Origin of the sequence: Salipiger sp. D13 (assembly GCF_003703915.1) — a bacterium.
Lineage (GTDB): Bacteria > Pseudomonadota > Alphaproteobacteria > Rhodobacterales > Rhodobacteraceae > Salipiger > Salipiger profundus.
On the sequence record NZ_RAPJ01000046.1, the window covers coordinates 1 to 43,134 of the forward strand.

Here is a 43,134-nt window from a genome sequence, read left to right on the forward strand (position 1 = left end):
TGGCCGCAGGTGCGGCCGCGCTCGCCGTTGAGCCGCGCCTCGGGCAGGCCGCTTTCCTGGGTGCCGATCTCGGTGATCTGGGCGCCGCGCGCCTCGATCTCGTCGGCGATGGTGTCGAGGAAGCGCGCCCGCGCCTCGCGGCCCAGGTAGCCGTAGGTCTCGAAGGCCGCCTCGGCGGCTTCCACCGCGCGGTCGACCAGCGCCGGCGTGCCGACGGAATACTCATGCGCCGGCCCATGCGCGGGCTCCGAGGAAAAGGTCGCCTCGCCGGCGACCCAGTCGCCGGCAACCAGGTGCTTGCCGTGAGGGGTGAAGCTGGACTTGTCGAGCATTTCGGCTCTCCCGTGTCAGGATTCGTGGATGGGTTCGTCGGTGAAGACACCGCCCTGATATTTCGCAACCGGCTCGTCCGGGCCGGGACGCGGCACCGTGCGGGCAATCTCGGCCGCGAAGTCGGCGGCGTTGTCCTTCGGCTTCCAGCCGAGGAAGTCGGCGTGGGAATTGTCCCACCAGCCGTGGTCGTTGTTGGAGGCGCCCCAGAGCATCGTGCAGCCAAGCCGCGGGGCGCGGAACACCGTCTCGATCAGCGAGACGAAATCGTCGGGGCTGAACCAGGTGGCCAGCATCCGCCAGTTCTCGGGGCGCGCGGTGCAGGAGCCGATGCGCACCAGCGCGCTCTCCTGGCCGAACTTGTCGTAATAGAGCTGCGCCACCGCCTCGCCGAAGATCTTCGACACGCCGTAAAGGCTGTCGGGCCGGTAGGGAGCGGTGTGGTCGAGCCGCTCGGTCTGCTCGTGGTAGCCGATGGTGTGGTTCGACGAGGCGAAGACGATGCGCGGCATGCCATGCGCACGCGCCGCCTCGTAGAGGTTGTAGACGCCGCGCAGGTTCGCCGCCTCGATCAGGTCGAAGCTCTTCTCGACCGAGATGCCGCCGAGATGCACGATCCCGTCGCAGCCCTCGACCAGCCGCTTGACGGCGGCGCCGTCCGCGAGGTCGCAGGGCACGATCTCCTCGCCCTCGCCTGCGGGGCCGAGGTCGGCCACGTCCGACAGCCGCAAGACCCCTGCCCTGCCCTTCAGCTTCTCGCGCAGCATGCCCCCCAGCTGGCCTGCAGCGCCGGTGATCAGGATACGGTTCATCATGTCGCTCACTCCATCAGTCCGGGCAGCGTCATCGAGACCGCCGGCACGTAGGTGACCAGCATCAGCGCCCCGAAGATCGCGAGGTAGAAGGGCCAGATCGTCCGCACCGCCTGGTCGATGCGCACGCCGCCCACGACGCAGCCGACGAAGAGGCAGGCGCCCACCGGCGGGGTGCAAAGGCCGAGCCCGAGGTTCATCATCAGGATCACGCCGAACTGGATCGGGTCCATCCCGAGCCCAACGACCACCGGCAGGAAGATCGGCGTGGTGATCAGGATCAGCGCCGCCATGTCCATGATCATGCCGAGGCCCAGCAGCACGAGGTTCAGCAGCAACAGGATCACGATCGGGTTGTCCGAGATCCCGGTCACCGCCGTCGCCAGCAGGTCCGGCACCCGGTAGAGCGTCAGCAGGTAGGAAAAGGCCGAGGCCGTCGCCACCAGCAGCATCACCAGCGCCGTGGTCCGCACCGAGGTGACGACGGCGGCGCGGAACTTCGCCCAGGTGAGCTCGCGGTAGACGAGGATCGTGACCAGCACCGCCCAGATCGCGCCGAAGGCACCGCTTTCGGTGACGGTCATGACACCCGAGAGCACCCCGCCCACGATGATGACCGCCGTCATCAGGCCCGGCAGCGCGACGATGGTCGAGATCGCGAGCGACTTGAAGCCCGGGAAGGTCTCGGCCGGGTAGCCGCGTTTCACCGCGATGACATAGGCCACCACGCCGAGGCAGAGGCACATCAGCACGCCCGGCACGATGCCCGCGATGAAGAGCTTCGACACCGAGACGCCGCCCGCCGCCACCGCGAAGAGGATCATGTTGTGCGACGGCGGGATCACCACGCCGGCCACCGAGGAGGTCACGGTGACGTTCACGGCGTAATCGCCGTCATAGCCCTTTTCCTTCATCACCGGCATCAGGATCGAGCCGAGCGCCGAGGTGTCGGCCACCGCCGAGCCCGAGATGCCGCCGAAGAGCATCGAGGAGGCGACGTTCACGACGCCGAGCCCGCCGCGCATCCAGCCGACGGCGGAGCTTGCCAGCCGCACCAGCCGCGCGGCGATGCCGCCCTGCATCATCAGCTCGCCGGCGAAGATGAAGAACGGGATGGCGAGCAGCGAGAACACCGAGATGCCCGACAGCACCCGCTGGAAGCCGATGAAGAGCGGCAGGCCCTCGTAGAGGAAGCCGCCGACGGTGGCGAGGCCGAGCGCGAAGGCCACCGGCATCCCGGTCAGCAGGCCGACGAAGAAGAGCCCGAAAAGCAGTGCCAGACCCATGGTGTCAGTCCTTGCCCGTGGCGAGTTTCACGCCTTGATAGAGTGTGAAGACGGCGGTGAGCGCGCCGCAGATCGCCATCGGGACCGCGCGCAGGCCCTCAGATATCCCGAGCATCGGCACGCGCCGCGCCCAGGTGCTCTCGGCCAGGACCCAGCCCTGCCAGGCGAGCACGATGCCGAAGACCAGCATCCCGAGCAGCGCCAGCCAGTGCAGCGGCACCCGCAGCGGGCGCGGCATCATCTCGCGGACGAAGTCGATCGACAGGTGGCTCTGCGTCCAGACCCCGGCGGCTGCGCCGAGAAATGTGATCCAGACCACGAGCATGAGCGCCAGCTGCTCGACCCATGTGGGCGTGTCGTTCATCACGTAGCGGCCCCAGACCAGCCAGCCGAAGATTCCCACGAGCGTGACCAGCCCTGCGCCTGCAACCGCGACGCAAACCTTCGAGACCATGTCGAGCACCCGCTCGACCGGGTCCATCTCGGCCGTGGATTTGTCCTGTGGCAGCATACTGCCCTCCCCCGAAGCGACGTCCCGGCCGGATGGCCGGGGAACTGGCGGGCCGCCCGGGCCCGCCAGATCGGCTTACTTGACCGCCTGGATGTCGCGGATCAGCGACTCGAGGTCGGGGTTCTTCTCGATGAAGCGGGAGTAGACCGGCTCCATGGCGTCCTGGAACGCCGACGCGTCCTCGACCTCGTTGATCTCGACACCGGCGTCCATGACCTCCTGCTTGGAGGCGTCCGAGCGCTCGGCCCAGAGCTGGCGCTGCTCCTCGGCGGCGGCGATGGCCGCTTCGCGGACGATCTCCTGGTCCTCGGCCGGGGTCTCGTCCCAGACCGACTTCGCGACGCAGATGCACTCGGGGATGATCAGGTGGTTGGTGATCGAGTAGTACTTGGCCACCTCGAAGTGGTTCGAGGACTCGAAGCTCGGGTAGTTGTTCTCGGCACCGTCGATGACGCCGGTCTTGAGCGACTGGTAGACCTCGCCGTAGGCCATCGGGGTGGCGTTGCCGCCCAGCTCGTCGACCATCTGCACGTAGAGGTCGTTGCTCATCACCCGGAACTTGAGACCGTCCATGTCCGCGGGCGTCATGATCGGCTTCTTGGTGTTGTAGAAGCTCCGCGAGCCGCTATCCATCCAGCTCAGCGCGACGATGCCGGCCTCGGAAAGCGCGTCCGAGAAGCGCTGGCCGATCTCGCCGTCCATGGCTTTGTGCATGTGGTCGATGTCGCGGAAGATGAACGGCAGCGACAGCACGTTGGTCGCGGGCACGATCTCGCCCATCGGGCCCATGTTGAAGTTGCCGACCGCGATGGCACCGGCGCGCAGCTGCTCGATGGCATCGGGCTGGGCGCCCAGCACGCCGCCCGGATAGACCTGCGGTTCGATCCGGCCTTCGGTGGCCTCGGCCACGTCCTCGGCGAAGCTCTCGAGCGCGACCACGTTGGGGTAGCCCTCGGGGTGGATCGCCCAGGTGCGCCAGGTCTCGGCCATGGCGGGGGCGGCAACGGCGCTTGCCAGAAGCGCGGCGGTCATCGTGGCGGTGGTGAAACGAAACATGTCAATCTTCCTCCCTGACAGTCGGCAGTCATACGACCGCCGGAACAGTGTATGACAAACTTGTATGATAACTGTCAAGGGAAAGTCGCAGGGCGTCCCCCAGAGGGGGCTCTGCAGGTCCATGCCATTGTTTGCAGATGGTTATGCCGCGCTGAAGCCAAGGTTACGGCGCCTTGGTCCAATGCACTTATATGACCACTTCCCGCGCGGGCTCAGCTTTGAAGGTCGATCCGCCTCAGGCCCGGATACTCGAGCTGTGCCGCGCCCATGAGAAGGCGCATGTGATGGGTCTGGACATATTGCGCCACGAAGGCCGATGGCGCGGTGAGCGTCAGCACGCCGTTTTCCACCCCTTCGCACTGCAGCCCGGCGAACCAGTTGCGATGCAGGCTGGGCTCGAGCCGGGCGAGCCGCCCGAGGCAGCGCTCCCACGGCCCCCCCTGCCCTTCCGCCGGCCCGACTTCCGGCGTGGGCGGCGTCGCGACGGTGGGCCCGAAATTCACGTGCACGACCTTGTCGGGTTCGGGGGTCTGTTGCTGGGCTTCCATGCGTTCAGAGAAATCCGGACCGACGCGTTCCCAGACGGGCGCACTCAGCCGGTAGATTTCGGCGATGTTGAGCCGGTAGGCAGCCACCCTGCCCCGCACACCGGGCCGCAGTTGCAGCAAGATCTCGGCCGCGGTCAGCCGCTTGATCTCGCGCTTGACGGTCCGTTCGTCCACCGACCAGAGCCGCGCCATTTCGCGCTGCCCCACGGTCAGCTCGTTGCGGGCCCAGTTGTAGCGCGCCGTCACCAGAGCCACGAGCCGGAGCATCGAGGTCTGGAACCCCGGAGACCCGTTCAGCCCCGCCACCGACAGCGCGGTCAGCAGATCGTATTTCTGTGACCCGGCCTGTGGCCCGGTGAACCGTTTCGCATCCATCACTGCCGCTCTCTACCTCCGGGTCCGGCTCTGTCGGCCGATTCCCGTTCTGGCCCTGAGTGTCCAGTAATCCCGTAATTTGTCAACAGAATGCTAAGAACAGGAACGGCGTGCCCAAATCCGAAAATTAAAAAAGGAATAGGTATATTGGTATAGGGGGACACTCTGGCGTCACCCTATTTGACCTCCTCTGTCACCCTATATTCGGTATTTCCCGGTAGGCTGTCACCTAGATCGTTGCGGGGCCGCCACGAATTTCCCGTAAATTCTCGAATCGCTCCGAAAAAACGGGAAAATCAGGTTTCGATGTTTTGCGCTTTCCCGAATTCGCGTTATTGACGTGGTGATAGCAGAAAACGCGAGCAGGGTCATGCGCGATCATTCAGATCTACAGACAATGAACGAAAGAAGCCTCGCCCAGCAGGCAGCGGTGCGAAAGGCGACATTCTCTCCGGCCGAGGAAAAGACCCTCCGGCCATTCTCCATCTGGGAGATCAGCCAGTTCATGTTCGACGTGCCGGCAGACACGTTGCGCAAGAAGCTGGCCGACGATCCCTCGCTGCCGCAAGGCAGCACCGAGGAGGACGGACGGCAGCGCTGGTTCTCGCTGGGCGAGATCAACGAGCTGCGCCGGCGCGTGCGGTTCCGGGGCAAGACGCTTCTGCCCAAGCGTCCGGCGGGCCGCGCGATGCGGGTGGCGGTGTCCAACTTCAAGGGCGGCGTCGGCAAGACGGTCGTGGCGCAGCACCTGGCCAATGCCGCCGCGCTCGACGGCTACCGGGTGCTGGTGATCGACTTCGACCCGCAGGCGACGATGACCCACTCGATGGGGCTGGTCGAGGTCAAGGAATGGAACACGGTCTGGGGCATCATGTGCCGCGACCTCTGCCGCGAGGCGGACCGGATCGCGCAGGCCTACGACGATCCGGCCGACTGCCCCTACCCCACCGCCGACGAGCTGCCCGAGGACGTGCAGTCGATCGGCGCGCAACGGGTGCAGGACTTCATCCAGAAGACGGCCTGGCCGACCATCGACATCATCCCGTCGTGTGCCAACGCGGCCTTCGTCGAATTCGCCAGCGCGCAGTACCGCTCGATGCACAAGGCCTGGAGCTTCTTCGGCTGCGTCGCGCGCTACCTCGACGAGCTGCCCGACGACCAGTTCGACCTCATCATCTTCGACTGCCCGCCGGCCATCGGCTACCAATCGCTGAACGCGGCCTTCGCCGCCGACATCCTCTACATCCCCTCGGGCCCCGGCTACTGGGAGTACGACTCGACCACGAGCTTCCTCGGACAGCTCGGCGACGCGCTCGAGGACATCTCGGTCGGATACGAGAAGATCGCCGAGGATGCCGGCATCCAGCTGCCCAAGCGGTTCGACGACGTGCGTCTGCTGATGACGCGGTTCGAGACCTCGAACCCGCTGCACGCCGCGATGATGGAGGCGTTCCGGAATGTCTTCGGCGCCGACGTCTGTCAGAACGCGATCGAGATGACCCGGGCGGTCGAGCAGTCGGGCCGGTTCCAGATGTCGGTCTACGAACAGGACTACAGGCAGATGACCCGCGAGACGTGGAAGCGCGCGCGGCAGAGTTTCGATGCGGCCTACGACGAGTTCAAGGGGGTCGTGCTCGGCGCCTGGGAACGGCGGGGCCAGAAAGAGGAGGTTGAGGCATGAGCAAGAACAAGTTCGGTTTCGGTCCGCTCGAGGATCCCCCCGCCCCGGCGCGCCGTCGCCGTGACGTCGGCCCGATGGGGGCCGCGGTGCGCGAGGCGGCGAGCAGCCTCAGTGACAGCACCGAGAGCCTTGTCGAGCAGCGGCGCCAGAACGCGGCAGACGCCAAATCCTGGCGGCAGGCGCAGGACGAGGGCAGGGTGCTTGTCGAGATTCCGCTCGACGCGATCCGCACCGACGCGCTGCCACGGGATCGTCTCGATCTCGACGCGGTGGCGGGCTCGGACGAGATGGAGGAACTCAAGACCTCGATCCGCGAGCGCGGCCAGAAAGAGCCGATCGAGGTGTTCGAAGTCGGCGGCGGCTACCAGCTCAAGAAGGGCTGGCGCCGTCTGACCGCGCTGCGGCAGCTGCACCATGAAACCGCCGATCCGCGCTTTGCCCATGCGGTCGCGCGGGTGGCCGAGGGCGCCGGCAGCCGCATCGACCTCTACATCGACATGGTCGAAGAGAACGTGATCCGCGAGGATCTGTCCTTTGCCGAGATGGCGCAGGTCGCGATCACCGCTGCGCAGGAAGAGGACCAGAACGCCGGCGAGCTGGTGAACCGGATCTACGCCTCGCTGCACAAGATGAAACGGAGCTACATCCGCAGCTTCGTCTTCCTGCTGGAAGAGCTCGGCGAGGCGCTGGTGTTTCCCAAGGCGGTCTCGCGCAACCTCGGTGTCGATGTCGCGCGGCGTCTTCAGTCGGCGCCCGACGCGGGGCAGGGGCTTCGCGCCGATCTGGCTGCGGTAGCTTCGCCCGACGAACAGGCTGCGGTCCTGCGCAGGTTCCTTGACGGCTCCGAGCGCCCTGCTTCGCAGAAGCCGCGTCGTGAGAAGAGCGTGAAGTACGAATTCCACGTCGGCCGCTCCAAGGTCACCGCGCGCAAGGGCGAGTGCCGCATCCTGTCTGAGACCGATTTCTCCTCGGTTGACCGGGCGCGGATGCAGCGCGCCATCGAGGCCTTCGAAGCGGTCATCGACGAAGAGTAACCCGTGGGTTACCGGTCAGTTAACCCACCGTTCGATGCCGTAACCCATGGGTTACGGCATCGGACAAAAGAAAAGCCCCGCCGGAAAACGGCGGGGCTTCTTGCTTTCGGTCACCCGAGGCGTCTAGCGGGCGAGCCAGCCACCGTCGACGTTCAGAACCGCCCCGGTGATATAGGTCGCCGCGGGCGATGCGAGGAACGCGGCCGTCCCGCCGATGTCCGACGGATCGCCCCAGCGACCGGCGGGAATCCGGTCGAGGATCGCCTTCGAACGGTCCGGATCCTCGCGCAGCGCCTCGGTGTTGTTGGTGGCAATATAGCCCGGGGCGATGGCGTTAACCGTGATCCCATGTGGCGCCCATTCGTTGGCGAGGATCTTCGTCACCCCGGCCACGCCATGCTTGGAGGCGGTGTAGGCCGGCACCCGGATCCCGCCCTGGAACGACAGCAGCGACGCGATGTTGATGACCGAACCCGGGGTGCCATCCGCCATCAGCGCCTTGCCAAAGGCCTGGCAGGTGAAGAACAGCGCCTTGAGATTGGTGTCGACCACCGCGTCCCAGTCGGCCTCGGAGTAGTCGACGGAATCGGCGCGCCGGATGGTGCCGGCGTTGTTCACGAGGATCGAATAGCCCGCCCCCGCGAAAACGTCACGCGCGGCCATCGGGTCGGCAAAATCGAGCGTCAGCGACTCGGCCTTGCCGCCTGCGGCGGTGATCGCATCGACCGTCTCGGCGCAGGAGCGGCGCCCGGCGCAGGTGACATCCGCCCCCTGCCCGGCCAGCGCCACCGCGATGGCCTGACCGATGCCGGTGTTGGCACCGGTCACCAGCGCGCGGCGGCCTTCGAGTGAAAACAGCCCTGCCATCAGCGCATGTCCTTCGGCTGGATGAACTCCATGTCGGTGTAGTCGACGTTGTCGCCGGCCATGGCCCAGATGAAGGTGTATTCGCCGATGCCCGCGCCCGAGTGAATCGACCACGTCGGCGAAATCACCGCCTGCTCGTTGGCGACGAACATGTGGCGCGTCTCGTCCGGCTTGCCCATCAGGTGCAGCACGCGCGCCTCTTCATCCATGCCCCAGTAGAGGTAGGCTTCCATCCGGCGATCGTGGATGTGGGCGGGAATCGTGTTCCAGACCGACCCGTCCTCGAGCGAGGTGTAGCCCAGGATCAGTTGGCAGCTTTCCATGACCTGCGGGTGAATGAACTGCTTGATGGTGCGCTTGTTCGAGGTCTCTGCCGCCCCGAGGTTCACCTCGACGCAATCGGCCACGGTCACCAGCCGCGAGGGCAGGGCGCGGTGCGCCGGGGCCGAGGTGATGTAGAAGCGGCCCGCGCCGCCGAAGGTCACCGCGCCGGTGCCCATGCCGAGGTAGAGCACATCGCCCCGGTTCATCTCGTAGGTCTCGCCACCAGCCTCGACGGTGCCGGTCTCGCCGATGTTGACGATGCCCATCTCGCGGCGGTCGAGGAAGCTGTCGGTCTTCGTCTCCTCGACCTTGTCGAGCGTCAGCGTCCCGCCGGCGGGCACGGCGCCACCAAGGGTGAAGCGATCGTAGTGGGTGTAGATCAGACGGATCTCGCCGTCTGCGAAGAGCCCCTCGCCAAGGAAGTGTTCGCGCAGCCCGGCGGTGTCCATGCCCTTGGCATGGTCGGGATGGATCGCGTGGCGGGTTTCGACTGTCAGCATGCTGCGTCCTTTCTGTCTGGTCGCGTGAGTTGCCGCCCCCTCGACACGTTTTGAATGTCATACGAAGGCTTGAGTTTGTATGATGACTCTAGCAATATGCATTTACATGTATGACAGATCAAGGGGCGCTTAGGGCCTGAGCCAAGGTCGGGCACGGAATCGGGACACGTCAGCAGGCGCGAATCATGTTCAGGTGATTCGCCACGATTTGCGTGCTTTGCGGGCCGTCCATGTATCCAAGGCCAGTCCCGAGTCGCCCTTGGTTGAGACAATCGCCGGCCGCGCGCCATTGCCCGCAACAGTGGTCCACACGCACAAGGCTAGCGCATCCCTCGCAGAGCGAGCCGAGCCCTTCGTCCTGTCCGGTTCAAGGAGTTGATCGCAAAGCGTTTCCCGGGCGACCTCAGGACCCCCTCAGGGGCGAGTGACACCCGCGCGCGGCGGCCGCGGTCCAAGCGCCTGAAAAGAGGCCCTGAGACCGCCCGAACGGCGTGCACTGTTGCTGCGCCGCAGCGTAAAATGTTCTGGACATTATGTCGCGAGTGATGTGTCGTGCCGGAACGCAAGGGAGTAGAGGGTCGACCCGCCGGAGGAGGAGAGCGGGCCGACCGCGCAGACGGGCGTGGCCACCGGGAGAGGGCCTGAACCGTCGTGATCCGGTCGCCTCCGTGGAGGACGTGAGGCGGCCGGTCTTGCTTACCCCCGAGATAGCAACGCCAGCGTCATCTGCAACGACCCATCAGGTTTGGCACGTCGGATTTCGCGGATTTTTGCAAAAGCAGCACACTGCATGCACGTTTTTTCGCCGCTTTTTTCGCAGCGGGCTGTGCGGTGGGCGGGCGCGGAAAGATCGGGCCAGAAACCGCCGGAGATCCTGCGGCTGTTTGCGCTATCCCGAAAGCTTGGTTGCGCTACCCTTTCATGCTATAAGGCGCCACCTGCCTTCATCTCAGGCGGGTGTCCGAACAAGACCACCCTCGTCACAGCCGACCGTGCCAGCGGCACAGCCGTGCTATGTCTCGTCAGGAAGGAGTAAGGCCCATGACCATGTTCAATCGCGAACAGACGAAAACCATCGAGAGACTGCTCGATCGCGGCAACTCGGATTTCGAAATCGCGCAGCAGATCTGTCCCTCCGACGACGACCCGGAACTCTTCCTCGAGGCCGTGTCGGCCGAGCGCGAACGCCACGAGCGCATGTCGGTGACCTGATAGCGAATTGCTGAAAGGGAAGGGAGCGCGGCGACCCTCAGGGAGGAGGAGAGAGGGCCGCCGCTGATTTCCGAGGTCCAGGGAGGAGGAGAGAACCTCAGGAAAACTGTCTGGCGCTTGGCAGCGCCGTTACCGCTATCTAGCAATGCGCGGTCCGCGGAACAATCGCATCCGTTGCAGACCCGGATTGTGCTGCGTGCATGGCTCGCAACGTCTGCTCCTGCAAGGCCCCCCGAAAAGGGCAGGGCTCAACCGCGCTGATCCTCCCCCCATCCGACCGCATGGAAGTGATGCACCGGGCCGTGGCCGGAACCGACCGCCAGACGGTCGGCCGCCGCGATGGCGCCGGTGATGTAGCGCTTGGCCTCGGTTGCGGCCTCGGCGAGCGGCAGGCCCGCTCCGAGCTGTGCCGCAAGCGCCGAGGACAGCGTGCAGCCGGTGCCGTGGGTGTTTCCCGTCGCGATGCGCGGACCGGAAAGCCATGTCTCGGTTTCGCGCGTGGCAAGCAGATCGTCGCTGACCTCACCTGCAAGATGGCCCCCCTTGAGCAGCACCGCAGCGGGTCCGAGCGCAAGCAGCGCACGGGCCTGCGCCTGCATGTCGTCCCGGCACTTGGCCTCGGGGCGGTCCAGAAGGTCCGCGGCCTCGGGCAGGTTCGGGGTCACGACGCTGGCCAGTGGCAGCAGGCTGTCGCGCAGCGCACCGACCGAAGCCGCGTCCAGCAGCCGGTCACCGCCCTTGGCGACCATCACCGGGTCGAGCACGACGGGGCAGCCGATTCCGGCGATCTCGCGCGCAACGCAGGCGGTGATCTCGGCGTCGCCCAGCATCCCGATCTTGACCGCGTGAACCGCGATGTCCTCGCGGATCGCCCGGATCTGCGCCGCGACGATTTCGGGCGGGGTCAGATGCACCGCCGACACGCCCCGGGTGTTCTGTGCCGTGAGCGCGGTGATGACCGCCATCGCGTAACCGCCGTTCGCCGAGATCGCCTTGATGTCGGCCTGGATGCCGGCGCCACCCGAGGGATCGGAGCCGGCGATCGAGAGGATGTTGGGGGTCATGTCCGGCCCCCCGTGGTCGGTGTGCGGCCTTGCCGCGTCGTGGGCATGTGGCGGGTTTCGGTCAACTCTCGTCTCCTCCATGGGGCGGGGCGGAGACATCACGACGGCAAGGGGCATGCGCCCGGTGGGTCGTGCGCGCCTCCCTCCGCCGGCATTATCCGGTTCAGGTTCCAAGGGTGCATCTCAGCCCGGATGTCCGGGCGCCCCTGTCGCTTCTGCCCACTGGCTCGCACGGAGAGCCGGCGCACGTCAAGCGTGCCGGGCCGCTGACCGACGACAGGGCAGGGCAGGGGGCTCAGGGCCTCAGGGGCCGGGATCGCCCATCAGGGTCGAATCCCAGTTGCGCAGGAAGTCCTCGCGCTTGATGCGGTCCAGAAAGGTCAGCAGGCTGGGGCCCAGCCGGATCGGCAGGAAGTTGGTCGAGCTGCGCGGCATCGGCAGCGCCGGCGGGGTCAGGCCGCCCGCCGGGGGCATCAGCGAGAACAGCGGTGTCTCGGCGTCGAGGATCGCCTGCCCCTCGGGTGACAGCAGGAAGCCGATGAAGGCCTCGGCGCGCACCGGGTTGCGCGCGCCCCTGGGAACAAAGGCGCTGCGGGTCATCACGAGATTGTAGTCGTCGAGGAAATGCACCCCGATGTTCGGATCGTCGGCGACCAGCGCCATGGCGTAGGAGCTGATGATGTTCAGCGCCATGCAGATCCGGCCCTCGCGCGTGGCCTGAACCATGCTCGCCGTGGTGTTGAAGGTGCGGATGTTGGCGCGGCCCAATACCTCCATCAGCCGCTGCGCCTGCACGCTCTGGATCGTGTCCTGCGTGGCGAACAGGTAGCCGATGCCGGAGCGCCGCAGGTCGTAGCCGCCGATCTTGCCGCGCAGCTCGTCCTCGTGATCGCGGATGAAGCTCGACAGGTCGCGGTGGCTGGTTGGCAGGTTCGACTCGGGCAGCACCCGCCGGTCGTAGAGGATCGCGGCGGGCTCGAAGGTGAAGCCGAAAAGCTCGGATCGCCACGAGGCCCATTCCGGCGGCTGCCATGCTTGCGGAACGCGCAGCCGGTGCGCAAGACCGCGGTTCACGAGGTCGACCTGAAGGTCCATCGCCGAGGAAATCACGAGATCCGGCACCGTCTCGGGCGAGGGATCGAGAAGTTCCTGGTAGAGATCGACGGTCTGGTAATCGTGGTAGACCACGTCGACGGCCGGGTTGCGGGCCTCGAATGCCTCGATCAGCGGGCGCATGGCGGCGGGATCGGTGGCGGCGTGGACGAGAAGCTCGTCGGCCTCCGCGCGCGGGGCTGCGATCAGGGCCAGGAGCCCCGCGAGCAGCATCACCGCCAGCCGCCGGAACAGGATCGAGGCGCGAAGCCCGCCAAGCCGCGAGGTGCCGAGCGTCAGCCGCGCGTCGTGGCCCTCGGCCACCGACCGGACGATCGCGAGCCCCAGCCCCGAGCCCGCCGTCGCCCGGTTGATCGAGGTGAATCGCTCGGTCGCACGCAGCCGGTCGGCGGGGGCGATGCCGGGGCCGGCGTCCGAGACGGTGAGCGTGATCGTGGTCTCGTCGCCATCGAGCCGGATCACGATGGTGTTGTCCTCGCCGCCGTGACGGATGGCGTTGTCGATCAGGTTGCGCAGCGCCTCGCGGATCGAAATGGCGTCTCCCCGGATGCGCCCCCGCCCGTCGGGCAGGCCGGCATCGTCGAACGACAGCGTCGCCTTGCGCAGCCGCCGCTCGCGCAGCAGTTCGGCCAGCGTGTTGCGGACCAGCGGGCGCAGGTCCAGCGGCTCGAGCTGCGCCTCTTCCGAGCGGTGCGAGACCATGGCGTTCGACAGGAGCTGGTTGGTCAGACGCACCGTCCGCTCGGCCTGCGCCGAGGTCCGCCCCAGCCGTTCGCGCAGCGCCTCGGGGGTCTCGGCATCGGAGGCGAGCGCCAGCTGGCCCTGCAGCGCCGAGAGCGAGGTGCGGGTCTGGTGCGCGACATCCGCGATGAAACGCTCGGTCAGCGCGCGGTTGCGTCCGAGCTGCGCGATGAAGCCGTTGATCGCCTGGAAGAGCCCCGAGATTTCCTGCGGCGGGTCGCCCTCGATCGGCGACAGGTCACGCGGCGACCGGGCAAGCAGCGTGTCGGCGATCTGGTGCAGCGGGGCGAGCGATGCCCGGATCGCCAGCCAGACGAAGCCCAGCCCGATCAGCGACACCACGGCGAGCCCGCCCATGCCGTTCAGAAACAGCGACAACTGCTGGTCCTTGCGGGCGTTCAGCGTCTGGCCCATCTGGACGAAGACCCACTCGCGCCCGGCGCTCGAGGTGATCTGGCGGCCCTGCAGCACGAAGCGGAAGCCCTCGTCGAGATCGGCGTTGTAGAACACCGGCTCGGCCGAGGGGCCGGACGTGTCGGGCAGGGGCAGATCGGCCATGCCGGTGAGCTCGCCGTATTTCGGCGAGAACACGCGATAGACGATCCGGTCGTCGGCGGCGAGCGCAAGGATGTCCATGGCCGACTGCGGCAGGTCCACCGTCGGCCCGTCGGTGTTGTAGGACACCCGTTCCAGCACCGACAGCGCCGCCCCCGCGAGCAGCAGGTCGAAGGTCCGGTTCGAGGCGTCGCGCGCGTAGTTCCACAGCAGGATCGAGATGATCAGCAGCAGGGCCCCGAAGCCCGCTGCCATGCTGACCAGAAGCCGCCGCTTGAGCGAATGGGCGCGCAGGTCAGTCATCGTCCGCGACATAGGGAAGGTAGCCCAGCCCGCGCACGGTCTTGATGACCAGCGGCGTGCCCTCGAGCTTGCGGCGCAGCCGGGTCAGGATCTGCTCGACCGCGTTCAGGCTGGGGGTCTCGTCGAAGGAATAGAGCTTGTCGGCCACCTCTTCCTTGGTGAGCATCCGCCCGAGGTTGTCGACCATGATCTCGAGCATCTGGATCTCGCGGGCGCGCAGGTCGATGGTCTGCTCGCCGAGCCGCGCCTGCTTGGCGGCCCGGTCGAAGCTGAAGGGTCCGGCGGTGAAGACGTTGCTCGACGCGCCGGCGCGGCGGCGGGCGAGCACCCGGCAGCGGGCCGACAACTCGCGGAAGTCGAAGGGCTTGACCATGTAGTCGTCGGCGCCGGCATCGAGCCCGATGATCCGGTCGTCGATCTCGCTGCGGGCGGTGAGCACGATCACCGGCGTCTGGTCCCCGCGCGAGCGCATCGAGCGCAGCACGTCGTAGCCGCTGCGGCCGGGCAGGTTGATGTCGAGCAGCACGATGTCGAAGGCGGCGAAGCGCAGCAGCGCGTTGGCCTCGTTGCCGTCGCTCTCGCGGTCGACCGAATGCCCCTCGCTGCGCAGGCGATCCAGGATCGTCTCCGCGAGTTCGTCGTTGTCTTCCACAAGCAGCATCCTCATTGCCGCAGGATTACTCAAGTTCACCCGCTGCGCATAGATGTTGCGGGACGTGTCAGTGTCCTGTCAGTTTCGAGTCAGGAAAAGCACAGCGTCCGTACCCGATAAGATGCGTCGCGCCAGACGGCGCCATGACTTACGGGAGGATCTCATGAAAATTACCCACATCACCACGGCCTTCGTGTGCGCGCTCGGCCTCGGCACCCCGGTCTTCGCCCAGAGCGAGATCGACAACCCCGAGTGCGTTGCGCCCGCGAACCCCGGCGGTGGCTTCGACCTGACCTGCCGCGTGGCGCAGACCGGCCTCGAGCCGCATGTCTCCGAGCCCGTGCAGGTCACCTTCATGCCCGGCGGCATCGGCGCCGTGGCCTTCAACCAGTTCAACACCAACCGCACCGATGACGGCTCGGCGATCGTCGCCTGGTCGACCGGGTCGCTGCTGAACATCATCCTCGGCAAGTACGGCGAGTTCGACGAGAACGATGTGCGCTGGCTCGCGACCGCAGGTGCCGACTTTGGCGCCGTGGTCGTGTCCGCCGACAGCGAGTACAACTCGCTCAAGGACGTGATGGATGACCTCGCCTCCGACCCGCAGTCGGTGGTCGTGGGCGCCGGCGGCTCGGTCGGCTCGCAGGACTGGATGAAGGGCGCGCTGCTGATGCGCGAGGCGGGCGGCACGCCCATGCAGATGCGCTACGTCGCCTTCGACGGCGGCGGCGATGCCATCGCGGCACTGCTCGGCGGCTCGATCGAGGTCTACACCGGCGACGTCGGCGAGATGGTGCCCTACCTCGAGAGCGGCGACATGAAGATCCTCGCGACCCTCGCGCCCGAGCGCCTCGACGCGCCCTTCGACGAGATCCCGACCGCCAAGGAAGAGGGCTACGACGTCGAGTGGACGATCATGCGCGGCTTCTACATGGGCAAGGACGTCTCCGACGCCGACTACCAGAAATGGGTCGACGCCTTCGAGGCCGCCTACGCAACCGAGGAATTCGCCAAGGTCCAGAACGAGCGTGGCCTGCTGCCGCTCAACATGTCCGGCGAAGAGCTGACCAGCTCGATCAACACGACGATGGGCGAGCTTCGCACCATCGCCACCGAAGCGGGTCTCATCCAGTAAACCCGCTCTCTCCCGCAGGGCCGTCTCCGGGTTCCGGGGGCGGCCCTCGCGGCAGATACGACTTTCCCACATTCCGACACACAGGAGGTTTCCCATGGCCGACCGCATCTTCGCGGCGGTTCTGCTGGCCGTGTCCATCGGCTACGCGGTGATCGCCTTCACCGTCATCAGCGCCCCGTTCCAGTATGACCCGCTCGGCCCCGAAAGCTGGCCGCAAATCCTCTCGGTCGTCGCGATCCTGTGCCTGCTGGGCATCCTCTGGAAGCCCGACACCAATCGTCTCGACGTCACGAAGCGCGTCTGGTTCCGGCTCGCCACCGCGGTGGTGATGCTGCTCGCCTACGGCGATCTCTACGAACCACTGGGCTTCGTGCTCTCGACCATTCTCTTCGGCACGCTGATGGCGCTGATGCTGGGCGCACCGAAACTGCGCGCCCTGGGCTTCGGCGTCGCCGCCGGCATCTTCGGCTGGCTGCTCTGCGTGACGCTCATGGACCTCAACCTGCCCGAGGGCGCCCTGATCGAGTATCTGCTCGAGGCGACGACGGCAGACCAGGAAGGAGGCAACTGATGGACGCGGTTCTTTCCGGTCTCGGGACCGGCTTCGCGGTCGCGCTCGACCCGTTCAACCTCATGCTCGTGCTGGTCGGCTGCTTCGTCGGCACCCTGATCGGCGCGCTCCCGGGGCTCGGCCCCATCAACGGCGTGGCGATCCTGCTGCCCATCGCCTACGGTCTCGGCTTCCAGCCCGAGGCGGCGCTGATCCTGCTCGCCGGCATCTATTACGGCGCCGAATACGGCGGCCGGATCTCGTCGATCCTGCTCAACGTGCCGGGCGACGCGGGCGCGGTGATGACCACGCTCGACGGCAACCCGATGGCCAGGGCCGGGCAGGCCGGGCGGGCGCTGTCGCTCTCGGCGGTCGCCTCGTTCATCGGCGGCACCTTCGCGGTGATCCTGATGTCGCTCTTCGCCCCGGCGCTGGCCAAGTTCGCGGTGACCTTCGGGCCCGCCGACTACGTCGCGCTGATGGTCTTCGCCTTCGCATCGCTCGCCTCGCTCGTCGGCAAGAGCACCGTGAAGACGCTGCTCGGCGCGACCATCGGCCTGATGCTTGCGACCATCGGCCTCGACGCCAACACCGGTGTCGCGCGCTACACCTTCGGCATTCCCGACATCCTTGCAGGCATCGACTTCCTGATCGTCGTCGTGGGTCTCTTCGGCATGGCGGAACTGCTGACGCTGGTCGAGCACCAGGCCCGCGGCACGCTGAAGTCGCTGCCCGTGGACAAGAGCTTCGTGAAGATGTCGGACCTCGCGCTGGCCAAGTGGACCATCGTGCGCTCGTCGGTCATCGGCTTCTTCATCGGCATCCTGCCCGGCACCGGTGCCTCGGTCGCCTCGGCCGTGGCCTATGGCACCGAGAAGCGCGTGTCCGACACCGAAGGCACCTTCGGAAACGGCGACCCGCGCGGCCTCGCGGCGCCCGAAGCGGCCAACAACGCGGCAGCGGGCGGCGCGATGGTGCCGATGCTCACGCTGGGCATCCCCGGCTCGGGCACCACGGCGATCCTTCTCGGCGCGCTGCTGATGTTCAACATCCAGCCCGGTCCGACCATGTTCACCCAGCGTCCCGAGGTGGCATGGGGGCTCGTCGCTTCGATGTACATCGGCAACGTGGCGCTGCTGGTCATCAACCTGCCGCTGGTCGGGCTCTTCGCCCGGATGCTGACGATCCCGCAGCACTACCTGACGCCGCTGATCGCGATCCTCGCCTTCATCGGCATCTATACCATCGTCGGCAACCCGCACGACCTGATGATGATCACCGCGCTCGGGGTCTTCGGCTGGTTCCTGCGGAAGATGGATTTCTCGCTCGCGCCGGTCATCCTCGGCTTCGTGCTGGGAGGCCTGTTCGAGGACAATCTTCGCCGGTCCCTCTCGATCTCGGGCGGCGACTGGGGCATCCTCGTCTCGAACTGGAAGAGCATCCTGCTCTACGTGCTGGCACTCGTTGTGGTGATCCTTCCGATCTGGATGGGTCGGCGGGCCCGCACCCGCAACGCCGAGGGCGATGATGTGGCATGACGGGGCCGGTAATGACCGGCACTGAAGCAAGAACCGCGGCGGTGACCTTCACCGCCGCGCTCGCGGGGGCGGCTCTGGCCGCCCTCGCAGGCATTCCGGCCGGGTCGCTCATCGGGGCGCTGCTGGCGGTCGCGATGGTCTCTGCGGTGGGGCAGGCGGTGCACGTTCCGGTGCTGGCCCGCGACATCGCCTTCCTCATCATCGGCATCTCGCTCGGCTCGGGCATCGACAGCTCGGTCGTGCCGCATCTGCCGGGCTGGTCGGTGAGCCTTGCCGGGCTCGCCATCGGGCTGGTCGCGACCATGGCGGTAAGCTCGTGGCTGCTGACCCGCGTTTTCGGCATCGACCGCGAGACGGCGGTGCTCGCGAGCTCGCCCGGCACCATGTCGAACGCGGTGGCCATCGCCGCCGAGGGCCGGGGCGACCCGGCGGCGGTGATGATCCTCCAGCTGATGCGGCTGGTGATCCTCGTCACCCTCGTGCCGCCGCTGGCGGCCCTCGTCGACGCACCGGGTGGGGCAGGGGGGCCGGCCCGCGAGATCATGCCGCTCTGGGGGCTGGCGCTGCTTCTCGTCATCGGGCTGCCGCTCGGTCGCTTCGCCGGAGCGCGTGGCATCTCGGCGGCCTGCCTGCTGACGGGCATCCTGCTGAGCGGCTCGGTCCATGCCACGGGGCTTCTGCACGGGGCCGCGCCGCCGTGGATGATCTTCCTCGGCTTCACCATGACCGGCGCCGCGGTCGGCACGCGGATCAGCCGCATCGACCTGCGCTCGGCGCTCCGGCTCGGCTGGGCGGGCGTCGTCGTCGTAGGTGTGGCGCTCGGCATGGCGGTGGTTTTCGCGCTGCTGACCTGGACGGTCACCGGGCTGCCCATCGGGCAGGTGCTGATCGCCTACGCGCCCGGCGGAGTCGAGGCGATGGCGGCGATCGGTCTCGCGCTCGGCTACGACCCGGCCTTCGTCGCGGCGCATCACTTCGCGCGGATCGTGATCCTGCTGGGGCTCATCCCGGTGTTCCTGCGGGCGGCGCGCTCGGCGGGCTGAGAGGGGGGCGGGCAAGACATTGCATTGACGCCCCCGGCAGCATCCGACACCTCCCGACGCTTGAGGGAGCCGCGCGGCGTCGGGCCGCGGACTGGCGAACGGCGCTCGGAATCCCTCGATTTATCCCTGCCAGGTCCGGAAACCCTCGAAGCTGAGCGCCAAGCCCGCCCAAATCGCCGGTCCGGGGGGCGGCCCGGCGATGCGCGGCGGCCTTCGGCCTTTGTTCCGCGCTGCCGCGTCGTGACACGATCCGCGCTGGCGCGTGTTATCATGAACAAGAACCGCCCCCGCAAAGAGTTGCGGGGGCGGTTTCGCATATCAGGCTCGGGCAGGGCGCTCTGCCTGGAAGCAGCTGCCCGTCACCCGCTCAGGACGCGGGGCAGGCCGAGCCGGTGTCGATCCAGGCCTTGGTCAGCTCGCCGAAGATCTCCTGCGAGCCCGGCGCCGGTTCGCGGCCCTCGCCGGGGTGCCAGCCCCAGCCGACCAGCCCGTCCTCGGCGTTGTGCTCGTGCAGCTCCGCCATGCTGCGGCCGCCGTTGCGCTCGGGGTCCTTGAGCTGGGCGCAGATCTCGGCGGCGCTCTTGCCGATCCAGCCGGTCTCGAGCGGTGCGAGCTGCCATGGCTCGTGGCCCGGGATCGAGCCCTCCTTGGTGGTGAACTCGACGTTCTCGGTGCCGTGGCAGGTGGTGCAGCGCATCCCCGGCGCGCCGAAGTCATTGGCGCCCCGGACCACCGGCGGCTCGTGCATCTGCATCTCCATGCCCTGCCGGGGGCTGTTGTCGACCGGGTGGCAGTTCAGACAGCGCGGGTGCTGGATCACCTTCAGCATCTCGTCGAAATAGGCGACCGAACGCTCGGACTCGGCCTCGATGCCCTCGAACTCGTCGACGGTGCGCAGACCGTTCACGGTGTCGGCAAGGGCCGGGGCCGCGACGAGCATCGCGGCCAGGATAAGGGTCTTGCGCATGGATCAGGCCTCCGCGGACTTGGAGAAGGGAAGGGTGGTCACCGATTTGCCGGTGAGCGCGCGCCAGGCGTTGGCGACGGCCGGGCCGATGGGCGGCAGCCCCGGCTCGCCCACGCCGGTGGGGTCGGCGTCCGAGGCGATGATCTCGACCGTCACCTCGGGCATCTCGTGGATGCGCAGCATCCGGTAGCTGTCGAAGTTCGACTGCTGCACGGTGCCGCCCTCGCCAAGCGTGATCTCGTCGAAGAGCACGGTGCCGAGGCCGAAGCCCACGCCACCCTCCATCTGCGCGCGGATCACGTTGGGGTTGACCGCGACGCCGCAGTCGACCGCGCACCAGACCCGGTGCACCTTGGGCATGCCACCTTCGTCCGACACCTCGGCGATCTGCGCCACGTAGGTCTCGAAGCTCTCGTGGACGGCGACGCCATAGGCCTTGTCGCCCTTGACCCTGGTGCCGTCCCAGCCGGCCATTTCGGCCACCTTCTCGAGCACCCCGCGATCACGGCCCCTGTCGGACTTCAGCAGGTCGAGCCGGCCCTGCACCGGGTCCTTGCCCTGCGCCTCCAGCACCATGTCGAGGAACACCTCGGTGGCATAGCCGGTGTGGGTGTGGCCGACCGAGCGCCACCACAGCACGGTGACCGGGCTTTCCTGCTGCACCCAGCCGACGCGGGCGTTGGCCAGGTCGTAAGGCATCTTGGTCGAGCCCTCGTAGGAGGTCGGGTCCATGCCGTCCTGCATCATCTGCGCCATCGGGCCGCCCGCCATGATCGACTGGTTCACGATCACGTCTTCCCAGCCGAGCAGATTGCCGTCGCCGTCGATGCCGGCGCGCATCCTGTGGATGGTGAGCGGGCGGTAGTAGCCGCCGTGCAGGTCGTCTTCACGGGTCCAGAGCAGCTTGTAGGTGCCGGGGCCGCCGGCCTTGGCGACCTCGCCCAGCTCCGAGGCAAAATGCGCGGTGTCCTGCGCGCGCCGGCCGAAGCTGCCACCGGCGAGCATCACGTTGACCGCGACCGCCCCGGCGTCGAGCCCCAGCGCCTTGGCGATGGCCGGCTTGTCGAGCGCCGGAAACTGCGAGCCCATCCAGGCCTCGGCCCCGTCCTCGCGAACCTCGATCACGCCGTCGAGCGGCTCCATCGGCGCATGGGCGAGATAGGGAAAGCGGAACTCTGCCTCGATGACCTGCGCCGCGCCCTCGATGTCGGCGGCGCCGTTGCCGAGCATCTCGGCATCCTGTCCGCCGTCCTCGGCGGCCTTGGCGAAATCGGCGTAGATCTGGTCGGAAGAGCGGGTCTCGGCGCCGCTTTCGTCCCATTCGATCTTGAGCGCGTTGCGACCGCTGATCGCGGCAAAGGTGCTGTCGGCGTAGACCGCCACACCCTGCGGGATCTGCCTCACCGCCCGCACGCCCGTGACGTTCATCGCGTCGGCGTCATCGAAGGAGGCAACCGTCGCGCCCAGCTTGCGCGGGCGGGCGACCACCACGGTCTGCATGCCCTCGCGGTAGACGTCGAGGCTGAAGGTCGCCGTGCCGTTGGTCTTGGCTCGGGTGTCGAGCTTGGGCAGGTCGGTGCCGATCAGGGTGAACTGGTCGGCGGACTTCACCTGCGGGTCCTCGGGCGGGGTCATGCCGGCGGCCTTCTGGGCCAGCGCTCCGAAGCCCGACGACTTGCCGGAGCCGTGCGAGATCCTGCCCTTCTCGACGGTGATCTCCCCGGCGGGCACGCCCCATTCCTCGGCGGCGGCGGCGACGAGCATCGCCCGCGCGGCGGCGCCGGCCTTGCGCATCTGCATGTAGCTGTTGGCCATGGCGGTCGAGCCGCCGGTGCCCTGCATCCCGAAGGCGAGGTTCTTGTAGAGCTCGTTGTTGGCCGGCGCGCTCTCGGCCCGCATCTGCGACCAGTCGGCGTCCATTTCCTCGGCCACCAGCGTCGACAGGCCGGTGTAGGGGCCCTGTCCGAACTCGATGTGCTTGATGATGACCGTCACCGTGTCGTCGGGGGCGACGCGGACAAAGGCGTTGGGGGCGAAGCCGGCATCATCGGTGGCCCCCGATTCCAGCGCGGCGGCGGCACCCGACTGCGCCCGTGCGGCGAGCGGGAGCGACATGCCGATGACGAGCCCCGCCGACGAGGCGAGGAAGTTGCGGCGCGATAGCTGCTTGGTCATGGCTCAGCCCTCCAGCTTGTCGGCGGCGTCGTGGATCGCCTGGCGGATGCGGACGTAGGTGGCGCAGCGGCAGACGTTGCCCGCCATGGCGTTGTCGATGTCCTCGTCGCTGGGTTTCGGAACCTCGCGCAGAAGCGCCGCGGCGCTCATCACCTGGCCCGACTGGCACCAGCCGCACTGCGGCACGTCGAGACCTTCCCAGGCCTCCTGAACGGCCTTGGCCTCGGGGCCGTCGACGCCCTCGATGGTGGTGACGTAGGACCCCTCGACCGTCGAGATCGGGGTCACGCAGGACCGGCGGGTCATGCCGTTCATCATCACGGTGCAGGCGCCGCATTGCGCGACCCCGCAGCCGAACTTGGTTCCGGTCATCCGCAATTCGTCGCGCAGGACCCAGAGCAGCGGCGTGTCGTCGGGCACGTCGACCGACACCTGCTTCCCGTTGAGTTCGAAAGAGACCATGCGTTCCTCCCTGGCTGCGATGGCTTGGTGGGCTGTTTTGTCGCAGAGCTAGCGCCGCACGGTCGCTTGTCCATGCGGGCGACTCACACAGGCCGCCTTCCGGAACCTCACCGAAGGGGGGAGGGGAGGCGCTCAGCCACTCAACTGGATGTAGAAGCCGAGTGCGCTCACGGCGACGACAAGCACATGCGCGATGCCTACCACGACGCCGTCGCGTGCGAGGATGCCGAGGGCGTAGAGCGCGACCGGAAGCCCCATCAGCGGCGTTGCCACCGGGATCGCGCCGAGCACGACGAGCGAGCCGCCCGAGATCATCAGGATGACCGCGACCACCGACAGCGACACCGATCCCTGTGCCAGCCATTCCGCGCGCATCCGCATGTGCCGGTGGACCCTCTCCGAGTGCGGCCTGATCCATTCCGCGAGCTTTCGGATGTGCTCGGCGGTGAACTCGCGCTTGGCGAACATCTTCGGCAGCCAGATGCCGCTGCGTCCGCGCAGCATCTGCAGGCCGATGATCGCCACGATCAGACCGAGCGCGCCACCGATGCCCGGGATCATGCCGGTCGGCAGCACCATGAGCAGCGCGCAGACCATGAGCAGCGGGGAATGCCCCTGCGCGCCGATGGTGCGGACGAGTTCCCCGAGGCTGATGCACTCGCGCTCTTCGGCAAGCTCGTAGAGCCGGTCGACCATGGCCGGGATGGCGCCGGGGCCGCGAGTCGGACGCGCGTCGCGGTTGCCCGATCTGCCTGCGGATGCGTCCTGCGCCGTCATTTTTCCTCGCTCCCTTTGCTGGTGTCCGCGTCGGTGCGCTCTTCGAGAGCCGCGTTGATCTTGCCCCCGAGCAGCACCACGAAGGCCGAGATCCAGAGCCAGAACAGCAGGATCACCACCCCGGCGAGCGAGCCGAAGGTCTCCTGGTAGCTGCCGAAGTTCTCGGCATAGACCGAGAAGCCGATGGAGGCTGCGAGCCAGAGCAGGCAGGCGATGGCCGCGCCCGGCGTCACCCAGCGCCAGCGCGGCGCGCGGCGGTCGGGGCCGTAGTGGTAGATCACGCCGATCGCCACCACGGTGGACCCCAGCAGGACGACCCAGCGCAGCACCCAGACCACGCTTTCGACCGTCTCTCCGAGCTGCATCACCGCGAGCAGCCCGGGCAGGACAAGCACCGCTGCCAGTGCCACCACGACGCCGACGATGAGCAGCAGGGTCATCACGATGGTGATCAGCTTGAGCTTGATGAAGCCGCGCGTCTCGCGCCGCTCGTAGGCGACGTTGAGTCCCTGGATCAGGTTGCCGACCCCGGTCGAGGCGGAATAGAGCGCGAGCAGGATACCGAGGATCGCGGCAAGCCCGAGCCCGCCCTGGTCGCTTCCCGCCACGCTCTTGGCCTGGTCGATCAGGATTTCGGCCGCGCGCTGCGGCAGAACCGCCGAGATCTGCTGGATCTGGTCGGTCACGTCGCCGGGCGACAGCACCATGCCGGCGATCGCCATCAGGGCGGTGATCGCGGGAAAGATCGCGAGCAGTCCGAAGAAGGCGACCCCCGCGGCGATGAGGCTGAGCCGATCCTCGGTCACGCCATCCTTGACACGCAGCGCCGCGGCCTTCCAGTCGCCGCGGTGCAACTCGGACGGGCGGTCGGCCCAGGAGGTTTCGCCTGTCATCGTGATATCCCTTTTCGTGACGTTCGCGCACCGCCGGCTGAAACCGGGGTAAAGGTCAAACACCGATGCGCGGCCGGGGTTCCCGACAGGCCCCGCGCTGCCCGCTCAGAGGTCGTGTCGCCCACGCACTGACGGGGGAGCGCGGAGGTGGGCAGCGCTCGCCGGGAGAGCCTTAACCCGCCCGCCGCGCACCCGGGGTGCGGCAGGCGTCGGACATCAGCACCGTCTCGCCGGTACGGATCTCGAAGGTGAGGTCGTCGAAGTCGAATACCGCCTCGATCGTTGAAACCTCTGTGTGCGCGGTCAGCTGCAGGCGCCGGCCCTCCTGCCTGTGGGTCAGCTCGCGCGGGCTGGCGAGCCCGTGGTCGCGGCGGATGCGCAGCGCGGCGCGGTAGCGGGCGAGCGTGCTCGTCTCCGAGCCCTCCTGCGCGCGGACCGAGATGCCCTCGAGCCAGCGCATCGGTAGCCAGGGCGTGCCACGGGTGAAGCCGAAGGTCTCGGGCGTCTCGTCCCACGGGATCGGCACGCGGGCGCCGCTGCGGCCCGGGCCGTCGGGCCAGAAGGCCCGGTCGAAGGGATCTTCCGACTCCGCCCGGCGCACGTCGGGCTGCGGCAGGCCCAGCTCTTCGCCCTGGTAGATCATCACGCTGCCCGGCAGCACCGCCAGAAGCGCGGCGAGGAAGGCGGGCGCGCCGGGGTGGTCGTCCCAGAGCCGGGTCGTGGCGCGGGCCTGGTCGTGGCTCGAGAACCACCACGGCAGGCGCCACGTGCCGTTTGTCTTGTCGAGCATGGCGCTCCACAGTCTGGGCGAGGTGCCACAGCGCACGGTGTCGGTGGTGTAGCAGGCATCGAGCCGCCCCGGACCGGTGTAGCCCTGCGAAATCTCGACCGAGGCGAGGCCGAAGTTGTTCTCGCCGATCAGGAACATTTCGTCGCCGGCCCATTCCCGGATCAGCGTCATGCGATCGCGGCCTTCGCCCTCCTGCATGTCGCGCCGGTGGCGCTGGCGGTTGTAGGGCGAATGCGGCAGCCCGTCGATGCGGGGCCGGTCCTCGGGCGCGGCGGCGGGATTGTCGCGCAGCTTCTCGTCGTGGAACCACGAGGTGACGGCGTCGAAACGGAAACCGTCGACGCCGCGCGCCTTCCAGAACGCCATGATCGCCTGTTGTTCGGCCATGACCTCGGGGTTGCGGTGGTTCACCGAGGGCTGCCCGCGGTGGTATTCGTGCAGGTAGTATTGCTGGCGCTGGTGCGCCCAGCTCCACGCCGGCGTGCCGAAGTAGCCGATCCAGTTGGTCGGCGGCGTGCCGTCCGGTTTCGGGTCGCGGAAGACGTAGCGCGCGGCGGCCTCCGTATCGCCGTCGAGCGCGGCGCGGAACCACGTGTGGTCGACGCTGGTGTGCTTGAACACCATGTCGATCAGCACCGCGAGCCCGAGCTCGTGGGCGCGGGCGAGCAGCCTGTCGAAATCCTCGAGCGAGCCCAGGCGGGGATCGACGGCGCGGTGGTCGCGCACGTCGTAACCCCCGTCCACCCTTGGCGACGGGTAGAAGGGGGCGAGCCAGATCGCGTCGACGCCAAGGTCGCGCACGTGTTCGAGCTTCCCGGTGATCCCGTTCAGATCGCCCTCGCCCGACCCGGTGCTGTCGTGGAACGAGCGGGGGTAGATCTCGTAGATCGCCGGGTTCACCAGCCGGTCAGGCACCGACGATGGCCCCGCCGTTGGGATGCAGGCACTGGCCGGTGTAGTAGTTGCCGTCGGACGAGGCGAGGAACAGGTAGGCGGTTGCCACCTCCCACGGCTGGCCGGCGCGGCCCATCAACTGCTTCTGGCCGAAGTCCTCGACCTTCTCGGGGGGCATCGAGCCCGGGATGAAGGGCGTCCAGATCGGCCCCGGCGCCACCGCGTTGACGCGGATGCCCCGCTCGGCCAGCGTCTGCGCCATCGACCGGGTGAAGGCCAGCGTGGCGCCGCGCGTGGTCGAATAGGTGATGAGCGAGTCGTTGCCCTTGTAGGCGTTGACCGAGGTGGTGTTGATGATGCTCGCGCCGTCGCCGAGATGCGGCAGCGCCGCCTGCGTCATGAACATCGGCCCGTAGATGTTGCTGGCGATGATCCGGCGCAGCTTCTCCTCGGGGAAGTTGGCGAAATCCTCGTCGATCCACTGCTGGGCGGCGTTGTTCACAACGATGTCGAGCTGGCCGAAATGGCCCACGACGGTCGCTGCGACCTCCTCGCAATGCGCCTTGCCGCCGAGATCGCCGGGGATGAGCAGCGCTTCCGAGCCCTCGTCCTCCACGAGTTTCGCGGTCTCCTGCGCGTCGGTGTCCTCGTCGAGATAGGCGATGGCCACCTTCGCCCCTTCGCGGGCGAAGAGCACCGACACAGCGCGGCCGATGCCGCTGTCGCCGCCGGTGACCAGCGCGACCTTGCCCTTGAGCTTGCCGACGCCGGGGTGGCGCGGCGCATAGTCCGGGCGCGGGGTCATCTTGTGCTCGTCGGCGGGCATCTTGTCCTGCGCCTGGGCGGGAATCTTCGGTTGGTCGGTCATCTCGGCCTCCTCAGGTGTTGATTGCCGCAACCGCGCCGCCATCGACGCGCCATGCGGAGCCGTTGGTGAAGCTCGCCCGGTCCGAGCAGAGCAGGGTAACGGCGGCGGCGACCTCTTCGGGCTTGCCGCGCCGCTTGAGGGACAGGTAGGGGCGTTCCTCGTCGAGGAAGCCCTTGATCGCCTTTTCTTTCGACACGCCCTCGGCTTCGGCGCGCTTGTCCATCATGCCGTCGGTCATCGGGCTTTCGATGAAGGCGGGCATCACCGAGTTCACCAGCACGCCCCTGGGCCCGTAGGGCAGCGACAGCGCCTTGGTGTAGCTCAGCAGCGCCGCCTTCGAGGCGTTGTAGACGGCCTCGTCGGGGTAGGGCTGCACGGCGTTCTCGGAGGTGACGAAGACCACCCGGCCCCAGCCCTGGTCGACCATGGCGGGCACAAGCGCCTGCGTCATGCGCACGCCGGACATGAAGTTGGTGTTCCAGCAGCTGAACCAGTCGTCGAATTTCATCTCGAGCGGATCGCCCTTGGCGCCGGTGATGCCGGCCATGTGCACGAGGATGTCGACGCCGCCATGGCCCGCGGCCTCGTCCGCCAGCGCCTGCACCTCGTCCTGCAGCGTGAGGTCTGCCGCGCGATGCCCGACCACCGCGTCACCGACGGATTTCGCGGCATCGGCCAGCTTGTCGCCATCGGTATCGGTCAGGAAGAGCTTCACGCCCTCCTCGGCCAGTGCCTGTGCCGTGGCCATACCGAGCCCGCCGGTGGCCCCGCTGATGAGCGCGAGCCGCCCCTTGATCTTCATGTCCATGGGAATGCCTTTCGATTTGCTTGCAGGAGAACGTGCGCTGACCCGGGTTGTTCCGGTGACGGGAGGGTATTCCGGCGGCCCGGCGGTTGACGTCTGCGTGAAGCGGCGCAGGTCGCGTCGGGACACCCACCAGAGGACACGGCGATGACCACACGCCCCGACACCGAAGCAGACCTGCGCGGGCTGATCCGCGACACCGCGATGGACGGCGACATTCCCGAGCGCCGGGACGGGTTCCGGCGCATCGCTTCCGGGCAGCCCGAGGCGATGGCCGAGCGCGTCGAGCGCGGCGGCGTGTCGGCGCTCGCGGTGGGGGAGGGGCCCGAGCTCGTCTGGTTCCACGGCGGCGGCTACGTCTTCGGCGCTCCCGAGACGCACCTGGTGCTCGCCACCGCGCTCGCGCGGCAGGGCCTGCGCGTCCTGCTGCCGCGCTACCGTCTGGCCCCCGAGGCGCCCTGGCCGGCGATGCTCGAGGATGCGCGCGCCTTCGTCGCGGCAAGCGGCCCGGTTGTGCTGGGGGGCGACAGCGCGGGCGGCCACCTCGCGCTGGCGGTGGCGCGGCGGACCCGGGTGGAGGGGCTGGCGCTGGCCTCGCCCAACACCGACCGCACCGGGCAGAGCAGCACGCGCGGGCGCGACGGTGACCTGATGAACGACGACGCGACCGACGCCGAGCTCGCGCGCATGGCGATGCCCGGCATGCCGCCCGACGACCCGGACGTCTCGCCGCTGGTCGCGGACCTCTCGGGGCTGCCGCCGCTGCACCTCGAGGCGGCGGGCGCCGAGATCTTGCTCGACGACAGCCTGCTGCTGGCCCGGGCCGCGGCGCTCGCCGGGGTCGACGTGCGGCTGCGCGTCACCCCGGGGCAGTTCCACATGTTCCAGCTCTGGCCCGACGTGCTGCCGCGCGGAGACGAATCCCTCGCGCGGCTGGGGGCCTTCGCACGCGATGCACTGGCGCGCGACACGCGCTGAAACCCCCGATCCGGCGCCGGGCTGACCTCACGAAAGACTGTCGTAAAGTTGTCCCGGCCGTGATCCGCCCTAAACCTCCGAAGGGACGGGGTCGCGCATGACGCGCGGCCCGCTGCCTCACCTTTCACGAGGAGCTTCTCCATGTCCTACCGTCTGGGCCTCACCCTCATCATGGTGGCGGCGATCGTGGCCATTGGCTGCGGTCTCTACGCCTATTTCGTCCCGCTCACCGGCGTCACCGGCGTCTGGGGGCCGCTCGCCGCGGCCTTCGGCGCGCTCTGCCTGCTCATCGGCGGCGCGCTGATGGTCAAGGCCGGCTCGCGCGGCGCCCGCGTCGTGCTGATGATCCTGCTCGCCCTCGGCATCCTGCTCACGGCGCTCGCCGCATGGCTGCTGCACCAGTGGATCATGCTCGCCGCCCTCGCGGTCTGCGCCATCGGCTGGTTCGCCGCCCTCTCCGGTCCCGAAGGAGATACCGCATGAACACCCTGCTTCGTTCCACCGCGCTGATCGCGCTGCTCGCCGGGCCTGCCTTCGCGCAGGACACGACGGGCGACGAACCTACCGACACCGCCCCGGCGCAGGAAGAGACCGCGCCGGAGTCGGCGCCCGACACCGCGCCTGAAACAACCTCGGAAGAGACGCCCGAGACGGCCCCCTCCGACGAGTCCACGCCTTCCGAAAGTTCCGACGCTGAAACCGGGACGGACAGCGACACCGCGACCGACACGGCCCCGGCCGAGCAGGACGGCACGAACGGGTCCGGCGAGGAGACCGCCCAGGACGACAGCGAGCCGGAGGCCCCCGCCGAGGAGGCGAACAGCCAGGCGCGCATCTCCTCGGATGCCCGCGTTCCGGCTTCCGGCCCCGACTGGCCGAGCTTCCACGGCCAGGTCTCCGGCGCCAAGTATTCGCCGCTAGACCAGATCACCCCCGAGAACGTGGGCGAGATGGAACTGGCGTGGCGCTACGAGACCGGCGACGTCTCGGACGGCTCTGGCGACCTTCCGGCGACCGTCTGGTCGGCGACCCCGATCTACGCCAACGGCCTGCTCTACATCGGCACGCCCTTCTACCGGGTGCTCGCGCTCGATCCCGCGACCGGCGAGGAAGTCTGGTCCTTCGACAGCCAGTCGACGCTCGAGGCGCTGACCCAGCCCGCGCTCAAGAACCGCGGCGTCGCATACTGGGAAGCCGACGAGCCCGTCGAGGGCGAGGCCTGCCAGAAGATCGTCTATCTCGGCACCATGGACGCGCGGCTCTTCGCGGTCGATGCCGACACCGGCGAGCAGTGCGAGAACTTCGCCGACGGCGGCGTGCTCGACGTCAACCAGTGGAACACCGTCAACGACCGCTGGCCGCTGTCGCTGCTGCAGCCGCCGACCATCGTCGGCGATCACGTCGTGATCGGCTGGGCCGGCAACGACTGGGACTGGGCCGAAGCACCTCCGGGGTCGATCTTCTCGGTGAACGCGCAGACCGGCGAGCTCGAATGGACCTTCGACACGATCCCCGAGGAGATCCGCGAGAAGACCGGCACCGCCAACGTCTGGACCGCGATGAGCGCCGACGAGGAACGCGGCATCGTCTACCTGCCGGTGGCCTCGCCGTCGCCGAACTACTGGGGCGGCAACCGCACCGAGGACATCCCCTATGCCACCTCGACCACCGCGCTCGACGTCGAGACCGGCGAGGTGATCTGGTCGCGCCAGTGGGTGCACCACGACATCTGGGACTACGACATCAACGCGGCGCCGACGCTGATGGACATCACCGTCGACGGCGAGGAGATCCCGGCGCTGATGCAGGCCACCAAGATGGGCTTCCTCTTCGTGGTGAACCGCGAGACCGGCGAGGACGTCTGGCCGATCGAGGAGCGCCCGGTGCCTGCCGGCGACATCGAGGGTGAGCGCTACGCCGAGACCCAGCCCTTCCCGACCAAACCGGCGCCGCTGCTCGACCAGTCGAAGCTGCCCGACGTCTGGTGGCTGGCCGACGTGGCCTCCTTCGGGGCCTGCTCGAAGCTCTGGGACGACATGGTCTACGAGGGCATGTATACCGCGCCGACGACCGAGGGCGCCGGAGCCGGGGCCTACCCGAACTCGGCGGGCGTCGTGCAATGGGGCGGCGTGGGCTTCGACCCCGACAAGCAGCTCGCGGTGGTCAACCTCAGCCACGTCGTGCAGCACATCCAGCTTTACGAGCGCGAGCGATACGAGGAGATCAACGGCGAGGCCGGGCCCGGCGAAAGCGGGTTCCACCCGCAGACCGGCGCGCCCTACGGCATGTCGCTGCAGACCGCGCTGAACCGCTGGGGCATGCCCTGCTGGGAACCCCCGTTCGGTGAACTCGCGGCCATCGACATGACCACGGGCGAGATCGCCTGGCGGCGTCCCTTCGGCATGTCGCAGCGCTATGGCTTCTACATGCCCGAGGGCTGGGGCTCGCCCACCATCGGCGGTCCGGCGATCACCAGGGGCGGCCTGATCTTCATCGGGGCGACGATGGACGCCATGGTCCGCGCCTACGACCTCGAGACCGGCGAGGAGCTCTGGAGCGACATCACCGAGGCGCCCTCGGTCTCGAACCCGGCGGTCTACGAGCACGACGGCGCGCAATACGTGGCCTTCGTCTCGGGCGGCAACTCGATCCTGAAGCCCTCGGTGGGCGACATGGTCTCGGTCTACCGCCTGCCGCAGCAGTAAGCGGCGAGACATGAACGGCGGAAGGGGCGTGCCTGCGGGTGCGCCCCTTTCTCGTTGTCGCGATGGGGGTTGCGGACCGGGCCAAGGGCCCGCACGGGGACAAGGCCACAGCCTCACGCGCATCGCCGGGCTGTCCCCGAACCGGCGAACTGGTCGGGCAAGGGGCTGCGTGGCGAGGTCTTTCTGACTTGGCCGGGATAAATCGAGGAGTTCGACGGTCACATTGCCAGCCGGCGGTCCGACGATGGCGCGGCTTTCGCTTGGTTCCTATGACGCGCCGGCGGAAGGTTGCCTTGCTCGCAGGAGGGCGGCCGAGCGGTCGCGACCAGTCCGCAAACGAAAAGGAGCGCACCCGGCGGGTGCGCTCCGTCATCATGAGAACCGGGATGAGCCGATCAGGCGCCCATCTTCTCGGCGACCAGCGAGATCAGCGCCTGGTGGTCGGCGTCGAACTTGCGGATGCCCTCGGCGAGCTTCTCGGTGGCCATGGGGTCGCTGTTCAGCTCCCAGCGGAAGGTCTGCTCGTCCATGCTGACCTTGTCGCTGGCCTGCGCCGTCTCGGGCGACAGGGCGCGCGGCAGCTCGCCCTCTTCCGCGTCGAGCTGCTCGAGCAGCTTCGGCGAGATGGTGAGGTTGTCGCAGCCCGCCAGCGCCTTGACCTGGTCGACGTTGCGGAAGGAGGCACCCATCACCACGGTCTCGATGCCGTTCGACTTGTAGTAGTCGTAGATGCGGCGCACGGACTTGACGCCCGGGTCCTCGTCGGGGGCGTAGCTCTCGACACCCTCGGCGGCCTTGTACCAGTCGGTGATCCGGCCGACGAAGGGCGAGATCAGGTAGGCGCCGGCGTCGGCACAGGCCACCGCCTGCGCCATCGAGAACAGCAGCGTCAGGTTGCAGTCGATGCCTTCCTTCTGCAGGACCTCCGCCGCGCGGATGCCCTCCCAGGTCGAGGCGAGCTTGATGAGGATGCGGTCCTTGGACACGCCCCGCTCGGCGTAATCGGCGATGATCTCGCGGGCGCGGGCAAGCGAGCCCTCGGTGTCGAACGAAAGGCGCGCGTCGACCTCGGTCGACACCCGGCCCGGCACCAGCTTGGTGAGCTCGGCGCCGACGGCGACGGTCAGCGTCGCGGTCACGGCCTCGGGCGACTTGCCCGCCTTGCGGCCGGCCTCGATCTCGCGCTCGATCAGCTCTTCGGACGCCGGATCCTTGAGCGCGCCGAGCACGAGCGAGGGGTTGGTGGTGCAGTCCACGGGCTTGTAGGCCTTGACCGCGGCGACCTCGCCGGTATCGGCAACCACCACGGTCATTTCCCTGAGCTGGTCTAGAACGCTAGTCATGTCGTCTCCTTCCTGGGGTCATCGGCGGCGCGCCGCCGGCAGTGAGTCTCAACCGTCCATACCGAAGACGGGATGCGCCGTCACGCTGTGCTTGCTGTCCCAACGCACGGCAGGGGCCGTGCGTTTCGATAACGCTACCATGTTGGTCGTCGCGGGGCTCAATGCGGGGCGGTTGCGCCGCTCAGGCCTGCGCGCTTTCGGTGCGGGGCAGCAGGCCAAGGGCCAGCGAGCGCACGAACCCCGCGACCTCCCGCTCGGCCTCGGTCTGGTCCTTCTTGCGGCGCAGCAGCCTGGCGAGCGGCGATCCGCGCTCCATCGTGTTCGCGGCCAGCAGCAGCAGGGCGATCTCGTGCAGGCGGTGCCGGACCGCGTCGGCCTCGTCGGGCGCAAGACGGTCCTGCAACTGCTCGGGCAGGGGGCACGCGGCGATCAGCTCTTTCAGGCGCTCGCCGTGCTTCGACTCCTCCGCCCGGGCGAGGCAGATGTCGACCACGCCCGCCATCTCGGCCTGGAACACGTCGCGGCCGACTCGGGCGGTCTGCTCGGAAAACCCGGTCTTGCGCAGCACGGTGATCTCGCCCCGGGTTGGGTCGTCGTCGAGAACGAGGCCGTTCAGCAACAGTTCCGAGCGGCCGGTGTCGCCCAGCGTGTCGCGCAGGCCGTTGGCCTCGGCGAAGAGCACCAGTTGCAGAAGGTCGTCCTGCGTGAGGTCGCAGGCAATCCGGCTGATGCCGCTGCCGCGCTCTCCGCGGAAGCTGAGAGAGAGCCGGCCGGTGCCGTTTTCGCGGGTTTCCATGACGAAGATTTTCGATGCCATGCCCTTGAGTTAGGGCCAAGGCGGCAACGGCGCAAGCAGGCGCGGGCGGAAGCCCGTTCGCGACGGCGGATCCTGTCCGACGGGGCCTGCACGGGCCGCCCTGCAAGGCCGCTGGTCCCAGCGATCGGAGTGCGCCGAACGGGCGCCCGCGCTTGCGCTAACATGCCCGTTTCGGCGTCGGACACCGCCTATGTCCACAATGCATGGCGGGGTTCGAATTCTGTCCATTGTGCAATTGCAGCATCGGGACGATATCCCTGTCAACGAAAGGGATGATAGCGCTACCCGAAACGATCCGGACCGGCGCTCCTGACGAGACAAACTGGCCCACGAGGGGCCGTCAGATGCAAAGGACGTGACAAATGGCACAGATGACCGCAACCGCATTCCCGACCACCCAAGGCAACGGCTCCTTCCTGAGCCGCTTCATCGAAGACCGCCGCGCCGCCCGTGCGCGCCGCGCCGTCTACACCCAGACCGTGCGTGAGCTGGGCGCGCTGTCCGACCGCGACCTCGCCGACATCGGCATCGGCCGCTCCGACATCCGCCGCATCGCACGCGAAGCGGCCCGCGTGGCCTGAGGTCAGGCCCGCGACAAGGTCGGCCGCATCAGCGGACACGACGACAGAGGGCGCCGGTAGCACCGGCGCCCTTGTCATGTCCGGCTCATGTCCGGCCCCGTTCTCCCGACTGTGCCGGGCGGTCAGACGAGGCCGGCGAGGCGGTCGCGCGTCTCGGGCATCCGCGCAAGGCTCGCCGCGAGCCGCTCGCGCCAGCGCGGTCCGCGTGACTGCGCGTCCTCGTAGGCCTCGGCCAGATCGTCTGGCCGGTCCTCCGCCAGCACCGCGACGAGGAACGCCGCCTGCGCCCTGTCCTTGCGGGCCTTGGCCTGCGCCGGGCCACCGCGCCGACGGTCGGCGACGATAAGCTTGTGGATCGCGAAGCGTTCGGGGCGGGGGATCTGCACCAGCACCCCCGAGCGGTAGAGCGCGAGCGCGTGGATCGGCTCGGCGATCAGGAAATTCAGGTAGTTGAGCGCCTGCGCGCTGACCCCGAGGGCGGGCAGGGGCTTGACCCGCTCGTCGCCGAAGGCGGGCGTCAGGAACTCGACCATCGCCTCGCCCCGGCTCTGCCGCCATTTCCAGACCTGCCGGTCGTGCACACCGGGCACCGCGTCGAACTTCAGCGCCTGCAGGATCTCGCCGGGGGCCTCCTCGACCGTGTCGCCAAGCGCGACCGAGAGCCGCTCGAAGCTCGCGAAATCCACGTCGCCGGTCTGCGCCAGTTCGTCGGAATCGAAGCGCACCCCCAGCTCGCCCTGGTAGAGTGCATAGGCCCCGGTGCCGACCATCGTGCCGCCCAGCCGGAACACGCCGGCGCGGGCGAAGGCCAGCAGCATCGAGCCGGTTTCGCGGTCGGTGGTCGCGAAGCCTTCGGCGCGCAGGGTGCGGGCCAGCCGCGACATCCGCTTGCCGCGCTCGCGCGATTCGTCCCGGAGCGCGGCGGCCCGGTCGAGCCGCGCCCGCAACTCGGGGCTGTCCTCGCCGAGGTAGCGGCTTTTCATCTCGGTGCCGATGCGGAACTTGTCGTAGAGATAGGTGCGGCCGTTGCGCCGGCGCTCTTCGATGCTGCCGACAAGACCCGAGACCGCCTCGTCGAGATGCAGGCGCAGCAGGTCCTGGTAGGCCACCTGCGCGGCGCGGGAATGTGACGTGATCTGCATGGAGGCTCCGACCTGCCCGGCGTCTGTGTGCATCAAATATATCTTTGCTGCACACGGGCTGCAAGTGTGCAGCGAACCGGTTTTTGATGCACACTGCGCCGCATGGGCCGCAAACCCCGCCCCGGGCGTGCGAAAGACGCGGATCTTTCGTTGAAACCGCGCTGCACAGCAGTTACGGGCGGTCGCATACGCCGCCAGTCGCGACAGCCGACTCGCGGAGCCGTCCCGACCCGGGACGGCCAGGCACGGACGCCTCCCAGACAGACCACACTCGATCCAGAGGGATACCGGATGCGCATCAACGTCGACGTCACCATGCACTACCGCTTTGCCTGCCCGAACACCGTGTTCCTCGCGCTCGAGGCGGCGCATACCGACGGCCAGGAGATCGTCGAGGAGCAAATGCGCTTCGACGATGCCGTGCTGACCCGGATCAGCGGCGACGCTGGCGTGGGCCAGCGGATCTGGGGGCAGGTGCAGGGCACCGAAATGCGGCTCGAGTATCGCGCGCTGGTCGATGTCACGCGCACGAACGAGGATCTGCTCGGGCTCGAGGCCGCGCCGCTGCACCGCATTCCGGCCGAGGCCGTGGCCTACCTGCGCCCGTCGCGCTACTGCCAGTCGGACAAGTTCACGACCTTCGTCGCCAAGCGCTTCGGGCACCTCGCCGGCGGCGAGAAGGTCGCGGCGATCCGCGACTGGATCGAGGAGGAGCTGTCCTACGTGCCGGGCAGCTCCGACGCAGACACCAACGTGCTCGAGACCTTCGCGGGCCGCCAGGGCGTCTGCCGCGACTATGCGCACCTGCTCTGCGCCATGGTCCGCGCCGCCAACATCCCGGCCCGCATGGTCGCGGCCTACGGGCCCGACGTGACGCCGCAGGATTTCCACGCGGTCGGGCAGGTCTGGCTGAACGACGCCTGGCACCTCGTCGATCCGACCGGCATGTGCACCTCGGACAGCATGGCGGTGATCGCCGTGGGCCGCGACGCCTACGACATCGCCTTCATGGAATCGCAGGCCCCGGCCGAGCTCCTCTGGCTGAGCGTCCAGGTCGCGCGCGCCTGAGCGGGGCGCCACCGACCGACCAAGGTCTATTATCTCTCGCGCTCCACCCGTGTTAGGGTGTGGGCAGGGAGAGAGGATCGTGACGCTTCACGGCCATGTCAGGGAAATCGAGCAGGCCCTCGAGGGCCGGGCCACCGGGCGCGATGCGCAGGTGACGGACTCGTGGCGCCGGTGTGTCGAGCTCTACAAGATGGACCCTGCGCGCGCCGATCCCGCCCACATCGTGACCGAGCCGGAACTGCGCCAGCACCGCAAGCAGGCCGAGTGGATGATCTCGGCGGCGCGCTCGGGGTTGCAGAACCTCTTTCGGCAGGTCGCCGGTCAGAACTACGTGCTTCTGCTCGCCAACGCCGAGGGGGTCTGCGTCGACTTCTTCGGTGACCCGTCGTTCGAGTCCGAGCTGCGGCAGTCCGGGCTCTACCTCGGAGCCGACTGGTCCGAGGAACTGGCGGGCACCTGCGGCGTCGGCGCGTGTCTGGTCTCGGGCGAGCCGATCACCATCCACCAGGACGACCATTTCGGCAACGCCCACACCGGACTGTCATGCACCGCCGCGCCGATCTACGACAGCCTCGGTCACCTTGCCGCCGTGCTCGACATCTCGCTGCTGCGCAGCCCCTCGCCGAAGCGCAGCCAGAACCTCGCGATGAGCCTTGTCACCACGTCGGCCCGGCGGGTCGAGATGGCCAACCTGATGGCCGAGAGCCGCAGGGAATGGGTGCTGCGGCTGTCGTCCTCGCCCGAATTCCTCGACGTCGACCCCGAGGCCGCGGTCTCGCTTGACGGCGCGGGGCGGGTCATCGGCTTCACCCGCGCCGCGCAGCGCCTGCTGGGGGGCGATGTCCCGCTGCTCGGCACCCCGGTCGACGAGCTCCTGCACATGTCGGTGGACGATCTTCCCGACCTCATGCGCGACCGCCCGACCGAGGATCGGCTCGTGCACCTGCGGGATGGCGGCGCGCTCTTCGGTCACGCGATCTCGCCGCAGGCGCCGCGCACCCGCCCGAGTGCCCCCGCGCTGCAGGCCCGTTCCAGCGCGGTGCAGGGGCTCGCCGGGCCCGACCCGGCGATGTCGCAGCTTCTGGCGCGCGCCGAGAAGCTCGCGCCGACCGGGGTGCCGCTGCTGATCTCGGGCGAGACGGGCACCGGCAAGACCCGCCTTGCGCGGGCGATCCACCTGGCGGGCAAGGCCGAGGCGCTGTTGCAGATCGACTGCGCCGCGCTCGGCGTGGAGGATCTGCGCGCACGGCTTGGCGGCTGCGCGGCGTCGGGCACGCTGCTGCTGCGGCGGATCGAGGACCTGCCCGAGGACAGCCGCAGGGTTCTGGTGGCCGAGCTCGACGCGCGCCGCCAGCTGCGGGTGATCGCCACGACGACGGCGGACCTGTCGGCGGCGGTGGGGCAGGGGGCCTTTCCGGCGACGCTCTATCACCGGGTCTCGGGGGCGCAGCTTGCGCTGCCGCCGCTGCGCCAGCGACAGGACCTCGGCTGGATGATCGAACGGATGCTGCGGCGGCGTGCGCCCGAGGGCGTGCGGCTCACGCCCTCGGCGCGGGTCGAGCTGCTGGGGCGGTTCTGGACCGGCAACCTGCGCGAGCTCGAACAGGTGCTCGACGTCGCCGTCGCGCTTGCCGAGGGTGACGTGATCGACGCACCCGACCTGCCGCCCGCCCCCGACGCCCCGAAAGCGGACGCGGCGCCCGAAGAGAGCCTCGAGCAGGTGCTGGAATCGTGCCACTGGAACATGGCGCTTGCCGCGCGGCGGCTCGGGGTGAATCGCTCGACGGTCCTGCGGCGGATGCGCAAGGCCGGGTTGCGCGCCCCCGGCTGAGCCCGGCTGCAGGCCAGCCGCGTTGCGCGGCGTTGCGCGCGCAACATGCCGCGCGGCAGCATGTCCGAAACGTCTTCGAAGAGGTCCGCGCGCGTTGCGGGCGCGCCCTCCGGGCCCCGATAGTCGCGGCATCACCGCGATTTTGGAGGAGACGCGATGCTAGACTCAACCGCAACCCTGCAGGTCCAGGAGGTGCTCGACACCCTGAACGACGCCTTTGCAAGCGGCGACGTGGACCGGATCACCGAGCTTTTCGCGACCGATTGCTACTGGCGCGATCTCGTGGCGATGACGTGGAACCTCAAGACCGTCGAGGGCCGTGACGCCGTCGCCGACATGCTGACCAGCCAGATGGGCGAGGTCGCTCCCGGCGGGTTCGCGATCCAGGACGGCGAGATCCCGGTCGAGGAGGACGGGGTCACCACCGCATGGATCACCTTCGAGACGAAGACCGGCCGCGGCTGGGGCCTGATGCGCCTGCGCGACGGGCGGATCTGGACGCTGCTCACCAGCCTGCGCGAGCTCAAGGGCTTCGAGGAGACCCGGGGCAAGCGGCGCCCGATGGGCGCCCAGCACGGCGCCGACCGCCATCGCACCACCTGGAAGGAGGCGCGCGAGGCGGAGGCGGCAGAGCTCGGATACGAGACCCAGCCCTACGTCGTCGTGGTCGGTGGCGGGCAGGGCGGCATCGCGCTCGGCGCGCGGCTGCGGCAGCTCGGGGTGCCGGCCATCGTGCTCGACAAGCACGACCGGCCCGGCGACCAGTGGCGCAACCGCTACAAGTCGCTCTGCCTGCATGACCCGGTGTGGTACGATCACCTGCCCTACATCAAGTTCCCCGACAACTGGCCGGTGTTCGCGCCCAAGGACAAGATCGGCGACTGGCTCGAGATGTATACCAAGGTCATGGAGCTGAACTACTGGACCCGCTCAGAGGTGCAGTCCTGTTCCTACGACGAGGCCTCGGGCGAATGGACCGTGCGGGTGAACCGCGACGGCGAAGAGGTGGTGCTGAAGCCGAAGCAGCTCGTGCTGGCAACCGGCATGTCGGGCAAGCCGAACATGCCGACCTTCCCGGGCATGGAGGACTTCCGGGGCGAGATCCAGCACAGCTCGCAGCACGCGGGCCCGGATGCGTGGACCGGCAAGAAGGTCGTGGTGATCGGCTCGAACAACTCGGCGCATGACATCTGCGCGGCGCTCTGGGAACACGAGGCCGACGTGACCATGGTGCAGCGCTCGTCGACGCATATCGTGCGGTCGGACAGTCTCATGGAGATCGGGCTGGGCGCGCTCTACTCGGAGGAGGCGCTCGAGAACGGCGTGACCACCGAGAAGGCCGACATGATCTTCGCCTCGCTGCCCTACCGGATCATGCACGAGTTCCAGATTCCGCTCTACGACCAGATGCGCGAGCGCGATGCCGAGTTCTACGCCGGGTTGGAAAGGGCGGGCTTCCAGCTCGACTGGGGCGATGACGGTTCGGGGCTGTTCATGAAGTACCTGCGGCGCGGCTCGGGCTACTACATCGACGTCGGTGCGTGCCAGCTCATCATCGACGGCGAGATCAAGCTCGCGCACGGGCAGGTCGACCACTTCGAGGAAGACGCCGTGGTGCTGGCCGACGGCACGCGCCTGCCGGCGGACCTCGTGGTGCTGGCGACGGGCTTCGGCTCGATGAACGGCTGGGCCGCGGACCTCATCAGCCAGGAGGTGGCGGACAAGGTCGGCAAGGTGTGGGGCCTCGGCTCCGAGACCACCAAGGACCCCGGCCCGTGGGAAGGCGAGCAGCGCAACATGTGGAAGCCGACCCAGCAGGAGAACCTCTGGTTCCACGGTGGCAACCTGCACCAGTCGCGCCACTACTCGCTGTATCTCGCGTTGCAGCTCAAGGCCCGTCTCGAGGGGCTCGATACCCCGGTCTACGGCCTGCAGGAGGTGCACCACCTGCACTGACCGACCCCGCCCGGTCCCGTCGTGGGGCCGGGCCCTTTTCCCCGATAATCAAAGACCTGGAGGATACCGTGAAAGCAGCACGCTGGCATGGCGCAAAAGACATCCGCGTCGAGGACATCGACGCCCCCACCCCCGGCGCAGGAGAGATCAGGATCAAGGTGGCCTGGACCGGCATCTGCGGCAGCGACCTGCACGAGTATCTTGCGGGGCCGATCTTCGTGCCGGTGGGCGACGCCCACCCGCTGAGCCACGACAAGGCGCCGATCACCATGGGGCACGAATTCAGCGGTGTCGTCACCGAGCTGGGCGAGGGCGTGACCGACCTGGCCGTGGGTGACCGAGTCGCGATCGAGCCGATCTTTTCCTGCGACGACTGTGCCGCCTGCCGGGCGGGGCTCTACAACCTCTGCGACAAGCTCGGTTTCGTCGGCCTCTCGGGCGGCCACGGGGGCTTTGCCGCCTACTCGGTGGTTCCGGCGCGGATGGCGCACAAGATCCCCGACGAGCTGTCGATCGACCAGGGGGCGCTCGTCGAGCCTGCCGCCGTCGCCGTTCACGCGGTGCGGATCAGCCAGATCAACGTCGGCGACAAGGCCGCGGTCTTCGGGGCCGGCCCCATCGGGCTTCTGGTGGTCGAGGCGCTGAGGGCGGCCGGAGCCTCCGAGATCCACGTGGTCGAGCCCTCCGAGACCCGCCGCGCCAAGGCGCTGGATCTCGGCGCGACCAGCGCCATCGACCCCGGCGACACGGACCCGGTGCAGGCGATCCTCGCGGCCACCGGCATCGGCGTCGACGTGGCCTTCGAAGTGACCGGCGTCGCGCCGGTGCTGCCGCAGGCCATCGATTCCACCCGCTACGAGGGGCAGACCCTCGTCGTGTCGATCTGGGAAGGCGAGGCCTCGTTCCAACCCAACACGGTCGTGCTGCGCGAGCGCCAGATCAAGGGGACCATCGCCTATCGCCACATCTACCCGGCGGTCATGGAACTGATGCGTCAGGGTTACTTCGCCGCCGAGAAGCTGGTGACCAAGCGCATCGCGCTCGACGACATCGTGGCCGAGGGATTCGAGACGCTGGTGGCCGAGAAATCGCAGATAAAGATCCTGGTCGAGGCGCCGGACTGACCGGCTGTTTCGAACCGGCGGGCGCCGCGCGGCGCCCGTCTTTTCCGGCGCTGAAGGGCGCCAGGCGGATGCGGCTCGATCACGAAATGTCGGGAGGGGAGGAGCGCGGCGACCCTCAGGGAGGAGGAGAGAGGGCCGCCGCTGATTTCCGAGGCTCAGGGAGGAGGAGAGAACCTCAGAAACCGTGAGGCACCTTTCGGCGCCGTTGTTGACTATCTACGTCTCGCCGCGGTGCAGAACAAGACGCACCTCTGCAAGTCCGCTCTGTCGTATGTGCATGGCGGGCAAGGTTCCGCCGCCGGGCGCAGGGTCAGCTGCACGCCGCCATCCCGGAGCCGCCTTCGCAGGGGCCTGCGGCTCTGCTGGAAACGGGCTTGCGCCGGCTCGATGGGTCTTCTAATTGTTATGATATAACGTAACACTAAAGATCCATGGAGAACGCCATGCCACGCCAAGATGCGCGCCTTCCCGTGACCGTGCTTTCGGGGTTCCTCGGCGCGGGGAAAACGACGCTGCTGAACGCCGTCCTCGCCAATCGCGAGGGCCGGCGCGTCGCGGTCATCGTCAACGACATGTCCGAGGTGAACATCGACGCCGACCTCGTGCGGGACGGCGGTGCCGGCCTTAGCCAGACCGAGGAGACGCTCGTCGAACTGACCAACGGCTGCATCTGCTGCACCCTGCGCGACGACCTGCTGCAGGAGGTGGGCCGGCTCGCCGAGGAGGGCCGCTTCGACTACCTGCTGATCGAATCGACGGGCGTGTCCGAGCCGCTGCCCGTGGCCGCCACCTTCGAGTTCCGCGACGAGACCGGCGCAAGCCTTGCCGACGTGGCGCGGCTCGACACGATGGTGACGGTGGTCGACACGGTGAACCTGCTCGAGGATTACGCCAGCCACGAGTTCATCCGCGACCGGGGCGAGAGCCTCGGCGACGGCGACGACCGCACGCTGGTCGACCTGCTGGTCGATCAGATCGAGTTCGCCGACGTGGTGGTGCTCAACAAGTGCAGCGACGCCGGCCCCGACAAGCTGACTGCCGCGCGGCTCATCGTGACCTCGCTCAATCCCGACGCGCAGATCGTCGAGACCGACTACGGACAGGTGCCGCACGACCGTATCTTCGACACGCGGCTCTTCGATTTCGAACGCGCGCACACCCATCCGCTCTGGGCCAAGGAGCTCTACGGTTTCGCCGACCACATCCCGGAGACCGAGGAATACGGGGTGTCGTCCTTCGTCTACCGGGCGCGGCGTCCGTTCGATCCGCAGAAGATCCACGACGTGCTCAACGGTCCGCTGCCCGGCGTGATCCGGGCCAAGGGCCACTTCTGGATCGCCACCCGTCCCGACTGGCTCGCCGAGTTCTCGATGGCGGGCGCCATGAGCAGCATCTCGCCGCTGGGAAACTGGTGGGCCACGGTGCCGCCCGAGCGGCGGCCGGACCATCCGCAGGCGGTCGCCTACCTCGAGAAACACTGGCAGGAGCCTTTCGGCGACCGGCGGCAGGAGCTGGTCTTCATCGGTGCGGGCATGGACCGCGCGGCGATCACCGCACGGCTGGACGCGGCCCTGCTCGACGGTGCCGAGGCCTTTGCGCCGCATCTCTGGGCGGGGCTTCCAGACCCGTTCCCGGCGTGGCGCCGCGCCGCTGCCGGGGCCTGACCGTGCGGCCGGGGGCGAACGGGGCAAGCCGACTGCCGCGCCGGCGGCGCGCGGTGGCGCCGAT

38 protein-coding genes and 1 riboswitch are annotated in these 43,134 nt (G+C 68.2%); of the genes, 16 read left to right on the forward strand and 22 right to left on the reverse strand.

The features are described from left to right. From D6860_RS23275 to D6860_RS23300, 6 genes are all read right to left on the reverse strand, one after another. Positions 1 to 332: aldehyde dehydrogenase family protein (locus tag D6860_RS23275; RefSeq protein WP_128549319.1), on the reverse strand; the 332-nt coding region annotated here is incomplete at its 3' end. 15 nt (positions 333 to 347) lie between these two features. Continuing rightward, the gene (locus tag D6860_RS23280; RefSeq protein ID WP_206512217.1) at positions 348 to 1,145 is read right to left on the reverse strand and encodes an NAD-dependent epimerase/dehydratase family protein; all 798 of its coding nucleotides are present in this window, start codon (positions 1,143 to 1,145) and stop codon (positions 348 to 350) included. 5 nt (positions 1,146 to 1,150) lie between these two features. Continuing rightward, a complete protein-coding gene (locus tag D6860_RS23285) occupies positions 1,151 to 2,428 on the reverse strand; it encodes a TRAP transporter large permease (RefSeq protein WP_076625596.1) in 1,278 nt (425 codons plus the stop codon). A 4-nt stretch (positions 2,429 to 2,432) separates the two neighbouring features. Next, complete coding sequence (locus tag D6860_RS23290; RefSeq protein WP_076625597.1) at positions 2,433 to 2,939, reverse strand: TRAP transporter small permease; 507 nt, start codon at positions 2,937 to 2,939, stop codon at positions 2,433 to 2,435. A 75-nt stretch (positions 2,940 to 3,014) separates the two neighbouring features. After that, positions 3,015 to 3,995, reverse strand: coding sequence for a TRAP transporter substrate-binding protein (locus D6860_RS23295; protein WP_076625599.1), 981 nt, complete (start codon positions 3,993 to 3,995; stop codon positions 3,015 to 3,017). A 212-nt stretch (positions 3,996 to 4,207) separates the two neighbouring features. After that, positions 4,208 to 4,918: a DnaA N-terminal domain-containing protein gene (locus tag D6860_RS23300; RefSeq protein ID WP_017467026.1), complete on the reverse strand. Its 711-nt coding sequence runs from the start codon at positions 4,916 to 4,918 to the stop codon at positions 4,208 to 4,210. A gap of 370 nt (positions 4,919 to 5,288) precedes the next feature. Between D6860_RS23300 and D6860_RS23305 the strand changes: the two genes are divergently transcribed. Continuing rightward, positions 5,289 to 6,599: an AAA family ATPase gene (locus tag D6860_RS23305; protein WP_093411877.1), complete on the forward strand. Its 1,311-nt coding sequence runs from the start codon at positions 5,289 to 5,291 to the stop codon at positions 6,597 to 6,599. Beyond that, positions 6,596 to 7,633, forward strand: a complete 1,038-nt coding sequence (locus D6860_RS23310; RefSeq protein ID WP_076625600.1) for a ParB/RepB/Spo0J family partition protein — start codon at positions 6,596 to 6,598, stop codon at positions 7,631 to 7,633. The genes D6860_RS23305 and D6860_RS23310 overlap by 4 nt, the downstream gene beginning before the upstream one ends. Before the next feature lie 123 nt (positions 7,634 to 7,756). Here D6860_RS23310 and kduD read toward each other — a convergent pair whose 3' ends face one another. Together kduD and kduI are read right to left on the reverse strand one after the other, a co-directional pair. Beyond that, positions 7,757 to 8,500: a 2-dehydro-3-deoxy-D-gluconate 5-dehydrogenase KduD gene (kduD, locus tag D6860_RS23315; protein WP_017468456.1), complete on the reverse strand. Its 744-nt coding sequence runs from the start codon at positions 8,498 to 8,500 to the stop codon at positions 7,757 to 7,759. After that, positions 8,500 to 9,324, reverse strand: a complete 825-nt coding sequence (kduI, locus tag D6860_RS23320) for a 5-dehydro-4-deoxy-D-glucuronate isomerase (RefSeq protein WP_076625601.1) — start codon at positions 9,322 to 9,324, stop codon at positions 8,500 to 8,502. The genes kduD and kduI overlap by 1 nt, the downstream gene beginning before the upstream one ends. A 1,041-nt stretch (positions 9,325 to 10,365) precedes the next feature. On the opposite strand from kduI, the gene D6860_RS25400 reads away from it, so the two are divergent. Continuing rightward, entirely contained in the window at positions 10,366 to 10,536 is a 171-nt protein-coding gene (locus tag D6860_RS25400) for a hypothetical protein (protein ID WP_017470210.1), read from the forward strand. A 248-nt stretch (positions 10,537 to 10,784) separates the two neighbouring features. Here D6860_RS25400 and thiD read toward each other — a convergent pair whose 3' ends face one another. From thiD to D6860_RS23335, 3 genes are all read right to left on the reverse strand, one after another. Beyond that, positions 10,785 to 11,600: a bifunctional hydroxymethylpyrimidine kinase/phosphomethylpyrimidine kinase gene (gene thiD / locus D6860_RS23325; RefSeq protein WP_076625602.1), complete on the reverse strand. Its 816-nt coding sequence runs from the start codon at positions 11,598 to 11,600 to the stop codon at positions 10,785 to 10,787. A gap of 123 nt (positions 11,601 to 11,723) precedes the next feature. After that, positions 11,724 to 11,818, reverse strand: a riboswitch (TPP riboswitch). An 85-nt stretch (positions 11,819 to 11,903) separates the two neighbouring features. Continuing rightward, positions 11,904 to 14,312 (reverse strand): sensor histidine kinase, encoded by a 2,409-nt coding sequence (locus D6860_RS23330; RefSeq protein ID WP_237218905.1) that lies wholly within the window; start codon positions 14,310 to 14,312, stop codon positions 11,904 to 11,906. Then, on the reverse strand, positions 14,305 to 14,973 hold the full coding sequence (locus D6860_RS23335) for a response regulator transcription factor (protein ID WP_217621341.1): 669 nt from the start codon (positions 14,971 to 14,973) through the stop codon (positions 14,305 to 14,307). Before D6860_RS23335 ends, D6860_RS23330 begins: the two co-directional genes overlap by 8 nt. Before the next feature lie 154 nt (positions 14,974 to 15,127). Here D6860_RS23335 and D6860_RS23340 point away from each other — a divergent pair, with 154 nt between their 5' ends. From D6860_RS23340 to D6860_RS23355, 4 genes are all read left to right on the forward strand, one after another. Continuing rightward, positions 15,128 to 16,099: a Bug family tripartite tricarboxylate transporter substrate binding protein gene (locus D6860_RS23340; RefSeq protein ID WP_076625606.1), complete on the forward strand. Its 972-nt coding sequence runs from the start codon at positions 15,128 to 15,130 to the stop codon at positions 16,097 to 16,099. A gap of 94 nt (positions 16,100 to 16,193) precedes the next feature. Beyond that, complete coding sequence (locus tag D6860_RS23345) at positions 16,194 to 16,670, forward strand: tripartite tricarboxylate transporter TctB family protein (RefSeq protein ID WP_076625607.1); 477 nt, start codon at positions 16,194 to 16,196, stop codon at positions 16,668 to 16,670. After that, positions 16,670 to 18,187: a tripartite tricarboxylate transporter permease gene (locus D6860_RS23350; protein WP_076625609.1), complete on the forward strand. Its 1,518-nt coding sequence runs from the start codon at positions 16,670 to 16,672 to the stop codon at positions 18,185 to 18,187. Before D6860_RS23345 ends, D6860_RS23350 begins: the two co-directional genes overlap by 1 nt. 11 nt (positions 18,188 to 18,198) lie before the next feature. Further along, positions 18,199 to 19,230 carry an AbrB family transcriptional regulator gene (locus D6860_RS23355; RefSeq protein ID WP_076625610.1) on the forward strand — a complete coding sequence of 344 codons (1,032 nt, stop codon included), beginning with the start codon at positions 18,199 to 18,201 and terminating at the stop codon, positions 19,228 to 19,230. A gap of 367 nt (positions 19,231 to 19,597) precedes the next feature. Here D6860_RS23355 and D6860_RS23360 read toward each other — a convergent pair whose 3' ends face one another. The 8 genes from D6860_RS23360 to D6860_RS23395 form a co-directional block, all read right to left on the reverse strand. Further along, on the reverse strand, positions 19,598 to 20,197 hold the full coding sequence (locus tag D6860_RS23360) for an Isoquinoline 1-oxidoreductase subunit (RefSeq protein ID WP_076625612.1): 600 nt from the start codon (positions 20,195 to 20,197) through the stop codon (positions 19,598 to 19,600). 3 nt (positions 20,198 to 20,200) lie between these two features. Further along, the gene (locus D6860_RS23365) at positions 20,201 to 22,372 is read right to left on the reverse strand and encodes a xanthine dehydrogenase family protein molybdopterin-binding subunit (protein ID WP_076625614.1); all 2,172 of its coding nucleotides are present in this window, start codon (positions 22,370 to 22,372) and stop codon (positions 20,201 to 20,203) included. 3 nt (positions 22,373 to 22,375) lie between these two features. Next, positions 22,376 to 22,834 (reverse strand): (2Fe-2S)-binding protein, encoded by a 459-nt coding sequence (locus D6860_RS23370; RefSeq protein WP_017468833.1) that lies wholly within the window; start codon positions 22,832 to 22,834, stop codon positions 22,376 to 22,378. A gap of 132 nt (positions 22,835 to 22,966) precedes the next feature. Beyond that, positions 22,967 to 23,611, reverse strand: coding sequence for an exopolysaccharide biosynthesis protein (locus D6860_RS23375; protein WP_076625615.1), 645 nt, complete (start codon positions 23,609 to 23,611; stop codon positions 22,967 to 22,969). Beyond that, complete coding sequence (locus tag D6860_RS23380; protein WP_076625616.1) at positions 23,608 to 24,504, reverse strand: YihY/virulence factor BrkB family protein; 897 nt, start codon at positions 24,502 to 24,504, stop codon at positions 23,608 to 23,610. The genes D6860_RS23375 and D6860_RS23380 overlap by 4 nt, the downstream gene beginning before the upstream one ends. A gap of 172 nt (positions 24,505 to 24,676) precedes the next feature. Next, entirely contained in the window at positions 24,677 to 26,209 is a 1,533-nt protein-coding gene (locus D6860_RS23385; RefSeq protein ID WP_076625618.1) for an alpha-amylase family glycosyl hydrolase, read from the reverse strand. Next, positions 26,202 to 27,056, reverse strand: coding sequence for an SDR family oxidoreductase (locus D6860_RS23390; RefSeq protein WP_076625620.1), 855 nt, complete (start codon positions 27,054 to 27,056; stop codon positions 26,202 to 26,204). Before D6860_RS23390 ends, D6860_RS23385 begins: the two co-directional genes overlap by 8 nt. A gap of 10 nt (positions 27,057 to 27,066) precedes the next feature. Then, complete coding sequence (locus D6860_RS23395; RefSeq protein WP_076625621.1) at positions 27,067 to 27,864, reverse strand: SDR family NAD(P)-dependent oxidoreductase; 798 nt, start codon at positions 27,862 to 27,864, stop codon at positions 27,067 to 27,069. A 144-nt stretch (positions 27,865 to 28,008) separates the two neighbouring features. Here D6860_RS23395 and D6860_RS23400 point away from each other — a divergent pair, with 144 nt between their 5' ends. The 3 genes from D6860_RS23400 (at position 28,009) to D6860_RS23410 (ending at position 31,544) form a co-directional block, all read left to right on the forward strand. Next, positions 28,009 to 28,839 carry an alpha/beta hydrolase fold domain-containing protein gene (locus D6860_RS23400; RefSeq protein ID WP_076625622.1) on the forward strand — a complete coding sequence of 277 codons (831 nt, stop codon included), beginning with the start codon at positions 28,009 to 28,011 and terminating at the stop codon, positions 28,837 to 28,839. Between the two features lie 141 nt (positions 28,840 to 28,980). Further along, positions 28,981 to 29,322, forward strand: coding sequence for a hypothetical protein (locus D6860_RS23405; RefSeq protein ID WP_076625624.1), 342 nt, complete (start codon positions 28,981 to 28,983; stop codon positions 29,320 to 29,322). Further along, positions 29,319 to 31,544, forward strand: coding sequence for an outer membrane protein assembly factor BamB family protein (locus tag D6860_RS23410; RefSeq protein ID WP_076625625.1), 2,226 nt, complete (start codon positions 29,319 to 29,321; stop codon positions 31,542 to 31,544). The genes D6860_RS23405 and D6860_RS23410 overlap by 4 nt, the downstream gene beginning before the upstream one ends. Positions 31,545 to 31,939: 395 nt before the next feature. On the opposite strand, the gene tal is transcribed toward D6860_RS23410, so the two are convergent. Then, positions 31,940 to 32,887, reverse strand: a complete 948-nt coding sequence (gene tal, locus D6860_RS23415) for a transaldolase (RefSeq protein WP_076625627.1) — start codon at positions 32,885 to 32,887, stop codon at positions 31,940 to 31,942. A gap of 181 nt (positions 32,888 to 33,068) precedes the next feature. After that, positions 33,069 to 33,704: a hypothetical protein gene (locus D6860_RS23420; protein ID WP_076625628.1), complete on the reverse strand. Its 636-nt coding sequence runs from the start codon at positions 33,702 to 33,704 to the stop codon at positions 33,069 to 33,071. Positions 33,705 to 34,066: 362 nt separating this feature from the next. Between D6860_RS23420 and D6860_RS23425 the strand changes: the two genes are divergently transcribed. After that, positions 34,067 to 34,285, forward strand: coding sequence for a DUF1127 domain-containing protein (locus D6860_RS23425; RefSeq protein ID WP_017468485.1), 219 nt, complete (start codon positions 34,067 to 34,069; stop codon positions 34,283 to 34,285). Positions 34,286 to 34,407: 122 nt separating this feature from the next. Here D6860_RS23425 and D6860_RS23430 read toward each other — a convergent pair whose 3' ends face one another. Then, positions 34,408 to 35,427, reverse strand: coding sequence for a nucleotidyltransferase family protein (locus D6860_RS23430; RefSeq protein WP_076625715.1), 1,020 nt, complete (start codon positions 35,425 to 35,427; stop codon positions 34,408 to 34,410). Positions 35,428 to 35,718: 291 nt separating this feature from the next. Between D6860_RS23430 and D6860_RS23435 the strand changes: the two genes are divergently transcribed. The 5 genes from D6860_RS23435 (at position 35,719) to D6860_RS23455 (ending at position 43,070) form a co-directional block, all read left to right on the forward strand. Then, positions 35,719 to 36,495 (forward strand): transglutaminase-like domain-containing protein, encoded by a 777-nt coding sequence (locus tag D6860_RS23435; protein ID WP_076625630.1) that lies wholly within the window; start codon positions 35,719 to 35,721, stop codon positions 36,493 to 36,495. Positions 36,496 to 36,574: 79 nt separating this feature from the next. Beyond that, entirely contained in the window at positions 36,575 to 38,326 is a 1,752-nt protein-coding gene (locus D6860_RS23440) for a sigma-54-dependent Fis family transcriptional regulator (RefSeq protein ID WP_093411880.1), read from the forward strand. A gap of 156 nt (positions 38,327 to 38,482) precedes the next feature. Further along, complete coding sequence (locus tag D6860_RS23445) at positions 38,483 to 40,282, forward strand: NAD(P)/FAD-dependent oxidoreductase (protein WP_076625633.1); 1,800 nt, start codon at positions 38,483 to 38,485, stop codon at positions 40,280 to 40,282. A 68-nt stretch (positions 40,283 to 40,350) separates the two neighbouring features. Next, the gene (locus D6860_RS23450; RefSeq protein ID WP_076625634.1) at positions 40,351 to 41,406 is read left to right on the forward strand and encodes a 2,3-butanediol dehydrogenase; all 1,056 of its coding nucleotides are present in this window, start codon (positions 40,351 to 40,353) and stop codon (positions 41,404 to 41,406) included. A gap of 443 nt (positions 41,407 to 41,849) precedes the next feature. Next, positions 41,850 to 43,070 (forward strand): GTP-binding protein, encoded by a 1,221-nt coding sequence (locus D6860_RS23455; RefSeq protein ID WP_076625716.1) that lies wholly within the window; start codon positions 41,850 to 41,852, stop codon positions 43,068 to 43,070. The last annotated feature ends 64 nt before the right edge of the window (positions 43,071 to 43,134 follow it).

What these genes read in the sequence shown, in the direction of transcription:
- D6860_RS25400 (WP_017470210.1), top strand. Translation starts at nt 10,366, where the DNA reads ATGACCATGTTCAATCGCGAACAGACGAAAACCATCGAGAGACTGCTC.
- D6860_RS23445 (WP_076625633.1), top strand. Translation starts at nt 38,483, where the DNA reads ATGCTAGACTCAACCGCAACCCTGCAGGTCCAGGAGGTGCTCGACACC.
- D6860_RS23365 (WP_076625614.1), bottom strand. Translation starts at nt 22,372, where the DNA reads ATGACCAAGCAGCTATCGCGCCGCAACTTCCTCGCCTCGTCGGCGGGG.
- D6860_RS23295 (WP_076625599.1), bottom strand. Translation starts at nt 3,995, where the DNA reads ATGTTTCGTTTCACCACCGCCACGATGACCGCCGCGCTTCTGGCAAGC.
- D6860_RS23310 (WP_076625600.1), top strand. Translation starts at nt 6,596, where the DNA reads ATGAGCAAGAACAAGTTCGGTTTCGGTCCGCTCGAGGATCCCCCCGCC.
- D6860_RS23340 (WP_076625606.1), top strand. Translation starts at nt 15,128, where the DNA reads ATGAAAATTACCCACATCACCACGGCCTTCGTGTGCGCGCTCGGCCTC.
- D6860_RS23345 (WP_076625607.1), top strand. Translation starts at nt 16,194, where the DNA reads ATGGCCGACCGCATCTTCGCGGCGGTTCTGCTGGCCGTGTCCATCGGC.
- D6860_RS23400 (WP_076625622.1), top strand. Translation starts at nt 28,009, where the DNA reads ATGACCACACGCCCCGACACCGAAGCAGACCTGCGCGGGCTGATCCGC.
- D6860_RS23410 (WP_076625625.1), top strand. Translation starts at nt 29,319, where the DNA reads ATGAACACCCTGCTTCGTTCCACCGCGCTGATCGCGCTGCTCGCCGGG.
- D6860_RS23390 (WP_076625620.1), bottom strand. Translation starts at nt 27,056, where the DNA reads ATGACCGACCAACCGAAGATTCCCGCCCAGGCGCAGGACAAGATGCCC.
- tal (WP_076625627.1), bottom strand. Translation starts at nt 32,887, where the DNA reads ATGACTAGCGTTCTAGACCAGCTCAGGGAAATGACCGTGGTGGTTGCC.
- D6860_RS23330 (WP_237218905.1), bottom strand. Translation starts at nt 14,312, where the DNA reads ATGACTGACCTGCGCGCCCATTCGCTCAAGCGGCGGCTTCTGGTCAGC.
- D6860_RS23405 (WP_076625624.1), top strand. Translation starts at nt 28,981, where the DNA reads ATGTCCTACCGTCTGGGCCTCACCCTCATCATGGTGGCGGCGATCGTG.
- kduD (WP_017468456.1), bottom strand. Translation starts at nt 8,500, where the DNA reads ATGGCAGGGCTGTTTTCACTCGAAGGCCGCCGCGCGCTGGTGACCGGT.
- D6860_RS23420 (WP_076625628.1), bottom strand. Translation starts at nt 33,704, where the DNA reads ATGGCATCGAAAATCTTCGTCATGGAAACCCGCGAAAACGGCACCGGC.
- D6860_RS23335 (WP_217621341.1), bottom strand. Translation starts at nt 14,973, where the DNA reads ATGCTGCTTGTGGAAGACAACGACGAACTCGCGGAGACGATCCTGGAT.
- D6860_RS23425 (WP_017468485.1), top strand. Translation starts at nt 34,067, where the DNA reads ATGGCACAGATGACCGCAACCGCATTCCCGACCACCCAAGGCAACGGC.
- D6860_RS23355 (WP_076625610.1), top strand. Translation starts at nt 18,199, where the DNA reads ATGACCGGCACTGAAGCAAGAACCGCGGCGGTGACCTTCACCGCCGCG.
- D6860_RS23380 (WP_076625616.1), bottom strand. Translation starts at nt 24,504, where the DNA reads ATGACAGGCGAAACCTCCTGGGCCGACCGCCCGTCCGAGTTGCACCGC.
- D6860_RS23300 (WP_017467026.1), bottom strand. Translation starts at nt 4,918, where the DNA reads ATGGATGCGAAACGGTTCACCGGGCCACAGGCCGGGTCACAGAAATAC.
- D6860_RS23455 (WP_076625716.1), top strand. Translation starts at nt 41,850, where the DNA reads ATGCCACGCCAAGATGCGCGCCTTCCCGTGACCGTGCTTTCGGGGTTC.
- D6860_RS23370 (WP_017468833.1), bottom strand. Translation starts at nt 22,834, where the DNA reads ATGGTCTCTTTCGAACTCAACGGGAAGCAGGTGTCGGTCGACGTGCCC.
- D6860_RS23430 (WP_076625715.1), bottom strand. Translation starts at nt 35,427, where the DNA reads ATGCAGATCACGTCACATTCCCGCGCCGCGCAGGTGGCCTACCAGGAC.
- D6860_RS23290 (WP_076625597.1), bottom strand. Translation starts at nt 2,939, where the DNA reads ATGCTGCCACAGGACAAATCCACGGCCGAGATGGACCCGGTCGAGCGG.
- D6860_RS23350 (WP_076625609.1), top strand. Translation starts at nt 16,670, where the DNA reads ATGGACGCGGTTCTTTCCGGTCTCGGGACCGGCTTCGCGGTCGCGCTC.
- D6860_RS23395 (WP_076625621.1), bottom strand. Translation starts at nt 27,864, where the DNA reads ATGGACATGAAGATCAAGGGGCGGCTCGCGCTCATCAGCGGGGCCACC.
- thiD (WP_076625602.1), bottom strand. Translation starts at nt 11,600, where the DNA reads ATGACCCCCAACATCCTCTCGATCGCCGGCTCCGATCCCTCGGGTGGC.
- D6860_RS23305 (WP_093411877.1), top strand. Translation starts at nt 5,289, where the DNA reads ATGCGCGATCATTCAGATCTACAGACAATGAACGAAAGAAGCCTCGCC.
- D6860_RS23375 (WP_076625615.1), bottom strand. Translation starts at nt 23,611, where the DNA reads ATGACGGCGCAGGACGCATCCGCAGGCAGATCGGGCAACCGCGACGCG.
- D6860_RS23280 (WP_206512217.1), bottom strand. Translation starts at nt 1,145, where the DNA reads ATGATGAACCGTATCCTGATCACCGGCGCTGCAGGCCAGCTGGGGGGC.
- D6860_RS23360 (WP_076625612.1), bottom strand. Translation starts at nt 20,197, where the DNA reads ATGCGCAAGACCCTTATCCTGGCCGCGATGCTCGTCGCGGCCCCGGCC.
- D6860_RS23285 (WP_076625596.1), bottom strand. Translation starts at nt 2,428, where the DNA reads ATGGGTCTGGCACTGCTTTTCGGGCTCTTCTTCGTCGGCCTGCTGACC.
- D6860_RS23435 (WP_076625630.1), top strand. Translation starts at nt 35,719, where the DNA reads ATGCGCATCAACGTCGACGTCACCATGCACTACCGCTTTGCCTGCCCG.
- kduI (WP_076625601.1), bottom strand. Translation starts at nt 9,324, where the DNA reads ATGCTGACAGTCGAAACCCGCCACGCGATCCATCCCGACCATGCCAAG.